The organism is Sphingomonas immobilis, from assembly GCF_030580995.1.
Classification (GTDB): Bacteria; Pseudomonadota; Alphaproteobacteria; order Sphingomonadales; family Sphingomonadaceae; genus Sphingomonas; species Sphingomonas immobilis.
The window spans coordinates 53,345-102,500 of the sequence record NZ_JAUQSZ010000012.1 but is presented as its reverse complement, the minus strand read 5'-3'; the positions used below and the strand labels follow the sequence as shown (position 1 = coordinate 102,500).

The following is a 49,156-nucleotide window of genomic DNA, read 5'->3' as shown; positions in this document are numbered from 1 at the left end:
GATATCCGGGAGACAGACGGCGGGTGCTAAGGTCCGTCGTCAAAAGGGAAACAGCCCTGACCTACAGCTAAGGTCCCCAAGTCATCACTAAGTGGGAAAGCATGTGGAACTTCCAAAACAGCCAGGAGGTTGGCTTAGAAGCAGCCATCCTTTAAAGAAAGCGTAACAGCTCACTGGTCTAAATAAGAGGTTCTGCGGCGAAGATGTAACGGGGCTAAAGTGATGCACCGAAGCTTAGGGTGTGGATTTATCCACGCGGTAGCGGAGCGTTCCGTACGCCTGTGAAGCGGTCTGGTAATGGGCCGTGGAGGTATCGGAAGTGCGAATGCAGACATGAGTAGCGATAAAAAGGGTGAGATGCCCTTTCGCCGAAAGACCAAGGGTTCCTGCGCAAGGCTAATCCGCGCAGGGTGAGCCGGCCCCTAAGACGAGCCCGAAGGGGGTAGTCGATGGGAACCACGTTAATATTCGTGGGCCTGGTGGTGTGTGACGGATCTCGTGTGTTGTTCTCCCTTATTGGATTGGGAGGGCTTCGAAGAGGTTCCAGGAAATAGCCCCACCGTATAGACCGTACCCGAAACCGACACAGGTGGTCAGGTAGAGTATACCAAGGCGCTTGAGAGAAGTGTCCTGAAGGAACTCGGCAAATTGCCTCCGTACCTTCGGAAGAAGGAGGCCCTCACTATGCGCAAGCACTTTGAGGGGGCACAGGCCAGGGGGTAGCGACTGTTTAGCAAAAACACAGGGCTCTGCTAAGTCGGCTTCAAGACGACGTATAGGGCCTGACGCCTGCCCGGTGCCTGAAGGTTAAGTGGAGATGTGCAAGCATCGAAATGAAGCCCAGGTAAACGGCGGCCGTAACTATAACGGTCCTAAGGTAGCGAAATTCCTTGTCGGGTAAGTTCCGACCTGCACGAATGGCGTAACGACTTCCCCACTGTCTCCAGGACATGCTCAGCGAAATTGAATTCCCCGTGAAGATGCGGGGTTCCCGCGGTTAGACGGAAAGACCCCGTGCACCTTTACTGCAGCTTCAGAGTGGCATTAGGAAAGAACTGTGTAGCATAGGTGGGAGGCTTTGAAGCGTTGGCGCCAGCTGACGTGGAGCCATAGGTGAAATACCACCCTGTTGTTTTCTGATGTCTAACCTCGCACCGTGAAACCGGTGCAGGGACCCTCTGTGGCGGGTAGTTTGACTGGGGCGGTCGCCTCCTAAAGAGTAACGGAGGCGCGCGATGGTGGGCTCAGGTCGGTTGGAAACCGACTGTTAGAGTGCAATGGCATAAGCCCGCCTGACTGCGAGACTGACAAGTCGAGCAGAGACGAAAGTCGGTCATAGTGATCCGGTGGTCCCTCGTGGAAGGGCCATCGCTCAACGGATAAAAGGTACGCCGGGGATAACAGGCTGATAACCCCCAAGAGCTCATATCGACGGGGTTGTTTGGCACCTCGATGTCGGCTCATCACATCCTGGGGCTGGAGCAGGTCCCAAGGGTTTGGCTGTTCGCCAATTAAAGTGGTACGTGAGCTGGGTTCAGAACGTCGCGAGACAGTTTGGTCCCTATCTGCCGTGGGCGTCGAAATTTGAGAGGAGTTGACCCTAGTACGAGAGGACCGGGTTGAACGTACCTCTGGTGTACCTGTCGTCGTGCCAACGGCGCAGCAGGGTAGCTATGTACGGACGGGATAACCGCTGAAAGCATCTAAGCGGGAAGCCTCCCTCGAGATAAGATTTCATAGAGCCGTCAGAGACCATGACGTTGATAGATCGGATGTAGAAGTGGAGTAATCCATGGAGCTAACCGATACTAATTGCTCTATTCGCGCTTGAGAGTCCCGCCATCAATGACAGTGCTGGTTTACCAGTGACGTCAGCGATCGTCGGATGATTGAGAGCTACGCCTAATAAACAACACTACCTGCATCAGGTGCATCGATTTTAGAACCGTTTCCCGCCGCTCACCGGCTTCATTGCTTGGTGGCTATAGCGTCTGTGCCCCACCCGATCCCATCCCGAACTCGGCCGTGAAACCAGACTGCGCCGATGGTACTACTGCTTAAGCAGTGGAAGAGTAGGTCGTCGCCAGGCATTGTAGCCGGTGAGCAGCGCGAGACGTTTCTGTACGGAACCCATTTACATGTTTTGCCCGCGAGGGCCGCGCGCCTCCGCAACCGCGGAGGCGTTTGCGTCTCTCAAGAGGGTACATCGTTGGCGCGGGGTGGAGCAGCCCGGTAGCTCGTCAGGCTCATAACCTGAAGGTCACAGGTTCAAATCCTGTCCCCGCAACCAACGTCATATAAGACCTTGCAAATCAGCAATTTGCGGTGGCTTATTTCTGCTTTATTGTTACGAATTGAGCAAAAGTAGTAGCTTAACCTCCGCACGTACAAAACGGGGTATCCCGAACCTGTACCAACCCTTGAAAAGGGGCCATCTTTAAGCCTCACAGGTCTTTCTTTGCGGAACTTCCGCTGTCGGGGTCAATGCGTCGCGGCTTCCGCTGACAACATCGCCCAAAGGCGCCGGGCGGCGGGACTTTGAAGTTTTTTGGATCGAACGAGATCGAAATCGAGAGTCTCGTCGATTCCGCGGACCATACGATGCACGATTCCCGTCGGCGCGTTTTCTGGTGACCGCCACCAACGGGGGCTGAGAACGATACCATCGCCACGCAGCACGCGGTGGGCAATCGCTTCGCTGCAGCCTTCGATCATATCGACCAGCGCTACGCCGAACGGCCGCAGCAAACCTGTAACATCGGCATGCAGCCCCGCAATCGCTTCACGCGGAAAGGTCTCGATCATCAGGCCCTTCAACGTTGCCGGTTCGATCACGGAATGCGCGGCGAGCGGACTGTCTGCCTTCAGAATCAATCCATAGGCTGACTTCCACAATGTCAGGCGCTCGAGGTCGCCAGCGCCTTGGCTTGCGGTAAAACCGAGATCCAGCGCGCCATCGCGCAAAGCCGCGAAGATTTCCGGCGACGGCGCAATCATGATCCGCGGACGAGCTTCGGGGTGAGCGACGGCGAACCGCTCCATGATCTGCCACCGTTCCACCGAAAACAACGGCGATGCGCCGATCTGCAGACGCTGACGAAATTCGGCTCCCGCGTCGTGCAGCGCGGCCTCGGTCTTGTCAGCCTGCGCCACACACCGCGCGATCGGATCAAACAGTTTTGCCCCTTCGGGCGTCAGTTCCACCGTGCGTGCGTCGCGCCGGAAAACCGCGAAACCAAGGCTCGCCTCGAACTCGCGCATTCGCACTGAGAGCCGCGGCTGAGACAGATTGAGCCGAGCGGCCGCCTTGGTGAAGGATTTGCTCCGGGCGATCTCGATAAAACTGCGCAATACCCGCAAATCCAGCTCGATCATTCGAAGAACCAATGCGAAGTTGAAGCGAAGCAGGAAGATTATCGCACCACAAGCCGATCGCGCAAGCGATCCAGCGCCGGAGCCCGCTCAAGTGTCATTCGGAAAGTGAATGCATTGCGGCGAGAAGCTATTGGACTTCCCACACTGGGACAGGGAAATTCACTCCGACAGCCGCCCGTCGAGGCGGCGAAGGAGAGATGGCTTGACCGACAGTGTGACCTTCACACATTGCCACATCTGCGAGCAGCTTTGCGGGCTCGAGGTGACAGTGCGCGAGGGCAGGATCGTATCGATCCGGCCTGACAAGCAGAACCCTCATAGCTGGCGCGATTTCTGCATTAAGGGCCAACGCGCCGGCGAGGTCGTCCACAGTTCTTGGCGGGTGATTCACCCGATGCGTCGCCGCGGCGACAGCTATGTGGCGGCGAGCTATGAAGAAGCGATCGATGACATCGCCGCACGCCTTAGAACAATTGTCGATCGCGACGGCCCGAACGCGGTTGCGGGCTACCTCGGCAATCCGGGCGGTTTCAATTTCGGCCTCGCGGCCTTCCACAACGGCTTCCTGCAAGCGCTCGGCACGCACCAGCTGTTCGGCATGTTCTCGATCGACAGCAACGCCTACCACGTTGCAGTCGGCGCGATGTTCGGACTCGAATGGCTGGCGCTGATCCCCGATATCGACGCGACTGACTGCGCGCTGTTGATCGGTACCAACCCCGCCGTCAGCAAATTCTGCTGGCTTGGTAAAGTGCCCAATGGCTGGCGCCGGTTGCTCGACAGGATACGTGACGGCGCGGACCTGATCGTCGTCGATCCGCGGTTCACGGAGACAGCGGCCAAGGGGACGATGCATCTGGCGCCGGTGCCGGACAGCGACTGGGCTCTCGTGCTGGCGATGCTGCAGGTGATCTTCGCGAACGGCTGGGAAAGCCTGCCGACCCAGGCGCGGCTGACCAGCCTTGCCGATCTGAAGGCGTTGGCGGCGAGCGTCGCGCTCGAAGATCTCGCAGCGATTTGCGAGGTGCCGGTCGAGACGATCCGAGAGGCGGCGCGACGCTTTGCCACGGCGGAGCGTGCGTTCGCTTATGCCGCGACTGGCCCTGGGCTCGGACGCAACGGGGCGGTGGCGCACTGGCTGACGATGGCCCTGAACGTCGTCACGAACCGGGTCGATGTGGCGGGCGGGCGCTACATGCCGAATTGGCCGATGAGCCAAGCGATCTACAAGGCGAGCGTGTCGCCCGATTCGACGGTGAAAAGCCGGGTGCGAGGGCTCGCGCCGGTGGTCGGCTTTCACAGCATCGCCGAGCTGGCCGACGAGATTACGACACCGGGCGAGGGCCAGGTTCGCGCACTGTTCATGAGCGGCGGCAACCCCGTCTCGTCGTCGGCGGACGGCGGGAAGCTCGCCGACGCGCTCGGCTCGCTCGATCTCCTGGTCGCGATCGACCTGTTCCAGCGCGAGAGCCAGCAGCGCGCAGACTGGATCATTCCCGGCCAGCATTTCCTCGAGCGCGGCGAGCTGCACGTCGGTATCCATGCTCTAAACGACCGACCCTACATCCAGTCGGCGCGAGTAGCCATCGAGTCACCACCGGGGGTCCGGCCGGAATGGACCTTCTTCCGCGATCTCGCCGCGGCGTTGGGCTTGTCGCTTTTCGGCGGGCAGATCGCTCCGCACCCCGACGCCGTATCCGAATCGTTGCTCGCGATCGGCGGCCAGATCGGGATGGAAACGATCCGCGCGGCCGAACACGGCATCGAGTTCGGCGAACGCACGATGGGGCATTTGTGGGCATTCATGGATCGATCTGGCCGGACGATCGATATGGCGCCGCCGGCCTTCGTGGCGCGGCTGCGCGCGATGATCGAAGAGGCGGCGATCGCCTGCGCCGATCCGCACGGCGTCCGAATTATTTCGCGGCGGCGCAACGGCATGATGAACGGCTGGCTCGCCGAAACCTCGGGCTATGCGACGCCAGACGAAACGGCGTCGAGCGTCGAGCTGAACCCGGAGGACGCGCGCACCGCGGGCGTGGCCGATGGCGACGATGCGGTGATACGTTCCGATATCGGCGAGATCGTCGCGCGTGTGCGCGTATCTGATGCGGTGCGCCCGGGCGCGATCGTTCTCGCGCAAGGGTGGGGCGCGCCTTTGTTCGATGCCGACGGTGCCGAGGTGTCTCGCATCGGCATCGAGCGCAACAAGCTCGTCTCCGACACCGATCTCGACCCCTTAAGTGCGGTGCCGCGCCTCAACGGCACCCGCGCTACGGTATCGCGGGCCACGCGCCGCGTCGGCAATTCCAAGGTTGATCCCGCCCTCGTGACGACAGGAACCTGATTGCTATGCTCGATCTTCAAATCGCGGTGCCGGACCGAAGTGAAATCCCGGCCTCGAAAGTGTTCGATTTCGATATCGCGTATGATCCGTTGCTCAAGGGCGATCTGCACGACGGACTGCTGACGCTGACCAAGGCCGCGCCGGAAATTTTCTACACGCCGCGCTACGGGGGCCATTGGGTCGTGCAATCGCACGAGGCGATCTTCGATGTGACACACAATCACGATATCTTCTCCAGCAATCACGGCGGCCGTGCGATGTTGCCGATCGGCGTTGATCCGCCCGAACACACTGATTATCGTCGTGTGCTGCTCCAGGCTTTCTCGCCCAAGAACGTCAACGCGATGATGCCGCTGGTGCGCGAGATGACTACCGAGCTGATCGACAAGGTGATCAATCGCGGCTCATGCGAGTTTGTCACCGAGATCGCCGAGCCTTTGCCGGTGATCGTGTTCATGAAGATGCTGGGCCTTCCGCTCGATCAGATGGCGCCGCTTCGCAAGCTCATCATCGATGCGCTGGAGGAGGGCGACCCGAAGGAGCGCGAAGGCATCTTCGACCGCCAACTCGAAATCATCGATCCCGTGATCCATGCACGCCAGGCCGAGCCGCAGAACGACGTCATCAGCCATATCCTTTCCGCCGATCTCGGCGGGCGGACGGCGACGTTCGACGAGGTGCAGCGCTACATGATCCTGCTTACCAATGCCGGGCTGGATACGGTCGTCAACGCGATGAGCTTCGACGCGTTACATTTCGCGCGCGATCAGGAATTGCAGGCGCAGGTCCGCGCCGATCCATCGATGATTCCCGACGTGATCGAGGAATTGTTGCGACGCTACGCCGTCAGCTCGGTCGCGCGCCGGGTGACGCGCGATATCGATTATCGCGGGGTGCCGCTGAAGAAAGGCGATCGGCTCCACCTGCTGATCCCGGCCGCCAATCTCGATGACAGCGTCTATGACGAGCCTGCGCGGATTGTGCTCCGGCGCAAGGCTCCGCCCGTCACCTTCGGCACCGGGGTGCATCGGTGCCTCGGCTCACACCTCGCGCGCCTGGAGTTGCGCGTGCTGCTGGCAGAGTGGTTCGCGCGGATTCCGACTTTCCACGTCGATCCCTCGGACGAGCCCAAGATGCATGCCGGGCTGGTGTACACGGTCGATCGCCTGCCGCTGGTATGGGATGCGACGGACCTTAAACATGCATGACATCCTCATCGCCGGCGGCACGATCATCGACGGCAGCGGCAGCGCGCCGTTCGTCGCCGACGTGGCGATCGAGGACGACCGCATCATCGCGATAGGCCATGATCTCGGTGCGGCTCGCCAGACCATTGATGCGCGCGGCCTGCACGTCACGCCGGGCTTCGTCGACATCCACACCCACTATGACGGCCAGGTAATGTGGGATCAGCGGTTGGTGCCGTCGACCGATCACGGTGTCACGACCGTCATTATGGGCAATTGCGCGGTCGGTATCGCACCATGCAAGGCCGATCAGCGTGATCTCATGGTGCAGGTTATGGCGGGCGTCGAGGATATCCCCGAGGCGGTGATGACGGAAGGGCTGCCTTGGAATTGGGAGTCGTTTCCCGAGTATCTCGATGCGCTGGAAGCGCGCGAATGCGACGCAGATTTCGCCGCGATGCTACCGCACGGCCCCTTGCGCGTGTTCGTCATGGGCCAGCGCGGTGCGGATCGCGAGCCGGCCTCGGCCGACGACCTTGCCAAGATGTCGGTGATCGTGCGCCAGGCGCTCGACGCCGGGGCGATCGGCTTTTCGACCTCGCGCACGCTGATACACCGCGCACTCGACGGCAGACTCGCGCCGGCCGAAACGGCGAGCGAGGAAGAGTTAATGACGATCGCGCGCGCGATCGGCGTCGCCGGGACAGGAATCGTCGAATATATCACCGATTTCCCAGGTTTGCCGGTTGGAGCGACCGCGGACTTTGATCTGATGCGACGTTTCGCCGAAGTGTCTGGAAGGCCGCTTTCGTTTACGCTTGTCGAAGCACCGGCGTACCCCGGCGGCTGGCGGGAGATTCTGAAGCTGGTCGAGCGCGCCAATGCCGATGGGGTGACGATGCGCGGGCAGGTCGCCGCGCGCGCGATCGGGATCAGCTTCGGGCTCGACTTGTCCTACCACCCATTTTCGTTCCGGCAGAGCTACAAGGAGATAGCGCATTTGCCGCTTGCCGAACGCGTGGCGAAGATGCGCGAGCCGGTGGTGCGCGCACGCATCCTGTCCGAGCCGTCCGAGCATCATAATCCTTTCATCACGTGGCTTGCAGCGATGACCGACCAGATGTTCGTCCTGTCCGACCCACCGTGCTACGAACCGCGTGCCGAGGAACGGCTCTCGCGCCGGTCTGAGGCGGCGAGCCTATCGGTCGAGGAACTGGCGTATCACGCGTTGCTCGAAGACAACGGTCACGCGATCCTATATCTGCCGGTCGCCAATTACCGCACTGACTCGCTGGATCAGGTGCTGGAGATGATGCAGCATCCCGACACGGTGGTGGCGCTCGGCGACGGCGGCGCGCATTACGGATTGATTTGCGATGCGAGCTATCCGAGCTTCGCGCTTACGCACTGGGTGCGTGACCGCCGTGGCGAGCGTATCGCCTTGCCCGAGATGGTGCGGTTGCTCACGAGCGCGCCGGCCGAAGCCGCGCTGCTGCGCGATCGCGGCCTGCTCGCGACGGGATACAAGGCCGACATCAATGTGCTCGATCTCGCCAACATGCAGCTTGGCTTTCCCGAGGTCGTCTACGATCTGCCTTCGGGCGGCCGCCGCATGGCGCAGCCGGCGACGGGCTATGTCGCGACTCTGGTATCGGGCGTACCGGTGCGGCTCGCTGGCCGGCGAACAGGCGCATATCCCGGCCGCCTGATCCGCGGGTTGCGCGCGGCACCGGCATCCCCTTCGAAAAAGACGGCGGAGAGGGTTCAGTGAAGGTCGTGATCGATCACGCGAAATGCCAAGGGCACGCCATGTGCTACAATTACGCGCCGGAAATGTTCGAGCTCGACGACGACGGGTACAACCGGATGGAACCGTTCCAAATTTCCAAGGGCCAGCGTGTCATCGCCGAGCGTGCTGTAGAGGCTTGCCCTGAACGCGCCATCTCGCTGGTGGAGGACTAGGAGCGGAAGCGAGCGAAAAAGCGGCGGATATCGGCGGTCAGCTCTGCGGGGCGCTCCAATCCAGGAAAATGACCGCCACCGCTTGCGATCGTGCGATGAACGAGGTTGTAAGAGCGACGCAGCCAGCGCTCCGGCGCGGGAGGTCCGAAATCGCCGGGGAAGGAACAGACGCCGGTCGGCAGTTCGATCCGCCGTCCTTCGGGCAGTGTCAGGGCGGTGCCGTCGATCAGATAGCGGTACATCCACGTCGCCGGGCCGGGGCCCGGCAGCCAGTGCAGCATGATATTGGCGAGCAACACATCCATCGCGACCGGCGGGTCTTCGCCCTCCCGATCAGTCCAGTTGCGAAATTTCTCCGCGATCCAGGCCGCAAGGCCCGCCGGTGAATCGGTCAGGCCGTAACTGAGCGTTACCGGACGCGTGCCCTGAATCGTCTGATATCCCGCTTCTGCCATCATCCGCGCGCGCATCTTTCCGAGGTATGCCTCCTCTGCCGCGTCGAGCGGTGCTTCGGCGAAGCTCCAGGGTGCCGATTGTGTCGCTCCAGAAAGGTGAATCGCGCTCAACCCTTCGGGTTGCTCCATCGCCAGCAGCGAGGTTACGACGCCGCCCCAGTCGCCGCCATGCGCGCCATAGCGCGCAAAGCCCAGCCCATCGGTCATTATCCGGCCCCACGCTGCGGCGACCTTCGCGGGCGTGACGGGCGCGGCCGGCGCGCCGGAAAAGCCGTAGCCGGGCAGGCTCGCGATGACCGCGGTGCAGGCCGGATGCTCGCCATCGGCGACAAGCCGGTCAGCGACGTCGATAAACTCCACGATCGATCCCGGCCAACCGTGCGTCAGAAGCACTGGCAATGCGTCGGGCTCAGCCGCCCGCCGGACGAGAATATGGATGTCGAGTCCATCGACGGCGACGCGGTACTGTTCGAAGCCATTGATCCGGCTCTCCCACACGCGCCAGTCGAACCGCTCTCGCCAATGATCGAGCAGGGCGGAAAGATAGGCCGGGCTGGTGCCATATGCCCAAGGATCGCCCTCGGGCACTACTGGCAGGCGCGTTTGCGACAAGCGCATATTGACATCGTCGAGGGTCGCCTGCGGGACGTCCACCCGGAAAGGCGCACATGTAACGGGTGCCGCCATGATCTCGCTCTCCCGCGTCCACGAATGCTGGAATTCGAGCTTCGCGATATCTTATACAGGTTGGAGGAAGCCTCCCGGCGTGTCAACGCACCTGCTTCCGCGTTAGGCCTCGACATGTTCCTGAGACCGGAAGCACGCATGACGGGTTTTGTTAGAGCCGCTATCGTCGATGGCGTCGCCACCTTGAACTTCAACCGGTCCGAAGTGCGCAACGCCGTTAATCCCGTACTCCTTCGAACTCACCGAAGCGATCGAACGCTGCGAGGCGGACACGTCCGTTCGTATGGTCGTGATGACCGGGGCCGGCACCATTTTCAGCGTGGGCGGAGATCTCAATGGCATGAAGGAAACCGCCGAGGTAGCGCGGCTCGAGGAGCCTGAACTGCTCGCGGCGGCACAGGCACCGGCGCGCAACCTGCTCGCCTGCACAAAACCCCGTGTTGCTGTAATGCGCGGTGCCGCCGCAGGAGATCGCCTCGCGCTCGCGCTCGCTTTTGATCTTCGGATCGCTGCGGCGGGCGGCAAATTCGTTTTCGCCTATGGTAGCGTCCGACTCGCCGGTGATCTCGGCGCAGCCTGACTGCTTAGCGGCCTGCTTGGGGCCAGGGCGCAAATATAGGCCGTCTCAACACTGTGCTGACGTCACGCCGCTATGCATCCTTCAGCCCAGCCCCATCCGGGCGAGTTCACGCTGGCGGTCTAAGACCTGATGCTTGAGCGCGCCTGCCACATGCAGCAGCACCAGCGCGAGCATCGCCCAGCCACCGAGCATATGGAACGTCTCGATCCGCGCTCGCAGCGCGCGCTGGGCCGGGACGCCCTCCGCCTCCCGGCCGATAGTGTTGACGGGCGCCAGAAGCGGCAGTTTCACAACGGCCCAGATCATCGTCGGCCCGCGTGGGCGTGGCGGCTTGGCGGACGGGGCGGGATCGTGCGAGGCGGGTGGATGCGCCGCGCTCCACGCCGCGCCTGGCGATCCGGCCGGCGGCTTGGCCGATACCAGCGCCCATCCCGAAAAGGGCACGATCAGCATCGCCGCATACAGCAGGAAATGGACGGCATGCGCGAGCCCGCGCTCCCATCCCTTCATCGCCAGCATCGGCGGCGGCCGGTGCGTCAGCCGCCAGGCCACCCGCACGACGCTCAGCAGCAGGATGGTGATCCCGGCCGAAACGTGGAACTGAAAGAAACCCGCCGGCAGCAGCGGCCGCAGCAACCCCGAGGCCAGATTGTACAGGATCAGCGCCGCGATCGCCCAGTGCAGGACGATCGCGACGTTGCTGTAGCGGAGGCGGTCGCGCGGTGCCGTGGCCATGATGGAACGTGATCCCCTCGCGATACGGCGTCTACGCTACCAAAGGCCCATGCCCGCTCATAGCCGCAACCGCACCGACACCTGCACCGATCGCGGTGCGCCGGGGGCGTAGAAGGTCGAGGACACCAGCGGCCGCTCGCCGTCGATCACCGGCGCGGCGAAGGGGCGGGCGACGAAGCTGCCGCCGGCGTTGAAGGCGGTCGCGGCGAGCTGGGCGGCGGTGGCATAGTGCTTGTCGAACAGATTGTTGATCTGAACCGCCACCGTCACCGCCTTCAGCGGATGCAGTTCCGCTCCGAAATTGACGACGGCATAGGGCCGCGTGCTGCCTGCACCGAGATAATAGAGGCCGTCGGGCTGGTGCGCGTTGTTCTCGTTGCCGCGCGCATAGGAACTCGACACCGCGATCATGTCGAGGTCGAGCGTCAGCAGGTCGATCGGCCGCCAGCCGACCGCCGCCTTGACGATATGCTGCGGGATCAGCGGGATGCGATCCCCCTTGGCAATGGCGATGGTGCCGTCGAACCCCGGTGCCGGCCCGTCGTTGCTGCTGTTGCCCGATCCGTTGACGACCTCGGGGCTGCGGTAGGTGGCGTCGAGCCAGGTGTAATGGCCCGACAGCGTCCAGCGGCCGAGCGTCGCCCTGGCGTCGACGTCGACGCCCTGCCGCCGCGTGCGGCCGAAGTTGCGGAAATAGCCGAAGCCCGAGGCGTCGTCCGCCACGAACAGGATGTCGTTGCGGCTGTCGGTGCGGAAGGCGCCGACGCGCCAGGCGACGTGCCGGTCCGATCCGCCGTGGATGCCCGCCTCTAAGGTGGTCGCGATCACCTGGTCGAGCGGCGGATCGCCCGCCAGCGCGTTGGGCAGGCGGCAGGGGCTGGCAGGATCGGAGCAGCCGAGTTCGATCGCCGACGGCGCGCGGCTGGTCTGCGCGATGGCGGCGTCGAGGCCGAACAGCCGCGACGGGGTCCAGCGTACCGCCAGCGCGGGGTTGAACGACGCGAATACATGATCGCCGTCGAGCGAGCCGGTGCCGCCGCCCGGCGTGATGCGGTCGCGGTTGCGCACCGTCGTCCGGTCGTAGCGCGCCGAGAGATCGACGCGCAGCGTGCGCGTCAACGCCAGCGAATCGGTGGCATAGACGCCGAAGCTGGTCGTGCGGCCATGCAGATCGACGCGCGCATCGAACGCATTTTCCGAATCCTGCGTCCCGTCGGCGAACGCGCCCGGGCCCGTCACGCCGACCACGCCGCGATCGGGCGTCAGATAGGCGAATTGCGAGGATTGCGCGAAATCGGCGCTGCTGTCGGCATAGCTGAGGCCGACCGTCAGCGTATTGCCGAGGCCCATCACTGGGCTGCGCAGCGTCGCCTCCAGCGTCGCGCCCCATTCGTCCTGATCGGTGGCGGAGCGATTGATCAGGCCGTTGCACTTCTCATTGGGCTCGGAGTTGAGCAAGGCGTTGGCGATGCAGCGATATTTGGGGAAGGGCGTGTTCGCCTGCGTCTCGCCGCTGACGGGGAAGCCGGTGATACCCGCCGCCGCCAGCGCCGCTCGTTCGCCCGCGCTCGGCTGGTAGAGATTCTCGCCCAGCGCATCGTCGTTGACGTCGCCGTTATAGGTGCGGGTTTTGATCCTGCGCCAATAGGCGTTCCCCGACAGCGAAAAGGCGTCGGAGAAACTGTGCCGCGCCGTCAGGTTGATCAGGCCCGCGCGGTTCCGCGTATTGTCGGGCTGGGTGTAGATGCTGGTGCGGTCGGCGGCGAGCAGGCGCTGTTCCTGCAGGCCGTTGCCGTTCAGATCGGTGTCGGCATAGCTTGCGGAGAGTGCGACGCTGGTCGCCGTATCCGACCAGCCGACCTTCCCGAACGTCTGATAGGCGGTGGAGGGCGAGAATTGCCGCCAGCCGCGCTCGTCAAAAATGTCGCCGCTCACGAACCAGTTGAAGCCGCTCCTGGTCGCGCCGCCCGCCTGCGCCTCCATCGTGCGACGGTTGAACGATCCGACGCTGCCCTCGATCTCGAAACCGGGATCGGAAACGCCGTCCTTGGTGCGGATCGACAGCGCGCCGCCGAGCGAATTGCGCCCGAACAGCGGGTTCGATCCCGGCACAAGGCTGATCGACCGGATCGCCGATTTCGGGATCAGATCCCAGCTCACGACATCGCCAAACGGCTGGTTGAGCCGCACGCCGTCCATATAGACCGACAGGCCCTGCGGCGTGCCGAGCAGCGGCGAGGCGGTGAAGCCGCGATAATTGATGTCGGGTTGCAGCGGGTTGTTCTGCGTTTCGTTGACGAACACGCCGCCGGTCATGCGCTTCAGATAGTCGGTAAGGTCGGTCGCGTGCGCGCGCTCCAGCTCCTCGTCGCTGGCGGTCTGCGCCGGATAGGGCAGCGATCCCTCGCCGACGTCGAGCAACGGGGTGGGGGCGGTGACGATGATGTCGGACGGTGGTTGCTGCTGTGCGTGCGCCGGGTTGCCCGCCGCCAGCGCCACGATCGCCGCGCCCGCCAGCCAAGGATGCCGTGCCATCTTCACTCCCCCCAACAAGTTCTTTTTCTGGCGACGGGGGTACGCCAGGCGGCCGCCGCTAACCTGAAGATCCTCTCAGGTTGCGTCGTGCTTTTGGACAAGGCGGAAGCCGCGGCGGCGCAGCGTCTCGATCACCGGCGCGGCGGCATGGTCGGCGAGGCGGCGCCGGACATAGCCGATATAGACGTCGAGCGTGTTGTCGTTGACGGCGTCGGCCTCGCCCCACATCGCCGCTGCGAGCTCCGCGCGCGGCACGACGGCGCCTCCCGCCCCGGCGAGCGCCGCCAGCAGATCGAACTCGCGGCGGCTGAGCTCCAGCGCGGCACCGTCGACCGCCGCCGTCCGCGTGCCCGGCTGCACCGTCAGCGCGCCGCAGCGCACCGGCTCCGGCGCGCGCTCGCCGGCGCGGCGGACCAGCACCGCCAGCCGCGCCAGCAATTCGGCGAAGGCGAAGGGCTTGGGCAGATAGTCGTCCGCCCCGCAATCGAACCCGTCGAGCCGGTCCTGCAAGGCTCCGCGCGCGGTCAGCATCAGGATCGGCGTGCGCGATCCGCCGCTGCGCAGGTCGCGTGCGACGTCGAGACCGTCGCCATCGGGCAGGCCGAGATCGAGCACGATCGTGCTGAAGCCGCGCGCAGCGTCGAGCGCGGCGACATTCGCCGCCTGCCGCTCCCACTGCACGCGGTATCCGCGCTGTTCGAGTCCGCGCACGACGAAGCGGCCGATGCCGGGATCGTCCTCGACCAGCAGGATGGTCATGCCGCCACCGGCAGATGCAGGAGGATCGTGCAGCCCGGATCGTCGTTGCGCGCGACGATGCTGCCGCCGTGCTGATCGACCACCCAGCGCGCCAGCGCGAGGCCGAGCCCGCTGCCCCCGCGCGATACGCCCTCCGCCGTCTGGTAATAGGCGTCGAACACGCGCGGCAGCTCGACGGGCAGCACGCCTGGCCCGGTGTCGGAAATGGCGATGCTGGCGTCGCCTGCCGCATGCGCCACTGCCAGCCTGAGCGTCGAATTGGCGGGCGCGAACTTGATGCCGTTGTCGAGGATCGCGACCAGCGCCTGCACCAGCCATTTCGCGTCGCCGAGCAAGGGGATGCGCGCGCCTTCGCTGTCCACCGCCAGCGCGACGGCGTTCGAACGGGCGTGCGGCGCGGCCTGATCGATCGCCTCCATCACCACCGCAGACAGGTCGATCGGCGCGCGTTGCAGCGCGATCTTGCCCTCGTCCGCGCGCGCGAGCGTCAGCAGATCCTCGACGCGGCGGCCGAGCAGACCGGCCTGCACGCCGATATGCGTGATTGCCTCGGTCAGCGTCGCGATCGTGGGCGCAGGATCGCCGAGCGCGACCTCCGCCTCGCCGCGCAGCGCGGTGATCGGCGTGCGCAATTCGTGGCCGGTCTTGGCGAAGAACAGCCGCCGCGAGCGGTCGATCTCGACCAGTCGCGCATTGGCCTCCGCCAGTTCGCCGGTGCGCGCGGCGACGTCGCGTTCCAGCGTGCGATTGGCGGCGAGCAGCGCCCATCCCCCGGCGAGCGACAGTAGTGCCGCGCCGGCGCTCAGCGTGACGGCGAGGATGATCGTGCGCTCGCGCAGTTGATGCATCTCGGTTGCGACCGCCTCGGCCTCGCCGCGTTCGCGCGCCGCGATCCGGGTGACGAGTGCGCGCAGGGGTTCGCGGTTACCGGGTCCGCGTGCGAGCCGGGCGAGATCGTCGACCTCCGCCATCTCGCGCACCTGCCCGGCCGAGCGCGCGCCCTTGATCAGCGCGGACTCGCGCTCGATCGCGTCGCGATAGGCAACGAGCAGCGCGTCGCGCGTCGCACGGTCGCGCGCGCCTTCCATCTGTGAGATCACCGCGAGTTGCGCCTGCGCGGCGGCGGAACGGTCGAAATGGCGGCCCGCCGCGCTGATCGCGGCGACGAAAGACGCACCGATGGCCAGCAGTCCGATCAGCAGGACCGCCAGGCCGAGAGTGGCGGCGCGCCGGTTCAGCGCGCCTCGCAGCGCACCGCGACGGGTGCGATATTGGTGAAGTTCGGCACGTCGCCGAACACCGTCGCCGCCTCGGGCGCGGCAAGCGCCGCGTCGAGCGCCGCGCCGTCGGCGAACTTCAGTAGCGCGAGGGCAGTATAAGGTGGCGCTGCCCCTTCCGGGATCAGTGCCGTGGCCGATGTAAGCCCGTACGGCCCCCAGCTTTCCTGCACGAGCGGAATATGACGCTCGACATAATAACCTGTGTCGAAGGTCGATCCGCTCCCACGCGGATAGGTAACGACGAAAGTCGTCACCTCACTGCGCCTTGGCGAGATACGCCGACATGCGCTTGTTAGCGAAGGGCGGCAGCTTCACGGCCTTGGCGGCGGCGAGATTGGCCGAGGGCCCGTTGCCGACCTGCACCAGCGCGACCATCCCCATCGAATAATGCGGCAGGCACTTGATACCGTAGACGCCGGGCGTGGTAACGACCAGGTCGAACGCCTTGTTCATGCCGCCCTTGGTCGGCGCGACGCCGGCGGGCAGCATCGTCGCGATCGTCTCGGCATTGTGCGCTGGGCTGGTCGGCACGAAACGCACCGTGTCGCCGGGGTTCGCCTTCACGAAGCCGGGGACGAAGACCATCGCACCTTCCGGGCCCATGTCTTTCATCTCGACGATGATGGTTTTTGGCGCGGTCTTGGCGGCCTTGGGCGGTGCCTTGGCGAAGCCGGGGGCGGTGGCGCTGACGGCCAGCGCGCCTGCGCCCAGCATGGCCATGCCCACAACGGCTGCGGTCATTCGAAACATCGACTTCTCCTAAGACATCCCGGCGCGCAGGCGTGAGCCGTGCATCGCCGACGCGGTTGTTCTTGAAGGAGACAATGCGGAACCGCTCCGCGACTGCCTATTGCCCTTTGGTGCAATGGCGCGCGCGCTCCGGCTGGTGAGAATGACGGTTGAAAGCCCGCCGCGACTCTTTTCGCGCAGGCCAAGTCATCAGGAGAGACGTAATGCTGCATCAGGCGCTCGAAGGGCTGAAGGGCGATATCGCCATCCGCTCGAAGTACGACAATTTCATCGGCGGCAAGTGGGTCGCGCCCGTTCGCGGCCAGTATTTCGACAATCCTTCGCCCGTCACCGGCCAGACCGTGTGCCAGGTCGCACGCGGTACCAAGGAGGATATCGACCTCGCGCTCGATGCCGCGCACAAGGCGAAGGACGCCTGGGGCCGCACGTCCTATGCGGAGCGCGCCGTGATCCTCAACAAGATCGCCGACCGGATGGAATCGAAACTGCCGCTGCTGGCGATGGTCGAGACGATCGACAACGGCAAGCCGATCCGCGAGACGACCGCCGCCGACCTGCCGCTCGCGATCGACCATTTCCGCTATTTCGCCGGTTGCATCCGCGCGCAGGAAGGCGGCATTTCCGAGATCGACCACGACACCGTCGCCTATCATTATCACGAGCCGCTCGGCGTCGTCGGCCAGATCATTCCGTGGAACTTCCCGATCCTGATGGCGGTGTGGAAGCTGGCCCCGGCGCTCGCCGCCGGCAATTGCGTCGTGCTCAAGCCCGCCGAGCAGACCCCGCTGTCGATCATGGTGCTGATGGAAGTGATAGGTGATCTGCTGCCCGACGGCGTGCTCAACGTCGTCAACGGCTTCGGCGTGGAGGCGGGCAAGCCGCTCGCGCAATCCCCGCGCATCGCCAAGATCGCCTTCACCGGCGAGACGACGACCGGTCGCCTCATCATGCAATACGCGACCGAAAACCTCATCCCCGTGACGCTGGAGCTGGGCGGCAAGTCGCCCAACATCTTCTTCGCCGACGTGATGGATCAGGACGACGATTTCCTCGACAAGGCGCTCGAAGGCTTCGCGATGTTCGCGCTCAACCAGGGCGAGGTTTGCACCTGCCCGAGCCGCGCTTTGGTGCATGAGAGCATCTACGATCGCTTCATGGAGAAGGCGATCGCGCGGGTCGAGAAGATCAAGCTCGGCAGCCCGCTCGATCCCGATACGATGATCGGCGCGCAGGCCTCGAACGACCAGCTCGAGAAGATCCTGTCCTACTTCGACATCGCCAAGGGCGAGGGCGCGAAGATCCTCACCGGCGGCGAGCGCGCGCAGCACGGCGACGAGCTCGGCGGCGGCTATTACGTCAAGCCGACCATCATCTCCGGCAACAACAAGATGCGCGTGTTCCAGGAGGAAATCTTCGGTCCCGTTGTCGCCGTGACGACCTTCAAGGACGAGGCAGACGCGCTCGCCATCGCCAACGACACGCTCTACGGCCTCGGTGCCGGCGTGTGGTCGCGCAACGGCACGACCGCGTATCGCATGGGCCGCGGCATCCAGGCCGGGCGCGTGTGGACCAACTGCTACCACCTCTACCCGGCACATGCGGCGTTCGGCGGGTACAAGCAGTCTGGCATCGGCCGCGAGAATCATCGCATGATGCTCGATCACTATCAGCAGACCAAGAATCTGCTGGTCAGCTACAGCCCGAAGCCGCTCGGCTTCTTCTGATCTTCTCTCCGGCCGGCGGCGTCTTACCCTTTCTCCGCCGCCGGCACTGTGGCGGGCCTCTTTTGCGAGGCCCGCCACATTTTCCGTTTGAGGTGCCGCTATGGAACCGCCCCCGCGCATCCTCGCCACCGACGCCGCGGTCGCGCTGATCGCGCGGCTTGCGGAGCTTCACGGCCCGCTGATGTTCCACCAATCGGGCGGATGCTGCGACGGATCGGCGCCGATGTGCTATCCGGCCGGTGATTTCCGCGTCGGTGCGCAGGATATCCTGCTCGGCCGGATCGCGGACGGCGTGCCGGTGTGGATCGGCGCGGCACAGTTCGAATATTGGCGGCACACGCAGGTGACGATCGACGTCGTGCCGGGGCGCGGCGCGGGCTTCTCGCTGGAGGGGCCGGAGGGCTTGCGCTTCATCATCCGCAGCCGGGTCTTCACCGATGCCGAGGCCGATGCGCTCGAAGCCGCCGGCGCGCCGACCCGGGGCGCGTGATGCGCAGCAATCGACGCAGCATCGAAGCCATGCCATGATGCCGCTCATGGTAGAGGATAAGCCCGCGGCGACGCGCATCGCACACGTGCGCACGGCGGCAACGCGCATCGACGATCCCGATCTCGCCGCGCAGGCGCTGTTCGCCGAACTCGATCCGACGACATTGTCGGGCGTCATCGTGTTCAGCTCCAGCCGCTACGATCTCGAGGCGCTCGCCCACGCAATCAACCGTCGTAGCGAGGGGCTTTGCGTCGTCGGCTGCACCTCCTCGGGCGAGATCACGCCGGAGGGTATCGCCGAGGGCACGATCACCGCGATCGGCTTCCCGGCCAGCGATTTCGCGCTCACGGCGGTGCGTTTCGAGGATCTCGACGCCTTCGATCCCAGCCGCGCGCAGGGCGTCGTGCGCGGCCTCGTCGCCAATGCGGCGGAGCAGTCGCGCCGGCTGGGAACCGTCGTGTCGCGCGCCGCGATCTTCCTGGTCGACGGTCTGTCGCACCGGGAGGAAATGCTGACCGTCACCGTCCAGGATGCGCTCGGCGACATACCGCTGATCGGCGGCTCGTCTGGTGACGGGCTCGATTTCCGCGAGACCTTCATCTTCCAGGACGGCGCGTTCCGGCGCGATGCCGCGCTTGTCGCGATCCTGTCCTCGGTGCGGCCGATGAAGGTGTTCCGCTCGCAACATTATGCGCCGGGCGGCGTGAAGATGGTGATCACCGGCGCCGATCCCGCCAACCGCATCGTGACGGAAATCAACGCCGAACCGGCGGCGCAGGAATATGCGCGGCTGGCGGGCATAACGACCGGGGTGCTCGGCCCCTCGGTCTTTTCGTCGCACCCGCCGATGGTGCGCGCGGGCGGCGAATATTACGTCCGCTCGATCCAGTCGGCCAATCCCGACGGCAGCCTGACCTTCTACTGCGCGATCGACGAGGGCGTCGTGCTGACGCTGGGCGAAGCGCAGGACATCGTCGACGGGCTCACCGGCCTGTTCGACGATCTCGATGCATCTGTCGGCGGGATCGACCGCATCCTCGGCTTCGATTGCGTGCTCAACAAGATCGAGGCGGAGCAGCGCCAGCTCACGCGCATCGTCTCGAAGATGTTCGTCAAGCGCCGCGTGACCGGCTTCAACACCTACGGCGAACAGTTCCACGCGCTCCACGTCAACCAGACCTTCAGCGGGCTGGCGATCGGCCGGGGCGACTGATGGCGGCGCGCCCGATCGACGACGATGCCGCGCGCATCGTCGCGCTGGAGGCGGAGGTCGCCAAGCTGCGGCGCATCAACACCGCGCTGATCGACCGCGTCGAACGCTCGACCGACCTTCAGGGCAACGCCTTCTCGCTGTTCGAAACGGCCATCTCGCTGGAAGGCAAGGTCCGCGAGCGCACCGCCGATCTCGAACGCGCGCTCGGCGAGCTGGCGCGCAGCAACACCGCGCTCGGCGTCGCCAAGGAAACCGCGGACGAGGCGGAACGCCGCCTGCGCGATGCGATCGAGAGTATCAACGAAGGCTTCGCGCTGTTCGACGCCGAAGACCGGCTGGTGCTCTACAACCAGACCTATCTCGGCCTGTGGCCCAATATCGCCGATCGTATCGTGCCGGGCATCACCTTCGCCGACATCACCGATATGGTGACGAAGGACGGCACGACGCTGGGCGCGATGATTGCGCCCGATCGCTGGGTGTCCGAGCGCATGGCGCAGCGCATGGTGGCGAGCGGCGGCCATGTCCACGCGCTGGCGGACGGCCGCTGGGTGCAGATCAACGAACTGCGCACCAGCGACGGCGGCATCGTCGGCGTCTACACCGACATCACCGAGGTCAAGGCCGAGGATGCGCGCGAGCGCGCGCGCGAACTCGCCGAGAAGAGCGCGATCCTGCAGGCGACGCTCGATACCATCCCGCAGGGCGTCTGCGTGTACGATGCCGACCGGCGGCTCGTCGCCTGGAACGATCCGCTGCTCGCGGTGATCGGGCTTCCGGCCGACGGCATCGCAATCGTCGCGACGCACGCGGCGCTGGTCGAGGGCTGTGCCGATCTCAACGGCCCGATGGAGCCCGACGATCCGCTCGCCTGGCTCGAGGATGGCGAGCAGGACGCGGTGTCGCGCCGCCATCACCGCAGCGGCAAGGTCGTCGAGGTCCACCGGGCGCGGATGCCTGATGGTGGTATGGTTATGAGTTTTAATGACATCACAGAGAGCCTGCACGCGGCCGATACTTTGCGTGAGGCCAACGAGACGCTGGAGCGGCGGGTCGAGGAGCGCACGGCCGATATCAACGCCGTCAACCGCGAGCTGAGCCGCGAGAATGCCGAGCGCCTCGCGGTCGAGGCCGCCTTGCGCGATGCCAAGACCGCGGCCGAGCAGGCCAATATCTCCAAGACGCGCTTCCTCGCCGCCGCGAGCCACGATCTGCTGCAGCCGCTGAACGCCGCGCGGCTGTTCGTTGCGGCGCTCAGCGACCGCCGCCTCGCGCTGCCGACGCGCGCGCTGGTGCGGCAGGCGGGCTCGGCGCTCGATTCGGTCGAGGATCTGCTGGAGGCGCTGCTGGAGATATCGCGGCTCGACGCCGGTGCCTTCACCGTCGAGCCGGTCGATTTCGCGATCGACGAAATGCTGCGCAGCATGCGCGCCGAATTCGCCCCCGTCGCGCGCGAGCGCGGGCTGGCGCTGCGCGTCGAGGAGTGTGGACTCTGGGTGCGCTCGGACCCGCGCCTGCTGCGCCGCATCCTGCAGAATTTCATCGCCAACGCGCTGCGCTATACCCAGTCCGGCTCGGTCGAGGTGTCGGCGCAGGTCAAGGGCGAGACGGTGCATCTCGAGGTGATCGATACCGGCCCCGGCATCGCGCCGGAACATCATGCCGAAATCTTCGAGGAGTTCCGCCGCATCGGCGATCATGGCCGCGATCGTGGCATGGGCCTCGGCCTTGCCATCGTGGAGCGCGCGGGGCGGATGCTGGAGCATGATCTGACGCTGGCATCGGCGCCGGGCGAGGGCTCGCGCTTCGGCGTGTGCGTCCCGGTCGGCGTTGCCAAGCCGCGCGTGGCGCGGCCGGCGGTGCAGGTGCGCAGCGGCCGGCTCGACGACCAGACCGTGCTCGTCATCGATAACGAGGCGTCGATCCTCGAAGGCATGTCGGCCTTGCTGCAGGGTTGGGGCTGCACCGTCCATAATGCCCGCGACGAGGCGCAGAGCATCGCCGCGACGCGCGGCGGCACGCGCGCCCCCGATATCGTCATCGCCGATTATCACCTCGATGACGGGCAGACCGGCGTCGACGCGATCCGGGCCGTGCGAACGGCGATAGGGGCGAATGTGCCCGCCATCGTCATCACCGCCGATCGCACGCCGGAACTGCGCGAACTCGTCGCGGCGGCCGGTTTCCACATCCTGCAAAAGCCCGTGAAGCCCGCGCAACTGCGCGCGCTCATCACCCGGCTGACGCAATAGCCAAATGCGTCACCCCAGCGAAAGCTGGGGTCTTTTGGTGGTTAGCGCGGGACCAAGCCCGGAAAGACCCCAGCTTTCGCTGGGGTGACGATGTTCGGATAGCGCTCAGCTATCCTGCCCGAACTTCACCTTGTTGACGAGGATCACCGCCTGCGTGCGGCTGAACACCTGCAGCTTGCTGAGGATTGCCGAGACATGCGCCTTCACCGTCGTCATCGACACGTCGAGATCATAGGCGATCTGCTTGTTGAGCTTGCCTGCCACCACCAGCTTCAGCACGACCTTCTGCTGCGGCGTCAGGCTGTCGAGCCGGCGCTGGATATCGGCATCCTCGATCATCTCGGCTGCCTCGATCTCATCCATCTCGGGGGCGTAGAAATTGCCCGCCAGCACAGTCTTGAGCGCATCGACGATCGCGCCGCGGCGCAGCGACTTGGGCACGAAGCCCGCCGCGCCCGCTGCCAGCGCCGCACGCGCAAGGCCGCGCTCCTGCGCCGCCGAGACGATCACTACCGGCACGGAGGGGAAGCGCTCGCGCAGCTCGACAAGCCCCGAGAAGCCGACCACGCCGGGCATGTTGAGATCGAGCAGCACCAGGTCGAAATCGCCCTCGCGCTCGATGATGGCGGCGGCTTCCTCCAGCGAGGATGCCTCGAACAGTTCGCACTGGTCGAACGCCACGGCGATCACCGTGCGCAGCCCGTCGCGGACCATCGGGTGGTCGTCGGCAATCAGCACACGTTCCACGTAATCCCGATCCCCCTGTTGCGCCGTTCCGCCGCCGGATCGTACGCCAAAGCCATGAGAAAGCGAAACGGGGGCGGCAACAGCCACCCCCGCCACGCGGCCCGAAAGATTGCTCCGCTGAGCCGTCAGCGCGATCATTTCGGCAGCTTGAACACCCAGAGCGATCCGCCCTGGTTGATATGCTGCACCGCCTTGGCGACCTCGCCGCCCCACAGCGGCACCGCGCCGCCCCAGCCGGACATCACCGCGACATATTGCTCGCCGTCCGCTTCCCAGGTGATCGGCGATCCGACCACGCCCGATCCGGTGTTGAACTTCCACAGCTCCTTGCCGCTCTTGGCATCGAACGCCTTGAGATAGCCCTCCGGCGTGCCGGTAAAGACGAGGTTGCCGGCGGTGCTCAGCACGCCGCCCCAGAGCGGCGCCTTGTTCTTATATTCCCAGGCGATCTTGCCGGTGGCCGGGTCGATCGCGCGCAGCACGCCGATATGATCCTCGTAGAGCGGCTTGATGGTGAAGCCCGCGCCGAGATAGGCCGCGCCCTTCTTGTAGGCGATCGGCTCGTTCCAGATGTCCATGCCCCATTCGTTGCTGGGGACGTAGAACATGCCGGTCTGCTGGCTGTACGACATCGGCATCCAGTTCTTCGCGCCGAGGAAGGCGGGTGCCGCGAACACGGTCGAACCCTTCTCGGTCGTCGGCGGGCCCGGACGGTTGGCGTCGACGTAGATCGGGCGTCCCGCCTTGTTGAAGCCCGTCGCCCAGGTCGTCTTGGACACGAACGGCGTCGCCTGGAGGAACTTGCCGTTGGTACGGTCGAGGATGAAGAAATAGCCGTTGCGGTCGGCCTTCGCGCCGAGCTTCATCATCTTGCCGTTCCGCATCGCATCGAACGGGATCAGCTCGTTGACGCCGTCGAAGTCCCAGCCGTCGTGCGGGGTGGTCTGGTAGTGCCATTTGATCACGCCGGTATCGGGATCGAGCGCCAGCGTGGAGGCGGTGTAGAGGTTGTCGCCGGGGCGCAGGTGGCTGTTCCACGGTGCCGGATTGCCGGTGCCCATGTAGATCAGGTTGGTGTCGGGATCATAGGTGCCGCCCAGCCAGGTCGCACCGCCGCCGGTCTTGTACTGGTCGCCGGCCCATGTGGCGTTGGTCTTGCCGGTGATTCCGTTCTCCTTGCCGTTGAGCATCCCCATGTTGCCCTCGATCGTCGGACGCGACCACACCAGCTCGCCGGTGTTGACGTCGCGTGCCTGCACCTCGCCGACCACGCCGAACTCGCCACCGGAATTGCCGACGATCACCTTGCCGTGAACGATCATCGGCGCGGCGGTGAAGCTGTAGCCCGCCTTGTAATCGGCGATCGGCTTGTTCCAGATCACCTTGCCGGTGTGGCGGTTGAGCGCGACGAGGCGCGCATCGAGCGTGCCGAAGATGATCTTGTCGCCGTAGATCGCGGCACCGCGATTGACGACGTCGCAGCACGGCACGATCGCGTCGGGCAGGCGGGCGTCGTACTGCCATTTCTCCTCGCCGGTCTTGGCATCGAAGGCGAACAGGCGCGAATAGGAGCCGGTGACGTAGATCGTGCCGTCATAGACGAGCGGCTGCGATTCCTGCCCGCGCTGCTTCTCGCCGCCGAGCGAGGCGGAGAAGGCCGGCACGAGCTTCGCGACGGTATCGGTGTTGATCTGGTTGAGCGTGCTGAACCGCTGCGCGCGCGGGCCCATGCCGTACGTCAGGACATCGTCCGGCGTCTTTTCGTCGTTCATCAGATCGGCGTCGTTCGGGCCGGCGTTGGCGGTCTCGACGGCGGCGGGCGCCGGCGCGGCCGCGTCCGAGGCTGCGAAAAGCGGCGCGACAAGCAGCGCGCTCACGCCTGCCAAAATCGACGTCTGTCGAAGGATACGCTTCATCATCTTCCCCTGAGTTTCTTGTGGCTGTTGGCGGCACGGTATCAGCGCGGCGATGGCCGCCTATTGGACCTTGGGCCTAGTCTGAGAACGGCCTCAGATTTCTGGATCAGGATGCGAGCGGCGGGCGGAAGGTCACGCCGTATTGCTGGAAGATCGCGCCGACCGTCTTGTCGGCCACCAGTTCGGGAATCAGCGTGTCGAGCCGGTCGCCGAGATCGCGGCTGTCGTCCTTCACGGCCAGGCCGATGTCCCAGCCGGGACTGGTGAGCGCGGGCAGGGGGCCTTTGCGTGCGATCAGCGTGTCGCCGCCCTTCGCCAGCGCGTGTTCGACCTGCGCGCGCGTCGCCATCGCGACGTCGCTCTTGCCGTCGCGCACCGCGTCGAGCGCGGCCATGCCGCTCGTCATGTGCGTCACGTCGCTACGCAGCGCGCCGCCGAACGATCCGCTCATGTAGAAATCGGGGATGCTGTCGAGCTCGACGGCGATGCGGCGGCCCTTGAACTGGACGGGCGGTGCCTCGCAATCGCCCGCGTCGCGCCCGCAGCCGAGCGCGAAACCCTCGCGGTAATAAGGCGCGACGATCACGGCGCGATCGTTGCGCAGCGCGAAGGTGCGGTCATACGGCACGTGCATCATGATGTCGGACAGGGTGCCGCCGGTGGCCGGGCCCTTCCACACGATGTTGCGCAGATCCTCGTCGACGTCCTCGCCCGCCAGGAAATCGCGGAATTCAACCCGCACGCCGAGCTTCTTCGCGATGGCCGTGCCGAGATCGACGTCGATGCCGCGCAACGTCGCGCCTTCGTACCAGGCCCAGGGTTCGAAATCGCGGTAGACCGCGACGCGCAGCACGCCCGCCGCATGGATCTTCTCGAGCGACATCGCGCGCGCCGGCAAGGCGGGAAGGGCGGCTGCTGCCCCCAGTCCCGCCAGCACCGCGCGCCGGGTGAATCCCCCCGTCATGCACCTATTCCTGATGCTTGGTGTCGAGCCACGAGCGGATCGCCCAGCCCGCCTTCTGGCCCAGCACGTCGCCAAGCGGGGGCATATAGACCTTGCCGTCGCGCGCGGAGCCGTGATGGTAGCGATCTGCGAACCACTCGTCGCCGGCCTCGCCCGCATCGAGATAGCGCAGATCGGGCGCGATCCCGCCGGAAATCGCCTCCAGCCCGTGGCAGCGCGCGCAATTCTGGCCGTATGCCGATTCGCCGATCTTGATGGCCGCCGCGTTGCCCCGGTACGGGTTCTTGGTCAGCCACGTGTCGTTGTTGGGCGTGATGTCCGGCAGGGCGCTGGTGTCGACCGGCTGCGGCAGCACGTTGCCGTGTGCGAACACGCGCGTTCCGATGGTCGCGGTGAACAGTCCGGTCGCGGCAAACAGGGTCAGGGCCGAAAGGCTGGGCTTTTTCATACGCATACTCTCCACGGTCATTCGCATCCGATTGATCGCAGTGTGTAGGCGGCGGTGCCGGTGCGGCCCTATTGTACTTAGGTGCAGCATGCCTGCAGCAGGGTATGAGATAGAAGCTGCCTATGCGCGCATTTCTATCCTCGATCCTCGTCCTCGCCGCGGTCTTCGCGCCGGGGATTGCCCAGGCCGAAACGGTCTATGTCTCGAACGAGAAGGGCAACAGCATCACCGTCATCGACGCAGCGACGCTGCAGGTGTCGGCGACATGGCCGATCGGCAAGCGTCCGCGCGGCATCATACTCTCGCGCGACGGCAAATATCTCTACGTCTGCGCGAGCGACGACAACGCGGTGCAGGTGATCGACCGGGCGACGGGCAAGGTGATCGCCGATCTCCCGTCGGGCGAAGATCCCGAGCAGTTCGCACTCTCGCCCGACGGCAGGATGCTGTTCGCCGCCAACGAGCGCGACGCCGCCGTCACCGCAATCGACATCGCGAAGCACGTCGTCGCCTGGCAGGTCGATGTCGGGGTGGAGCCCGAAGGCATGGCGGTGAGCCCGGACGGCAGGATCGTCGTCTCCACGTCCGAAACCGACGATTCGGTCCACTGGATCGATACCGCCACGCACAAGGACATCGCCCAGACCGCCGTCGGCGCGCGACCGCGCCACGCGGAGTTCACCGCCGACGGCAAGGCGCTGTGGGTCAGTTCGGAGATCGGCGGCGGCGTGCAGATCATCGACACCGCGACCCGCGCCGTCACCGCGACCATCGCCTTCGAACCGCCCGGCGTGTTCAAGGACAAGGTGATGCCGGTCGGCATTCGCTTCACGCCCGATCGCAAGACCGCGGTGATCGCGCTGGGCCGCGCCGATGCGCTCGCCATCGTCGATGTCGCGAGCGCCAAGGTGCTTTCCTACGTGCCGGTCGGCCGCCGCGTGTGGCAGGTCGGTATCGCCGCGGCGGGCGGGCATGTCTTTTCGGCCAATGGACTTTCGGACAATGTCTCGGTGGTCGATCTCGCCACGCAGAAGGTGATCGCGACCATCCCCGCAGGCAAGGCGCCGTGGGGCGTGGCGATCGCACCCTGAGAAAGCTCTCAGCCAACACCACCAAAGTCCAATTCCCCGAAGCCCCCCGCCGCTCCAGCCTCCCCACCCTAAGGCATCGCGAGAGGCGAGCCGCGAACAGGGAGGATTTCATGCGGGGCATCACGAAACTGCTGACGGCGAGTTGCGCCGTCGCGCTGCTGGCGGCGGCCACGCCGGCCTTTGCACAGGACGACGCGACCAGCGCGCTGCTGCTGCGCCTGAAGGAGAAGGGCATCCTGACCGAGGCCGAATATAACGACCTGATCGCCCGCAAGGCGCCGCCGGCGCCGGTCGCCGTCACGACCAACGCCAGCGCCGATCCGCAGGCGACCGCCGCCGCGCAGCTCGACGAGAAGCGCATGGTGCGGATGACCGAAAGCGGCGTCGGCATGGAATTCGCCGGCGTGACGCTGAAATTCTCGGGCCAGGTCAACGGCTTCTACGTCCATGATTCGCCGGACAAGCGCACCGTCGGCACCACCGTCGTCGGCGGCCTCGCCAACGTCGGTACGCAGAACAGCTCGGCGATCCGCAACGGCCTGCTGCCCGGCAATTTCGGCGTCGACGTGTCGACCAACCAGGGCGGTTGGGACGTGGCGGCGCATTTCGGTTTCTATCCGGGCATCAACAGCAATTCCTATGCGGGCAACGGCGCGAACGCGCCGGGCGCGCCTTATGCGCTGGCGACCTCCGGGATCGACGCGCGCCAGACGTATCTGACGATCGGCAAGCCGCAGCTCGGCACGCTCAAGCTCGGCCGCGACATCGGCCTGTTCGGGTCGGACGCGATCCTCAACGACATCACGCTGCTGGCGGTGGGGTCTTCGGGCAACAATGCGGGGCCGTCGAACACGTCGCTCGGCCGGATCGGCACGGGCTATCTCTACACCGATTTCCAGCCGCAGATCACCTATACCTCGCCCAAGTTCGCGGGCTTCCAGGCCTCGGTCGGCGTGTTCCAGCCGCTTTCGACGCTGACCGGCGGGGCCGAGGTGAACGGCACCCCCGGCTTCCAGGGCAAGATCACCTACGACTTCAAGGCCGACCAGTTCTCGGGCCATCTCTGGGCCTCGGGCATCTCGCAGCGGCATGACGGCTTCGCTGGTACGCCGAGCTACACCGGCAGCGGTTTCGATGTCGGCGCGAAGCTGAGCTACGGCCCGATCAGCGCGGTCGGCTATTATTATCGCGGCTCGGGCCTCGGCACGACGGCGCTGTTCGTGTTCTCGACCGATGCGCTGGGCCGCAAGCGCGACAGCGACGGCTTCTATGCGCAGGCGACGGCCACCTTCGGCAAGTTCACGCTCGGCGGCAGCTACGGCCAGAGCAAGCTCTACCTCGCGCCCGGCGAGATCAACCCGACGCTGCTGAGCAAGAACAGCAGCTGGGTGGCGCAGGCGCGCTACGGCCTGACGAGCTGGGTGACGCTGATCGGCGAATATACCCACACCGATTCCGACGCGCAGGGCACGAATACTGCGCGATCGAATGCGTTGGCCGCCGGTGCCATCCTCTTCTTCTGAGGCCAGCCCCGGAAAAACGTATAAGGGCGGTCCCTTTCCGGGCCGCCCTTCTGCGCTCCTATTTGTGAAGGCCATCATTGCGTGAAGCGTACTTACGTCCTCCTGCCGCTCGCCATTCTTGCGATGCCGCTGCCCGCGCTGGCGCAGCAGCAGCCCGACACGCCCGATATCGTGGTGCTGGGTGATCCCCTGCCGCTGCCGCCCGGCGTGCCCGCCTACGGCGCGGTGACGATCGAGCGCGAGCGGCTGACGGGGGACGCCTCCGGCCGCGTCGAGAACGTGCTGTCCGACGTCGCGGGTTTCCAGCAGTTCCGCCGCTCCGACAGCCGCTCCTCCAATCCAAGCGCGCAGGGCGTGACGTTGCGCGCGCTCGGCGGCAATGCGTCGAGCCGCGCGTTGATGATCCTCGACGGCGTGCCGCTTGCCGATCCGTTCTTCGGCTATATCCCCTTCAACGCACTGGCACCCGACCGGCTGTCGAGCATTCGCGTCACGCGCGGCGGCGGATCCGGTGCGTTCGGGGCAGGGGCGGTCGCGGGCACGATCGAGCTCGCCAGCGCGACCCGGCGCGACCTGCCGCTTGCGAGCGGCGAGGCGTTCTACGGCAGCAACAATGCGGTGCAGGCGGCGGCCAGCGTCTCGCCCGACGTGGGGGGCGGGTTCGTCAGCGTTTCGGGCCGGTTCGAGCGCGGCGACGGCTTCTACACCACGCCTGCCAGCCAGTTCACGGCAGCGACGGTGCGCGCGCGCTACCGCGACTGGTCGGTGGGGATGCGCGCGGTCGTGCCGGTCGATGCGCAGACCGAGATCCAGGCGCGCGGGCTGCTGTACCGCGACAACCGCACACTCCGCTTCGCCGGCGCGAACAGCAGCACCGAGGCGGAGGACGCCAGCATCCGCCTGATCCATCGCGGCGACTGGGCGATCGACGCGCTCGCCTATGTGCAGGCGCGCAACTTCACCAATCGCGTCATCAGCGCGACCAGTTTCAAGCTGACGCTCGACCAGCGCAACACGCCCGCGACCGGCGTCGGCGGCAAGATCGAGCTGCGCCCGCCGGTCGGGCCGGATCACGTCCTGCGGCTCGGCGTGGACGCGCGCTTCGGCGATGGTACGCTGTACGAGGACGCCTATGCAGCGAGCGGTGCCGTCACGACGCGGCGCACGGCGGGCGGCAACACCAGCACCGCCGGGCTGTTCGTGGAGGATGACTGGACGATCGGCCGGCTCGTGCTGACGGCGGGCGTGCGCGGCGACAAGTGGACGATCACCGACGGCTTCTTCAAGGAGGCGACCGCCGCCGGGGCGGTGACGACCAACACGCGCTTCGCCGATCGTGACGGGTTCGAGGCGACGGGCCGCGCCGGGGCCCTGTTCCACGCCAGCGACGCCATTGCGCTGCGGGTCGCCGGCTACACCGGCTTCCGGTTGCCTACGCTCAACGAGCTGTACCGGCCGTTCGTCGTGTTCCCCATCACGACGCAGGCCAATGCCGCGCTCGGGCTGGAGCGGCTGCGCGGGGTCGAGGGCGGGTTCGACCTGACGCCGCTTCCGGGCGTGAAGCTCGGCGTCACCGGCTTCTACAACCGCCTCGAAGGCGCGATCGCCAACGTCACCATCGCCACCAACATCCGCCAGCGCCGCAACGTCGATGCGATCGTCGCCAAGGGCGTCGAGGTGACGCTTCACGCCACGCACGGACAATTCTCGCTCGATGGCTCCTATGCCTTCAGCGACAGCCGGGTCAGTGCGTCGGGCACGTCGGCGCAGCTCGACGGCTTCATCCCTGCGCAGAGCCCGCGTCATACCGGCAGCGCGACCTTCGCCTGGGAAAACCGGCAAGGCTTCGGCGCGTCGGCGACGGTGCGTTACGTCGGCAAGCAATATGAGGACGATCTGCAGACCGACGTGCTGCCCGCCGCGACGACGCTCGACAGCGTGATCAAGGTGCCGGTCGGCCGCCACGTCACGGTGATCGGCCGCGCGGAAAACCTGTTCGACGAAACGGTGATCACGCGCAACGCCGCCGGATCGATCGACCTTGGAACCCCGCGCACATTGTGGATCGGTGTGCGCCTGAAATGATGGAGACCCTACGTGGCTGAAGACCTGTACCCGGTGCCGGAAAGCTGGGCGGCCGATGCGCGCGTGACGGCGGAGGGCTATGCCACCGACTATGCGCGCTCGCTCGACGATGCCACGCGCTTCTGGCTCGAACGGGCCGACAGCCTGGAGTGGGTCTCGAAACCCACGGTCGCCGACGAGAGCAGCTTCGAAGAGGCGACGTTCGGCGTAAAGTGGTTCGCGGACGGCGTGCTCAACGTGTCGGCCAATTGCATCGACCGGCATCTCGCGACGCGCCGCGACCAGATTGCGATCATCTGGGAGCCCGACAGCCCGGCTGCCGATCCGCGTTTCATCACCTTCACTGAACTCCACGCGGAGGTCTGCCGCTTCGCCAACGTGCTGAAGGCCCAGGGCGTCCGCAAAGACGACCGCGTCACGCTGTACCTGCCGATGATCCCGGAAGCCGCCTTCGCGATGCTCGCCTGCGCGCGGATCGGTGCCGTCCATTCGATCGTGTTCGGCGGCTTTTCCCCGGAAGCCTTGGCGGGCCGCATCACCGATTGCGACAGCCGGATCGTCGTGACGGTCGACGAAGGGCGGCGGGGCGGCAAGACCGTCCCGCTCAAGGCCAATGTGGATGCGGCGGCCAAACTCGTGACATGCCTCGATACCGTGATCGTCGTGCGCGCAACCGGCGGGGGCGTGGAGATGCAGCCGGGCCGCGACATCTGGTACGACGAGGCGGCTGCGAGTGTCGCGGCGGAATGCGCGCCCGAGCCGATGAACGCGGAAGACCCGCTGTTCCTGCTCTACACCTCGGGCTCGACCGGCAAGCCCAAGGGCGTGCTCCACACCACCGGCGGATATCTGTTGTGGGCGAGCTACACCCATGCCTGCGTGTTCGATTGCCGCGACGGCGACACCTATTGGTGCGCGGCGGACGTGGGCTGGGTGACGGGGCACAGCTATATCGTCTACGGCCCGCTCGCGAACGGCGTGACGACGCTGATGTACGAAGGCGTGCCCAACTGGCCGAGCCCGGCGCGCATGTGGCAGGTCGTGGACCGTCACAAGGTGACTCAGCTCTACACCGCGCCGACCGCCCTGCGCGCGCTGATGAAGGAGGGCGACGACTTCGTCACCGGGACCAGCCGCGCCTCGCTGCGGCTGCTCGGCTCGGTCGGCGAGCCGATCAACCCCGAGGCGTGGCGCTGGTATCACGACGTGGTCGGCGAAGGTCGCTGCCCGATCGTCGATACCTGGTGGCAGACCGAGACCGGCGGGCACATGATCACGCCGCTACCGGGCGCCACGGCGCTGAAGCCGGGCTCGGCCGCTTCTCCGTTCTTCGGGGTCGAGCCCCTGCTGGTCGATGCCGAGGGCAAGGTGCTGGAGGGGGCGACCGAGGGCAATCTCGTCATCGCGCGGAGTTGGCCCGGGCAGATGCGCACCGTCTGGGGCGATCACGAACGCTTCTTCCAGACCTATTTCTCGACGTATCCCGGCTTCTATTTCACTGGCGACGGCGCACGGCGTGATGCCGACGGCTATTGGTGGATCACGGGCCGGGTGGACGACGTGATCAACGTGTCCGGCCACCGCATGGGCACCGCCGAGGTCGAAAGTGCGCTGGTGCTGCACCGGACCGTCGCCGAGGCTGCGGTCGTCGGCTTCCCGCACGAGATCAAGGGGCAGGGCATCTACGCCTATGTGACGCTCAACGCCGGCGACCCGCCGAGCGATGCGCTGCGCAAGGAGCTGGTGACTTGGGTGCGCGGCGAGATCGGCCCGATCGCGACGCCCGATGCGATCCAGTTCACGCCGGGCCTGCCCAAGACGCGCAGCGGCAAGATCATGCGCCGCATCCTCCGCAAGATCGCGGAGGGCGACGTGTCGAGCCTCGGGGATACCTCGACGCTCGCCGATCCTTCGGTGGTGGACGATCTGGTGGCGAACCGGGTCGGTTAGCGCGTGTCGATGCGGGGGAGCAGTTCGGCCTCCAGCGCCGGATAGAGGTGCGAGACGCTGCGCTGCAGTTCGTAGCGCGCCGCCTGCATCGCCCCGAAGCGCGGCGGGATCGGCGTGTTGCCCGCCGCGACATTGTCCTCCCCCGCCGCGACCGCCGCGCGCAGCGTCGTCTCGACCCAGTCGAGCCAGTCGCGGGTCTGGTCGATCGCGGCGTTCGGCGTGGGATCGATCGGGCCGTGCCCCGGCACCACGCGCGTGTGGCCGAGCGCCTTCAGCGTCGTTAGCGCCGCGCGCCATTTTGCGAGATCGGCATGCGGCGTCGACGGCGCGCGATCGTGAAAGACGAGGTCGCCCGCGATCAGCGTGCCGGTCGCCTCGTCGAGGATGGCGAGGTCGGCGGGGCTGTGCCCGGTCAGCGGCAGCAGGCGCAGCCGCCGCGTGCCGAACGTCTCGCTGTCGGCGCTCAGGATCGTGCCGGGGGCGGTGAACTCCGTGCCGCGCATCCAGTCTCCGAGCAGGCGGTACATGCCGTCCGAGAAGCCCGGACCCTCGCTCTTGAGCAGGGTTGCGAGCTGCGGGGTCGCCGCCAACACGGCGGGCGCGAATGCCGCCGCGCCGTAGACGTGGTCGGGGTGGAGATGCGTCAGGTAGACACGCACCACCGGCTTGCCGGTCAGCGTCTCGGCGGCGGCTTTCAGTGCCTTGCCGTAGCGCAGCGAGGGGCCGCAATCGATCAGCACGGTGCCGGCATCGGTCGCGAGGATCGTGATGTTGGCGATCGCGCCGCCATTGGCCATCGCGATCGGCGCGTCGGCCCCGCGCACGACCCAGAGCCCCGCCGCCACCGGCTCCGGCATGATGCGATAGGCGAGCGGCTGCGCGAACGCGGGGGCGGCGGCCGCACCCGCCAGCCCGGCGAGGACCGCGCGGCGGCCTATCATCTAGCGCGCCGCGACGGCGGCGTCGGCGGGTGCCGCGCGCACGGCGATACTGCCGTCATAGCGTATCCCGTTGGTGTCGCTGCCACGCAGGACGATATCCTCGCCCACCGCCGCATCGGTGATGACCGTGATCGATGGATCCTCGGCGACGGACGCCTCGATCCGCATCGTGCCATAATGTTTGCCGCCCGCGCCGGTCAGCGCGACGTCCTGGAGATTGTAGGTCGGGATGTTGGCGACGAAGCCGGTATCCATCGGGTGCCGGAAGGCGAGGCGGACGTGCGTGCCGTCACCGCCGCGCAACGCGACGCCGCGTACCTCGCCGAGATGTTCGGCCCAGTCGCCCTTCACCCGGCTGGCGGGTGGTGCCGAGCAGCCGCCGCCGGCCGCGTCGATCCAGCCGCCACTCACCAGCCAGCTCCCGTCCTCGAGCTGCACTGCGGCGCGCACCGGCGTGCGCTGGTCGAGCTTGATGCGCGTGGCGAGGAACGGCTGCGCGCCTTCCGGCGTGAAATCGACGGCGAGCGGAATCGGATTGAGATCGGCGAACAGGATGATGCGCCTCACGCCCTTGATGCCGCGCGCATCGACGCTCACCGGGAAGCTGTGCTGATCCTCGGCGATGCCGGGAAAGACGACTTTCACGCGATCGTCGAAGCGGACGGTATCATCGCCGAACAGCGTGCCGCCGAGGCGCTGCCACATCGGCGACGCGAGCGGATCGGCCGGCAGCTTCGCCTGCGCGGCGACGGGGGCGAGCAGCAGCATGCCCGCGAGCAAAAGGCGCCTCATCATCTTCTCCCAAAGCACACCATACCGCGCCTGCGCGGTCTGCTACCATGCGACCTTCGGCCAAGGAGCGACGCCAATGTGGAAGGGCCTGTTGGCCGCGATGCTGATGGCGGGGGCGACCGCTTCCGCCGCGCAGTCGCCAGTCGAGGGGCCGCTGTTCGATCCGGTCGGCGGCTACCGGATCACGCAGTATCGCGGTGTCGTCGGCGATGCGCCGGCGGACGTGATGCGCATCGACACCGCTGAAGCGCGGCGTCTTTGGCGAAGGGGCGCGATCCTGATCGACGTGAACCCGGCTCCCGGCGCGGTGCGCGATCCGCAGACCGGCGTCTGGACGCTGGCGGAGCCGCACCAGACCATTCCCGGCGCGCACTGGTTCGCGGAAAGCGGGCGCGGCGTGCTTCCGGCGGATATCGAGACGTGGTTTTTGAGCGGAGTCCGGCGTCTCGCCGAGGCGCACCCGCACCGTCCCGTCATCATATTCTGTCAGGCGGATTGCTGGATGAGCTGGAACGCGGCGCTGCGGCTGCGCCGGGCACGGGTTCGGAACATCCGCTGGTTCGCCGACGGGCTGGACGGCTGGAGGGATGTGGCCTTGCCGACCGTTTCAGCGCGACCCGAGTGAGCCGGTATCGGCGTTCGCGCCATGTCAGGCGGACGGGGCCACGCCGCGTTCGTTGCGCGCCTGATGGATGACGCTGCCGGGCGGGATGCTTTCGGTGAGCCAGACATTGCCGCCGATCGTCGATCCCCGGCCGATGGTGATGCGCCCGAGCAGCGTTGCGCCGGCATAGATCACGACATCGTCCTCGACGATCGGATGGCGCAATATGCCCTTTTCGAGCGAGCCGTCGATGGCGCTCGGGAAGGTTCGCGCGCCGAGCGTGACCGCCTGATAGATGCGCACGCGCTCACCGATGATCGTCGTCTCGCCGATCACAACGCCGGTGCCGTGATCGATGAAGAAACGCGCGCCGATCTGTGCGCCGGGATGGATATCGATGCTGGTGCGCGAATTGGCGATCTCGGCGATGATCCGCGCCACCAGCGGCGCACCCAGCACGTGCAGCCGGTGCGCGAGCCGGTGATGGATGATCGCGAGCATACCGGGATAGCAGAGCAGGATCTCGTCGACGCTGCGCGCGGCCGGATCGCCCGCATAGGCGGCCTCGACATCGCTATCGAGGAGGATGCGCAGATCGGGCAAGGCGGCGGCGAAGCCTCCGATGATCCGCGCCGCCGCGCCGTCGTCCTGGTCGCCGTACGCCAGTTCGAGGCGGATCTGGCCGTAGAGCTTGCGCAGGGTGATATCGAGCGTCTCGGCGACGAAGGCGTCCTCGTTTTCCAGCCGCACGAAATTCGGGCCGAGCCGCAGCGGAAAGAGCGCGGCGCACAGCGCGGCGGTGATCTTCTCGAGCTCTATACGCGACGGGAAGCCGACCGGACCGAATTCGGCGTGCCGTTGCTGGCCCGATCGCCAGGCGGACCGCGCGCTGCGCAGGCCCGCGGTGATCGCATCGATATCCCAATAATCCCCGTTGGACGGGACCGGCTCGGGTCGTTCTGTCGCCATTCCTGTAACCCCTCGACACCCACCATAGCGGCAAGAACGCGACATGCCGCAAAGTCGCCCTAGGGCGCTCGCAAGCAATTCTATCAATTCCTATTCGTCAGATAGGATATGACCTGCTCATGGGGGCTTTGCATTTCGATCCGCTCTATTCGCTCGCCGGTGTCGCGGTCGGGATTCTGGTCGGGCTGACGGGGGTCGGCGGCGGCTCGCTGATGACGCCGCTGCTGGTGCTCGCCTTCGGTTTCCATCCGGCGACTGCGGTCGGCACCGATCTGCTCTATGCGTCCGCGACCAAGGCGGTGGGGACGGCGGTGCATGGCTTCAGCGGCACGGTCGACTGGAAGGTCGTGCGGCGGATGGCGGCGGGCAGCGTGCCCGCGACATTATTGACACTCGGCGCGCTCGGCTATGCCGGCACCCACCTTGAAGGGACAGGCAGCGTCATCACCGTGACGCTCGGGCTGGCGCTGATCGCGACTGCCATCGCGATGATCTTCCGCACGCGCATCGTCGCCTTCTACGCCGGTGCGATCGATGCGATGACCGACCGGCAGGTGCGCAACCTCACCGTCGCGCTCGGCGCGGTGCTCGGCGTGCTGGTGTCGCTGTCCTCGGTCGGCGCGGGTGCGCTCGGCATGACGGCGCTGCTGATCCTCTATCCGCGGCTGCCGACCAATCGGCTGGTCGGATCGGACATCGCCCATGCCGTGCCGCTGACCCTGCTCGCCGGGATCGGCCATTGGGCGATGGGATCGGTCGATGTCGGGCTGCTGCTGTCGCTGCTGGCGGGATCGATCCCCGGCATCGTCATCGGCAGCCTCGTTTCGGCGCGGGTGCCCGATCGCCTGCTGCGCGGCGTGCTGGCGGGGACGCTCGCCATCGTCGGCGGGAAGCTCGTGTTCTGATACGGATGACGGCGCGTCCCGGAGCGGCTAAGCGGTCGCCTCCCTGTAAGCGTAGATGTGACAATGACCGATCTCGCCATTCTCTACGAACATCCGGCCTGGTTCGTGCCGCTGTTCGCTGCGCTGGACCGGCGCGGCATCGACCATGTCGCGCTGCGCCCGGACGGGCATTTCGATCCGGCCGACGTGTCGGCACCGGCGCGCGTCGTGTTCAACCGCATCGCCATGTCGAGCTTCCTGCGCGCTGACGAACACCCGATCTTCCATGCGCAGGCGCTGCTCGATCACTGGCGCCGCGCGGGCGCGCGCATCGTCAACGGGCCCGAGGTGCTGGCGATCGACGCCTCCAAGGCGCGGCAATTGTCGTTGATCGCGAGCCTCGGTCTGGCGATCCCGGAGACGCGCGTGGTCCATCGTATCGCCGATGTCGAAGCGGCCGCCGCGACGCTCGCCTTCCCGCTGGTGGTGAAGGTCAATATCGGCGGCGCGGGCGCGGGCATCGTCCGCTACGATTCGTTGGAGGAACTCCACGCGGCGGTGGCGGACCGCACCCTGCCGACGAGCGTCGACGGCGTGCTGCTGGTGCAGGATTACGTGCCCGCGCGCGGCGGCACCGTCACGCGGATCGAGACGCTCGACCGGCGCTATCTCTACGCGCTCGACATCGCCGGCGCGGGGACGTTCGATCTGTGTCCCGCCGATGCCTGCCAGGTGCCGGGCGCGCCGATCGCGATGGTGTCGGCCGATCCCGCGCCAGACCTGAGGCAGGCGGCGGAGGCGATCGCGCGCGCGGTCGATTTCGATGTCGGCGGCATCGAGGTGATGATCGACGACCGCGACGGCACGCCCCGCTTCTACGACATCAACGCGCTGTCGAATTTCGTCGCGAAGCCGCTCGATGTACTGGGCTGGGATCCGCACGAAAAGCTGGTCGATTATCTCGTCGGCCTGGCGGAGCGCGGCTGATGCGCTACGGATTCTGGATGCCGGTATTCGGCGGCTGGCTGCGCAACGTGCCCGACGAGGCGATGGACGCGAGCTGGGACTATGCGAAGCGGCTGACGCTGCGCGCCGAGCAACTCGGATATGACCTGACGCTGATCGCCGAATTGAACCTCAACGATATCAAGGGCGTGGAGCAGCCCGCGCTCGACGCCTGGTCGACCGCCGCCGCGCTCGCCGCCGTCACCGAGAAACTCGAACTGATGGTGGCGGTGCGGCCCAATTTCCACCACCCGGCGCTGTTCGCCAAGGCGGCGGCGAACATCGATCGCATCTCCGGCGGGCGGCTGGCGCTCAACGTCGTCTCCTCCTGGTGGGCGGACGAGGCGAAGCAATACGGCCTGCAATTCGACCAGCATGACGACCGCTACGCCCGTACCGCGGAATGGCTGACCGTCGTCGACGGCCTGTGGACCGAGGAGCGCTTCAGCTTCGCCGGGCAATTCTACCAGACCGAGGATGCGATCTGCGCGCCCAAGCCCGCCAAGCGCCCGACGGTCTATGCCGGCGGCGAGAGCGAGAAGGCCAAGGCGATGATCGCGCGCCAGTGCGACGCCTATGTCATGCACGGCGATCCGGTCGATGCCATCGCGCCCAAGATCGCCGACATGGCGGCGCGGCGCGCGGCGGCGGGCGGCACCCCCATGCGATACGGCATGGCCGCCTATGCCATCGTGCGCGACAGCGAGGCCGAGGCGAAGCGCGAGCTGGAACGCATCACGACGGTGAGCGAACTCCCCGCCGGCTACGCCAATTTCGACCAGTGGCTGTCGGGCACGCAATTGGAGCGCGAGCTCAAGATTCAGGAATATTCGGTCTCCAACCGCGGCCTGCGCCCCAATTTCGTCGGCACGCCGGAGCAATTGCGCGAGCGGATCGCCGAATATGAGGCAGCCGGGCTCGACCTGCTGCTGCTCCAGATGAGCCCGCAGGCGGAGGAGATGGAGCGTTTCGCGGTGCAGGTGATGGGCACGGCATGATCGCGCTCACCGACGTCCACAAGCGGTTCGCAGGATCGGCGGGGGCGGCGCTCAATGGCGTGTCGCTGGAGGTGGCGCGTGGCGAGGTGTTCGGCGTGATCGGGCCTTCTGGCGCGGGAAAGTCGACGCTCATCCGGCTGATCAACGCGCTGGAGGTGCCGAGCGCGGGAAGCGTCGTGGTGGATGGTGTCGACGTCGCCTCGCTGCGCCCGCCGGAACTGCGCGCGCTGCGGCGACGGATCGGCATGATCTTTCAGAATTTCGGCCTGCTCTCCTCGCGCACGGTCGCGGCCAACGTCGCTTTTCCGCTCCGGCTGGCGGGCGTGGCGCGGGCGGAGCGCGAGGCGAAGGTTGCGGGGCTGCTGGCGCGCGTCGGCTTGGCCGATCATGCGGCGAAATATCCCGCGCAGCTTTCCGGCGGGCAGAAGCAGCGTGTCGGCATCGCCCGCGCGCTCGCCACCGATCCCGATATCCTGCTCTGCGACGAGGCGACCAGCGCGCTCGATCCCGAGACGACGCGCAGCGTGCTCGATCTGTTGCGCACGCTCAATCGCGACCTAGGCCTCACCGTCGTGCTGATCACGCACGAGATGGAGGTGGTGCGCACGGTGTGCGACCGGGTTGCGGTGCTGGACCAGGGCCAGGTGGTCGAAACGGGCGCGGTCGCCGATATCTTCGCGGGCGCCACCCACGCGGCGACGCGGCGCATGCTGGCGGCGATCGGCGCATGAGCGGCTGGTTCGCCAATGTCGACTGGGGCGATATCGGCCGCGCCTGCGTGGATACGCTGGCGATGCTCGGCGGGTCGCTGGTGCTGACGGTGTTGCTCGGCCTGCCGCTCGGCATCCTGCTATACCTCACCGCCGAACGGCAGATTTCGGAGAACCGGATCGTCAACGTGGGTCTCGGCGTGGTGGTCAACATCCTGCGCTCGGTGCCGTTCGTCATCCTGCTGATCGTGATGATCCCGCTGACGGTGGCGACGGTCGGCACGTCGCTCGGCGTCGTCGGCGCGATCCCGCCGCTCGTCGTCGGCGCGGCACCTTTCTATGCACGGCTGGTCGAGGGCGCGCTACGCGAGGTCGACCGCACCACGATCGAGGCGGCGCAGGCGATGGGCGCGACGACGCGCCAGATCGTGACGGCCGCGCTGATCCCGGAGGCGATGCCGGGGCTGATTTCCGGCGCGACCGTCACCGCCGTCGCGCTCGTGTCGTTCACGGCGATGGCGGGCGTAGTCGGCGCGGGCGGGCTCGGCGACCTCGCGATCCGCTTCGGCTATCAGCGTTTCCAGACCGACGTGATGGTCGTGACGGTCGTGCTGCTGATCCTGCTCGTCCAGGTCATCCAGATCGCGGGCGACCGTCTCGCCCGCCAGTTTTCGCATCGCTAGACTTTCGGAGAGACCCTCATGCGCCGTCTCATTTTCCTCGCCGCCCTCGCGCTCGCCGCCTGTTCGCCCGGCAAAGGCGGAAGCGACGGCAAGACGCTGAGCGTCGCGGCGACGGCGGTGCCGCATGCCGAGATCCTCGAGGCGATCAAGCCGCAGCTCGCCAAGGAAGGCGTCGATCTCCAGATCCGCGTCTTCAACGATTACGTGCAGCCCAATCTGCAGGTCGACCAGAAGCAGATCGACGTGAATTATTTCGAGACCAAGCCCTATCTCGACGAATTCAACGCCTCGCGCGGCACGCATCTCGTCCCCTATGCCGGTATCCACGTCGAGCCGCTGGGCGGCTATTCGAAGCGGTGGAAGGCGCTCGCGGCGCTGCCGCAGGGCGCGACGGTGGCGATCCCCAACGAGGCGAGCAACGGCGGCCGCGCGTTGCTGCTGTTGCAGAAGGCCGGCCTCATCACGCTGCGCAAGCCCGAGGATTCGCTCGCGACGCTGCGCGATATCGTCGCCAACCCCAAGGGGTTGCAGTTCAAGGAGCTTGAATCCGCCACGCTGCCGCGCGTGCTCGATCAGGTCGATCTCGCGCTCATCAACACCAATTACGCGCTCGACGCGAAGCTCAATCCGGTGCGCGACGCGCTGGTGATCGAGGACAAGAATTCGCCTTACGTCAATTTCGTCGTCGGCCGACCCGGCGGCGAGACCGACCCGCGCGTCGTCAAGCTGATCGCCGCGCTGCGCAGCCCGGCGACGCGCGCCTTCATCGTCGCGCACTACAAGGGCGCGGTGCTGCCCGCTTTCTAGCGAATCGTGATCGGCAGGTCGCGATTGGCGACCGCCTGATTGCCGGCGAAATCAGCGGCGAAGATGCGGATGATGTAGTCGCCGGGCGCGAGCCCCGCCGGGTTCCAGCTGCCGGCCTCCGCCTTGCCGCCGCGCACGCGGTTGGTGACGACATAGTGGAAGCGCGTCGGCTGGTCGCTGTGGACTGCGTCGCCGCTGGCGGGCGCATAGGCGATCTTCGCGACATCCGCCCCGCGCGGCAGGCGATCGAATTCGAGCGTGATGCGCGGCCGCTCGAACCCCGGCAGCGGCGTGCCGTCGGCGCGGAGAATCCGAAAGCCGGCGCGGTAGAGGCCGAGGCGGCGGCGCGGCGCGTTACCGTCGACCTGATCCCAGGCATCGACGACGATGCTCGTCACCCCGCCGTTCGCGGGCACGATCAGTCGCCCCTTCTGCCGGTCCTTGAGCGGCTGGCCCGCCGCATCGACCACCTGCACCGCATTGATGCGCGGTGCGAAGCGATCGGTGAAGCCGGTGAAGCGCAGTGCGATCGCATTGACCTGGCTGCCCGGCTGGCCGAGTTCGAGATGGACGTGCGCCATGCGGTTGACCGTGCCGAGCACGTCCCCGACGCGGAAGCGCGTGCCGCGTTTGACGCGCACGCCCGTCAGCCTGCCGGTGGCATCGTGCGTCAACCGGAAGCGCGCCGGATCGATCGGATCACCCTTGGGCGTGCGGCCGACGCGCATGTGGATGTAGGTCATCGCATCGACGCGCATCCCCTCCGACAGGCCCTCGACGGTCCAGTTCGGGAGCGGATCGGCGACCTTTTCGTCTGCCACCGCCAGCACGGGCTGGCCGACATCGGCGCGGATATCGAGCCCGGCGTGAAGGTGGTCGCGGCTCTCGCCCTGATAATTGCCGCGCACCTCGCCGAGCGTGCCGACGACCTCATGCCAGGCATGTTGCGGCGCGACCGGCCACGGGAAATCCTTCAGCCGCGTGAGCGCGGGCGGATCGGTGCGCAGGGCGGGGCCTGGGGGCGGCGTGGACTGGCGCGGGCCGATCTTGCGCACCGCATGGTTGGACGAATCCGCGACGTACAAAGCGCCCGCGCGGTCGAGCGCCAGCCCCGCAGGCCGTGCGAGCAGCACGTCGTTCCCGGCGATCGCCGTTCCGCGTCCGGCGAGAATGCGGAGCTCGCCAGCAGGCGACATCTGCACGATGCGGTCGCGGCGGAAGGAGGAGATGTAGAGGAACCCGTCCCACGTCCGCGCCAGCGCGACCGGCGCGCGGAGCGGCCCGGCGTCGTCCTCGGGCGGTGAATAGGCCAGCGTCGAGACGCGGCCGTCCTTGTCGAGCCTGCGGATCGCATCGTTGCCGGTGTCGGCGATCAGCAGCGTGCCTTGCTTGTCGAGGGCGATGCCAGAGGGCGTGTTGAATGCTGCGACCGCGCCGTCGCCGTCGGCGAAGCCCTGAGCCCCGCCCGCGAGCGTGCGCACCTGCCCGTCGGCACCGATCACGCGGATACGGTCGTTATAGGTATCGGCGACATAGACATTGCCCTGCGCATCGACCGCGAGGCCGATCGGGCCATCGAACTGCGCCTGTGCCGCCGGGCCGTCGCGGAATCCCGCGACGCCGTTACCGGCGAAGGTCGTCAGCGCGCCGGTGGCGTCGATCCTGCGGATGCGGTTCGCGCCCGTCTCCGCCACGAAGATATTGCCCGCCGCGTCGATCGCGATCCCGGACGGCGTGTCGAAGCTGCCCGGCAGCGTGGTGACATGGCCCTCGGCGTCGACCTTGCGGATACGGTCGCTATCGCCCGCGTCCGCGACGTAGAGCATGCCGTTGGCATCGAAGGCGAGCGCGAAGGGATCGTTGAAGCGCGCCTTCATGCCAAGGCCGTCGTCGCGGCCCGCCACACCGTCGCCCGCCACCGTCTCCACCGCGACCGGCCCGCCAAAGACGGTCGGCACCGGCCTGGCCAGGCGCGACAGCCACCAGATGCCGCCCGCCGTCAGGGCGAGGGCGAGCAGGAGGGAGATCGCGATCGCCTTGCGCGACAGCCGTTTGCGGCGCGATCTGGCTGGGGGTGGGGCGGTCGCCATCGCTGCTAGTGGAGCGTCACCACCAGGGCGCGGCTGCTCTCCGCCTCCAGTTTACGGACATCGGCCTCCAGCACGCCGAACAAGGTGATCTCGCCGAACGCCGGGTCGTGCGTCTCGACGCGCACGCCCTCGATGCTGGTGACGGTGTCGAGCGGGAGCAGCAGGCGGCGCGCGGTCAGCTTGCCGCGCGTGCGCTTGAGCACCGCGACCGATCCCCCGCCCGCGACCAATGCCGCGCTGCCGTCACCGCTGACCAGCGCCGCCACCGGCTCGAACGCCGCGAGCCGGTGGCGGGCGAGTTCGCGCGCTTTCTCGGGGCTCGACAGCCGGCTCTCCTCCAGCCGCAAGCTCCGCGCGAACCACGCCAGCGCGACGATCGCGGCGCATGTCAGCGCGATCTGCGTCCAGGTGAAGCCGAGGATCATGCCCCGGATCAGGCCTTGCCGGAGAGCGTTTCCAGCAGCGGGCGGAGGCCGTTCAGGTCGTAGCCGGCGGCAGCGCCCTTTTCGACGAGCGTGTCGGGGTCGTCACCCATCTTCGCGCGCGCCAGCGCCCAGAGGTTGCACGAGCGCGTGCCCGATCGGCAATAGGCCAGCACCGGCCCGTTCGCGGCCTCCAGGGTGGCGACCATCGCGTCGATCTGCGGGTGCGAGAAACCGGCATGGGTGATCGGGATCGCGGTGTAGGTCAGGCCCGCCGACGCCACGGCGGCGGCGATCTCGTCGCCCTGCGGCGCGCTCGGTTCCTCGCCATCGGGCCGGTTGTTGACGAATGCGACAAAGCCAAGCGCCTTGGCCTCCGCCACGTCGCCCGCGGAAATCTGCGGTGCGACCGAGATGGTGTCGTCGATCTTGCGGATATCGGCCATGTCAGTCCTCATTCCTTGCCGGGCTCGCCGGATTGGTAGGCGCATCGTGCGCCCATGTCTTGATCTCGTCGATCGCCGCGCGGACGAGTTCGATCTCGTGGTCGGCGGGGCCGCTCATGCAATTGAGCGGCACATGCACCGATGTCCTGTCGGCCTCCCAGCGGATGAGCGCAGGCGTCCTGCCCTGCGCGCGCACGTCGCACGGCATGTCCGTTCCGTTCCATTTGTGCGCGGGCTCAACAAGCGCGGCGATGCGGCGATAGCCAGTCGGTCCGGTCTCGATCCGCCGGTTTTCCGCCTGAGGGCCGGTACGGCGAACGGTCAGGATTCCATCGGGCGCGATCCTGATCGTCGTGATGGCACCCCACAGGCCGTAGCTGATGGTGATCGCGCCCGGCGCGGGCGCCGCAGCCAGCAAGGCGAGGCCCGCGAGGATCACGCCGCCTCGCGGATCACGTCGAGGAAGGCGTCGCCATAGGCCTCGAGCTTGCGAGCACCGACGCCGGTGATGTGCGCCAGCGCGGCGCGACTGGTGGGTTTCAAATTCGCCATGTCGCGCAGCACCGAATCGTGGAAGATCACGTAGGGCGGCACCTGCGCCTCCTGCGCGAGTTCGCGGCGCCTGGTGCGCAGCGCCTCGAACAGCGGATCGCCCGTCGGGTTCGCCACCTGCGCGCCGCGCCGCCGCCGCTCGCGCTTCGGCGCGACGATCAGCGAGACTTCGGCCTCGCCCTTCAGGATCGCGCGTGCCTCGGGGCCGAATTCGAGCCCGCCGAAATCGTTGGCGCGCAAGGCATCGCGCAACAATAGCGCGCGGCTGACCGGTTTGATGAGCGCGGCCTCCTCGGGGCTGGAAGCGATGCCGAACACGCTCAGCGCCTCGTGCCCGTTCATCAGGCTGCGCTCGGTCGACTGGCCGGTCAGGATGCTTTCGATATAGCCGACGCCAAAGCTTTGCCCCGTGCGAAAGACGGCGGAGAGGAATTTCCTCGCCACCTCCGTCGCGTCGATGGCGGCGGGGGGATTGAGGCAATTGTCGCAATTCCCGCAATTCGCGGGCGCATCGTCGCCGAAATGCTTGAGCAGGATGCGGCGGCGGCATCCGCTCGTTTCCACGAGCGCGCCGAGCGCGGTGAGGCGCGTGCGCTCGCCTGCCTGGCGGTGCAGTTCGACCTCGCCGATGCGCTGGCGCGCCTTGGCGAAATCGTCGGCGCCCCAGAACAGATGCGCGATCGAGGGGTCGCCGTCGCGGCCCGCGCGGCCGGTTTCCTGATAATAGCCCTCGATCGACTTGGGCAGGCCGGCGTGGGCCACGAAGCGCACGTCGGGCTTGTCGATGCCCATGCCGAAAGCGACCGTCGCGCAGATGATCATGTCCTCGGAGGCGACGAAATCGGCCTGGTTCCTCGCGCGCACGGCGGGGTCGAGACCGGCATGATAGGCGCGCACCTTGCGGCCGGTCTTCGCCAGCGCCTCGGCCAGCTTCTCGGTGCCGGCGCGGCTCTGGACGTAGACGATGCCCGGCCCCGGTTGTTCGGCGACGAGATCGGCGATCTGGCGGGTGACATTGTCCTTGGGGCTGATCCGGTACTGGATGTTGGGCCGGTCGAACCCCGCGACGATCATCCCATCGTGCGGGATGCCGAGCTGTTCGAGGATGTCGGCGCGGGTGTGCGCGTCGGCGGTCGCGGTCAGCGCGAGGCGCGGCACGTGCGGGAAGGCGTCGAGCAAAGGGCGCAGCAGGCGGTAGTCGGGGCGGAAATCATGCCCCCATTCGCTGACGCAATGCGCCTCGTCGATCGCGAACAGCGCGAGCTTCGCCTGGCTGAGCAGATCGCGGAACGCCCCGCCCGAGGCGCGTTCGGGCGCGACATAGAGCAGATCGAGCTCGCCGCGCCGGAAGCGCGCGATCGTCTCCATCTGATCGGTATCGACCGAGGTTAGCGTTGCCGCGCGGATGCCGATCGCGGTCGCCGCGCGAAGCTGGTCGTGCATCAGCGCGATCAGCGGCGAGACGACGACGCACGTTCCTTCCAGCACGACGGCCGGAAGCTGGTAACAGAGCGACTTGCCGGCACCTGTCGGCATCACCGCCAGCGTGTTTTCGCCCGCCAGCACGCGCGAGACGACCGATTCCTGCACGCCGCGGAAGCCGGGAAAGCCGAAGGTCGACTGGAGGATGGGAAGGGGATCGATCACGCGGCCCGCGTTACGCTCGCGAAGGCGCAGCTGTCGAGCCGCCTGCTACGAGCCCGTCGACCAGCAGCGTCAGCGCCGCGTCGACCGCCGCGCCTTCCAGCGGCGCGACGCGGCCGTCGAGCGCGAGCGTGGCGAGGCCGTGGACGAGCCCCCAGCACGCGAGCGTCGCCGGGGCGCTGGCGTGCGGCGCGATCGCGATCACGCGGCGCGACAGCACGTCGTAGGCGGTCTCTCCGGTGGGGATGCTGCCGCGCTTCTCGCCGGAGAACATCAGCCTGAACAGCGCCGGGTTGGCGAGCGCGAAATCGACATAGGCGCGGCCCTGCGCGATCACTGCCGCGCCGCCTTCGCCGCTCGCGTCGGCGGCCGCGAGGTGCTGATGCAGCAGCGTGAAGCCGTGATCGGCGACCGCCGAGAGCAGCGCCGCGCGGTCGGCGAAGTGGCGGTAGGGCGCCATCGCCGACACGCCTGCCGCGCGCGCGACTTCGCGCAGGCTCGGCGGTTCCTCGCCGGCGGCCAATTTCTCCAAGGTCGCGCATATCAGGGCCTGGCGCAGGCCGCCATGATGATAGGTCTCGGCCATGTTTACAACGTAAACTCCTCTTGTTATGTATGCATCGTACACATTGGAGATGGACGATGCAAAAGCCCGTGCGCGAATCGGTCGACCTGTCGGCATACCCGGACCTCGTCGTCATCCTGCTCGGCTTTCGCGTGCGACGGTGGCGCGGTATCCTGTCGCTGTTCAAGCTCGGGCCGGGCTTCGCCGCGATCAAACGTGACGTGCCCGACGGCCTGCTGCTCGACGAGAATTTCCTATTCGGGCTCAATCATCTCGGCATCCGGCAATATTGGCGGGATTACGAAAGCCTGGAGGCGTTCACGCGCAGCGCGCCGCATTCGATCTGGTGGCGCGATTTCCTGAAGGACAGCGGCGGCGCGGGCTTCTGGCACGAGACGTACCGCATGAAGGGCGGGATGGAGGCGGTCTATATCGACATGCCCAAGCCGATGGGCTTCGGCCGCTTCGCCCCGGCGCGCGACCCCAAGGGGCCGTTCATGACGGCGCGAGCCCGGCTCGGCCACGGCTGACGCTTGCGCGTACCGCCGCGCGCGGTGCAAGGGCGGCGGATGGCCGGCATCAAGATCACCGACAATCGCTTCGAACAGGAATTCGTCGCCGAGACGGAGGGCCGCCGCGCGGTCGCCGCCTATCAGCTCGACGACGGCGTGATGACCTTCACGCACACGCTCGTCCCCAAGGCGCTGGAGGGGCAGGGCATCGGCACGCGCCTCGTCCGCTTCGCGCTCGACGCGGCGCGCGACGAGGGGCTGAAGGTGCGCCCGATGTGCGCCTTCGTGCGCGCCTATATCGAGCGCCATCCCGAATATCGCGATCTGGTGGTGCGCTAGCGCAAATAGCCGCGTTTGACGAGGAATGCCTTCAGGCCCGCCGCATAATCGGTGTGGCAGGCGGCGAATGGTGAACGTGGCCGGTCACATCCGGTCGGGTGGGCAATCCGCATATCGACCGCCTTCAGAACCTGGGGCCAGACCTGCGCGAATCGGCCCAGCCGCGCGGCGTCGGCGGCATAGGCGGCACAGGCTCCGGCGGTGTCGGCCGTGCTTGCGACGCAAGCCTTGCGGACGCTCGCCAGATCGGCCGCGAAAAGTCTGTGAAACGCTGGATGAGCGGAAATGTCGATGGCAGTGCGCCCGCGGATCGTCATAATCCGCGGCGGCGGATAGCTGCCGGCATAGCTGCTGAACTGATAGAGAAAGGCGTCGTCCCGAAACACGAAGTCCGCGATGCCATCGCCGGTTTGGTCCTTGGGCCAGTCGGCCGGAACTCCGTCGAAGCTGCCAAAGGCGACCTTGCGAAAGCGCCCTTTATCCCGGAGCAGCCCGAACACGTCGTGGCAGCAATGGTTGCCGCCGGTAAAGCGCTGGACGACCACGCCATACTTTCCGTGGACCAGCGGGCCGATGCCGACCAGGGTCGACATTGTGATCGCGCAATCGGCGGGAAAGGTGACGGGTGTGGTTGCACGCGCAGAGATCGTGACCGTGCCGCCCTCGACATCCCGAGGTCTGGGGCCGCATCCGGAAAACCGCACGGTGATGCCGCCTGCCTGCCAGTCATGCGCGCGGCGGTCCTGCGTCACCTCGACGAATTTTCCGGGGGCACGCCCCGGCAATCCCGGCGCGTTCGCGACGACCAGCGACGAGAGCACCAGCAAACCCCATCGTGTCATCGCGCCTCATTCCGCCGCCAGCGTTTCCTCGGCGCGCTCCTGCGCCTGGCGGTTCCACATCTCCGCATAGAGCCCGTTCCGCCTGAGCAACTGGGCGTGGGTGCCGCGCTCCTTCACCTCACCCGCCTCCAGCACGACGATCTCGTCGGCGTGGACCACGGTCGAGAGGCGGTGGGCGATGACGATGGTGGTGCGGCCCTGTTCGATCGCCTGCAGCGTATCGAGGATCTCGCCCTCGGTACGGCTGTCGAGCGCCGACGTCGCCTCGTCGAGGATCAGCACCGGCGGGTTCTTGA

Annotated in this window: 45 protein-coding genes, 1 tRNA gene and 2 rRNA genes (2 of these 48 cut by a window edge); 25 read left to right on the top strand and 23 right to left on the bottom strand. The window is 66.6% G+C overall.

Annotation, left to right across the window (positions count from 1 at the left end; genetic code table 11):
• The 3 genes from Q5H94_RS16450 to Q5H94_RS16440 form a co-directional block, all read left to right on the top strand.
• Window positions 1–1,832 (top strand): 23S ribosomal RNA (locus Q5H94_RS16450); it begins 959 nt to the left of the window's first position.
• 142 nt (window positions 1,833–1,974) lie between these two features.
• Window positions 1,975–2,089: ribosomal RNA gene (rrf, locus tag Q5H94_RS16445) — 5S ribosomal RNA — on the top strand.
• A gap of 124 nt (window positions 2,090–2,213) precedes the next feature.
• Window positions 2,214–2,290: transfer RNA gene (locus tag Q5H94_RS16440), tRNA-Met, on the top strand.
• Window positions 2,291–2,481: 191 nt separating this feature from the next.
• Here Q5H94_RS16440 and Q5H94_RS16435 read toward each other — a convergent pair.
• Window positions 2,482–3,375 carry a LysR family transcriptional regulator gene (locus tag Q5H94_RS16435; RefSeq protein WP_304562382.1) on the bottom strand — a complete coding sequence of 298 codons (894 nt, stop codon included), beginning with the start codon at window positions 3,373–3,375 and terminating at the stop codon, window positions 2,482–2,484.
• Between the two features lie 202 nt (window positions 3,376–3,577).
• Here Q5H94_RS16435 and Q5H94_RS16430 point away from each other — a divergent pair, with 202 nt between their 5' ends.
• From Q5H94_RS16430 to Q5H94_RS16415, 4 genes are read left to right on the top strand one after another with little or no spacing between them, the layout of a single operon-like run.
• Window positions 3,578–5,722: a molybdopterin-containing oxidoreductase family protein gene (locus Q5H94_RS16430; protein ID WP_304562381.1), complete on the top strand. Its 2,145-nt coding sequence runs from the start codon at window positions 3,578–3,580 to the stop codon at window positions 5,720–5,722.
• 5 nt (window positions 5,723–5,727) lie between these two features.
• Window positions 5,728–6,930 (top strand): cytochrome P450, encoded by a 1,203-nt coding sequence (locus tag Q5H94_RS16425; RefSeq protein ID WP_304562380.1) that lies wholly within the window; start codon window positions 5,728–5,730, stop codon window positions 6,928–6,930.
• The gene (locus tag Q5H94_RS16420; RefSeq protein ID WP_304562379.1) at window positions 6,923–8,680 is read left to right on the top strand and encodes an N-acyl-D-amino-acid deacylase family protein; all 1,758 of its coding nucleotides are present in this window, start codon (window positions 6,923–6,925) and stop codon (window positions 8,678–8,680) included. Before Q5H94_RS16425 ends, Q5H94_RS16420 begins: the two co-directional genes overlap by 8 nt.
• Complete coding sequence (locus Q5H94_RS16415) at window positions 8,677–8,871, top strand: ferredoxin (RefSeq protein ID WP_304562378.1); 195 nt, start codon at window positions 8,677–8,679, stop codon at window positions 8,869–8,871. Before Q5H94_RS16420 ends, Q5H94_RS16415 begins: the two co-directional genes overlap by 4 nt.
• Here Q5H94_RS16415 and Q5H94_RS16410 read toward each other — a convergent pair.
• Window positions 8,868–10,013, bottom strand: a complete 1,146-nt coding sequence (locus Q5H94_RS16410) for an epoxide hydrolase family protein (RefSeq protein WP_304562377.1) — start codon at window positions 10,011–10,013, stop codon at window positions 8,868–8,870. The two genes, Q5H94_RS16415 and Q5H94_RS16410, sit on opposite strands and share 4 nt — an antisense overlap.
• 220 nt (window positions 10,014–10,233) lie before the next feature.
• Between Q5H94_RS16410 and Q5H94_RS16405 the strand changes: the two genes are divergently transcribed.
• On the top strand, window positions 10,234–10,593 hold the full coding sequence (locus Q5H94_RS16405; RefSeq protein ID WP_304562462.1) for an enoyl-CoA hydratase/isomerase family protein: 360 nt from the start codon (window positions 10,234–10,236) through the stop codon (window positions 10,591–10,593).
• Window positions 10,594–10,674: 81 nt separating this feature from the next.
• Here Q5H94_RS16405 and Q5H94_RS16400 read toward each other — a convergent pair whose 3' ends face one another.
• The 6 genes from Q5H94_RS16400 to Q5H94_RS16375 all read right to left on the bottom strand — a co-directional run bounded on the left by Q5H94_RS16400 (window position 10,675) and on the right by Q5H94_RS16375 (window position 16,643).
• Complete coding sequence (locus tag Q5H94_RS16400) at window positions 10,675–11,328, bottom strand: cytochrome b (RefSeq protein WP_304562376.1); 654 nt, start codon at window positions 11,326–11,328, stop codon at window positions 10,675–10,677.
• Window positions 11,329–11,385: 57 nt separating this feature from the next.
• Window positions 11,386–13,863: a TonB-dependent receptor gene (locus Q5H94_RS16395; protein ID WP_304562375.1), complete on the bottom strand. Its 2,478-nt coding sequence runs from the start codon at window positions 13,861–13,863 to the stop codon at window positions 11,386–11,388.
• A 75-nt stretch (window positions 13,864–13,938) separates the two neighbouring features.
• The gene (locus tag Q5H94_RS16390; protein WP_304562374.1) at window positions 13,939–14,622 is read right to left on the bottom strand and encodes a response regulator transcription factor; all 684 of its coding nucleotides are present in this window, start codon (window positions 14,620–14,622) and stop codon (window positions 13,939–13,941) included.
• Complete coding sequence (locus tag Q5H94_RS16385; protein WP_304562373.1) at window positions 14,619–15,722, bottom strand: sensor histidine kinase; 1,104 nt, start codon at window positions 15,720–15,722, stop codon at window positions 14,619–14,621. Before Q5H94_RS16385 ends, Q5H94_RS16390 begins: the two co-directional genes overlap by 4 nt.
• Before the next feature lie 134 nt (window positions 15,723–15,856).
• On the bottom strand, window positions 15,857–16,156 hold the full coding sequence (locus Q5H94_RS16380; RefSeq protein ID WP_304562372.1) for an EthD family reductase: 300 nt from the start codon (window positions 16,154–16,156) through the stop codon (window positions 15,857–15,859).
• Window position 16,157: 1 nt separating this feature from the next.
• Window positions 16,158–16,643 (bottom strand): pseudoazurin, encoded by a 486-nt coding sequence (locus tag Q5H94_RS16375; protein ID WP_304562371.1) that lies wholly within the window; start codon window positions 16,641–16,643, stop codon window positions 16,158–16,160.
• 212 nt (window positions 16,644–16,855) lie between these two features.
• Between Q5H94_RS16375 and adh the strand changes: the two genes are divergently transcribed.
• The 4 genes from adh to Q5H94_RS16355 all read left to right on the top strand — a co-directional run bounded on the left by adh (window position 16,856) and on the right by Q5H94_RS16355 (window position 22,331).
• The gene (adh, locus tag Q5H94_RS16370) at window positions 16,856–18,376 is read left to right on the top strand and encodes an aldehyde dehydrogenase (protein WP_304562370.1); all 1,521 of its coding nucleotides are present in this window, start codon (window positions 16,856–16,858) and stop codon (window positions 18,374–18,376) included.
• 100 nt (window positions 18,377–18,476) lie between these two features.
• The gene (locus Q5H94_RS16365; RefSeq protein ID WP_304562369.1) at window positions 18,477–18,866 is read left to right on the top strand and encodes a DUF779 domain-containing protein; all 390 of its coding nucleotides are present in this window, start codon (window positions 18,477–18,479) and stop codon (window positions 18,864–18,866) included.
• Window positions 18,867–18,900: 34 nt separating this feature from the next.
• Window positions 18,901–20,079 carry an FIST N-terminal domain-containing protein gene (locus Q5H94_RS16360; RefSeq protein ID WP_304562368.1) on the top strand — a complete coding sequence of 393 codons (1,179 nt, stop codon included), beginning with the start codon at window positions 18,901–18,903 and terminating at the stop codon, window positions 20,077–20,079.
• Window positions 20,079–22,331 carry a hybrid sensor histidine kinase/response regulator gene (locus Q5H94_RS16355; protein ID WP_304562367.1) on the top strand — a complete coding sequence of 751 codons (2,253 nt, stop codon included), beginning with the start codon at window positions 20,079–20,081 and terminating at the stop codon, window positions 22,329–22,331. Before Q5H94_RS16360 ends, Q5H94_RS16355 begins: the two co-directional genes overlap by 1 nt.
• A 105-nt stretch (window positions 22,332–22,436) precedes the next feature.
• Here the strand turns inward: Q5H94_RS16355 and Q5H94_RS16350 are convergent, their stop codons facing one another.
• From Q5H94_RS16350 to pedF, 4 genes are all read right to left on the bottom strand, one after another.
• A complete protein-coding gene (locus Q5H94_RS16350) occupies window positions 22,437–23,216 on the bottom strand; it encodes a response regulator (RefSeq protein ID WP_431312180.1) in 780 nt (259 codons plus the stop codon).
• Window positions 23,213–24,997: a methanol/ethanol family PQQ-dependent dehydrogenase gene (locus Q5H94_RS16345; protein ID WP_304562365.1), complete on the bottom strand. Its 1,785-nt coding sequence runs from the start codon at window positions 24,995–24,997 to the stop codon at window positions 23,213–23,215. Before Q5H94_RS16345 ends, Q5H94_RS16350 begins: the two co-directional genes overlap by 4 nt.
• A 103-nt stretch (window positions 24,998–25,100) precedes the next feature.
• A complete protein-coding gene (locus Q5H94_RS16340; RefSeq protein ID WP_304562364.1) occupies window positions 25,101–25,958 on the bottom strand; it encodes a substrate-binding periplasmic protein in 858 nt (285 codons plus the stop codon).
• 4 nt (window positions 25,959–25,962) lie between these two features.
• Complete coding sequence (gene pedF / locus Q5H94_RS16335; RefSeq protein ID WP_304562363.1) at window positions 25,963–26,406, bottom strand: cytochrome c-550 PedF; 444 nt, start codon at window positions 26,404–26,406, stop codon at window positions 25,963–25,965.
• A 122-nt stretch (window positions 26,407–26,528) separates the two neighbouring features.
• Between pedF and Q5H94_RS16330 the strand changes: the two genes are divergently transcribed.
• From Q5H94_RS16330 to acs, 4 genes are all read left to right on the top strand, one after another.
• The gene (locus Q5H94_RS16330) at window positions 26,529–27,497 is read left to right on the top strand and encodes a PQQ-dependent catabolism-associated beta-propeller protein (protein WP_304562362.1); all 969 of its coding nucleotides are present in this window, start codon (window positions 26,529–26,531) and stop codon (window positions 27,495–27,497) included.
• A gap of 110 nt (window positions 27,498–27,607) precedes the next feature.
• The gene (locus Q5H94_RS16325) at window positions 27,608–29,020 is read left to right on the top strand and encodes a porin (RefSeq protein ID WP_304562361.1); all 1,413 of its coding nucleotides are present in this window, start codon (window positions 27,608–27,610) and stop codon (window positions 29,018–29,020) included.
• A 123-nt stretch (window positions 29,021–29,143) separates the two neighbouring features.
• Window positions 29,144–31,105, top strand: coding sequence for a TonB-dependent receptor plug domain-containing protein (locus tag Q5H94_RS16320; protein ID WP_304562461.1), 1,962 nt, complete (start codon window positions 29,144–29,146; stop codon window positions 31,103–31,105).
• A gap of 12 nt (window positions 31,106–31,117) precedes the next feature.
• Window positions 31,118–33,055 carry an acetate--CoA ligase gene (gene acs / locus Q5H94_RS16315; protein WP_304562360.1) on the top strand — a complete coding sequence of 646 codons (1,938 nt, stop codon included), beginning with the start codon at window positions 31,118–31,120 and terminating at the stop codon, window positions 33,053–33,055.
• Here the strand turns inward: acs and Q5H94_RS16310 are convergent.
• Both Q5H94_RS16310 and Q5H94_RS16305 read right to left on the bottom strand, forming a co-directional pair.
• Complete coding sequence (locus Q5H94_RS16310) at window positions 33,052–33,996, bottom strand: quinoprotein relay system zinc metallohydrolase 1 (protein ID WP_304562359.1); 945 nt, start codon at window positions 33,994–33,996, stop codon at window positions 33,052–33,054. The two genes, acs and Q5H94_RS16310, sit on opposite strands and share 4 nt — an antisense overlap.
• Entirely contained in the window at window positions 33,997–34,791 is a 795-nt protein-coding gene (locus Q5H94_RS16305) for a quinoprotein dehydrogenase-associated SoxYZ-like carrier (RefSeq protein ID WP_431312179.1), read from the bottom strand.
• Window positions 34,792–34,864: 73 nt separating this feature from the next.
• On the opposite strand from Q5H94_RS16305, the gene Q5H94_RS16300 reads away from it, so the two are divergent.
• Window positions 34,865–35,413, top strand: a complete 549-nt coding sequence (locus Q5H94_RS16300) for a rhodanese-like domain-containing protein (protein WP_304562357.1) — start codon at window positions 34,865–34,867, stop codon at window positions 35,411–35,413.
• Between the two features lie 24 nt (window positions 35,414–35,437).
• Here the strand turns inward: Q5H94_RS16300 and epsC are convergent, their stop codons facing one another.
• Entirely contained in the window at window positions 35,438–36,361 is a 924-nt protein-coding gene (gene epsC, locus Q5H94_RS16295; RefSeq protein ID WP_304562356.1) for a serine O-acetyltransferase EpsC, read from the bottom strand.
• Window positions 36,362–36,480: 119 nt separating this feature from the next.
• Here epsC and Q5H94_RS16290 point away from each other — a divergent pair, with 119 nt between their 5' ends.
• From Q5H94_RS16290 to Q5H94_RS16265, 6 genes are all read left to right on the top strand, one after another.
• On the top strand, window positions 36,481–37,266 hold the full coding sequence (locus Q5H94_RS16290) for a sulfite exporter TauE/SafE family protein (protein WP_304562355.1): 786 nt from the start codon (window positions 36,481–36,483) through the stop codon (window positions 37,264–37,266).
• 63 nt (window positions 37,267–37,329) lie between these two features.
• Window positions 37,330–38,232 (top strand): ATP-grasp domain-containing protein, encoded by a 903-nt coding sequence (locus Q5H94_RS16285; RefSeq protein WP_304562354.1) that lies wholly within the window; start codon window positions 37,330–37,332, stop codon window positions 38,230–38,232.
• Complete coding sequence (locus tag Q5H94_RS16280) at window positions 38,232–39,248, top strand: LLM class flavin-dependent oxidoreductase (RefSeq protein WP_304562353.1); 1,017 nt, start codon at window positions 38,232–38,234, stop codon at window positions 39,246–39,248. The genes Q5H94_RS16285 and Q5H94_RS16280 overlap by 1 nt, the downstream gene beginning before the upstream one ends.
• The gene (locus tag Q5H94_RS16275) at window positions 39,245–39,979 is read left to right on the top strand and encodes a methionine ABC transporter ATP-binding protein (RefSeq protein ID WP_304562352.1); all 735 of its coding nucleotides are present in this window, start codon (window positions 39,245–39,247) and stop codon (window positions 39,977–39,979) included. The genes Q5H94_RS16280 and Q5H94_RS16275 overlap by 4 nt, the downstream gene beginning before the upstream one ends.
• Entirely contained in the window at window positions 39,976–40,641 is a 666-nt protein-coding gene (locus Q5H94_RS16270; protein WP_304562351.1) for a methionine ABC transporter permease, read from the top strand. Before Q5H94_RS16275 ends, Q5H94_RS16270 begins: the two co-directional genes overlap by 4 nt.
• A gap of 18 nt (window positions 40,642–40,659) precedes the next feature.
• The gene (locus Q5H94_RS16265) at window positions 40,660–41,448 is read left to right on the top strand and encodes a MetQ/NlpA family ABC transporter substrate-binding protein (RefSeq protein ID WP_304562350.1); all 789 of its coding nucleotides are present in this window, start codon (window positions 40,660–40,662) and stop codon (window positions 41,446–41,448) included.
• Here the strand turns inward: Q5H94_RS16265 and Q5H94_RS16260 are convergent.
• From Q5H94_RS16260 to Q5H94_RS16235, 6 genes are read right to left on the bottom strand one after another with little or no spacing between them, the layout of a single operon-like run.
• A complete protein-coding gene (locus Q5H94_RS16260) occupies window positions 41,445–43,538 on the bottom strand; it encodes a hypothetical protein (protein ID WP_304562349.1) in 2,094 nt (697 codons plus the stop codon). The two genes, Q5H94_RS16265 and Q5H94_RS16260, sit on opposite strands and share 4 nt — an antisense overlap.
• Before the next feature lie 5 nt (window positions 43,539–43,543).
• Window positions 43,544–43,963, bottom strand: coding sequence for a hypothetical protein (locus Q5H94_RS16255; RefSeq protein WP_304562348.1), 420 nt, complete (start codon window positions 43,961–43,963; stop codon window positions 43,544–43,546).
• A gap of 8 nt (window positions 43,964–43,971) precedes the next feature.
• On the bottom strand, window positions 43,972–44,406 hold the full coding sequence (locus tag Q5H94_RS16250; RefSeq protein WP_304562347.1) for a protein tyrosine phosphatase family protein: 435 nt from the start codon (window positions 44,404–44,406) through the stop codon (window positions 43,972–43,974).
• A gap of 1 nt (window position 44,407) precedes the next feature.
• Complete coding sequence (locus Q5H94_RS16245; RefSeq protein ID WP_304562346.1) at window positions 44,408–44,845, bottom strand: hypothetical protein; 438 nt, start codon at window positions 44,843–44,845, stop codon at window positions 44,408–44,410.
• Window positions 44,842–46,605, bottom strand: coding sequence for a DNA helicase RecQ (recQ, locus tag Q5H94_RS16240; protein WP_304562345.1), 1,764 nt, complete (start codon window positions 46,603–46,605; stop codon window positions 44,842–44,844). The genes Q5H94_RS16245 and recQ overlap by 4 nt, the downstream gene beginning before the upstream one ends.
• 10 nt (window positions 46,606–46,615) lie before the next feature.
• Complete coding sequence (locus Q5H94_RS16235; RefSeq protein ID WP_304562344.1) at window positions 46,616–47,188, bottom strand: TetR/AcrR family transcriptional regulator; 573 nt, start codon at window positions 47,186–47,188, stop codon at window positions 46,616–46,618.
• A gap of 56 nt (window positions 47,189–47,244) precedes the next feature.
• On the opposite strand from Q5H94_RS16235, the gene Q5H94_RS16230 reads away from it, so the two are divergent.
• Complete coding sequence (locus tag Q5H94_RS16230) at window positions 47,245–47,697, top strand: DUF4188 domain-containing protein (RefSeq protein ID WP_304562343.1); 453 nt, start codon at window positions 47,245–47,247, stop codon at window positions 47,695–47,697.
• 39 nt (window positions 47,698–47,736) lie between these two features.
• Window positions 47,737–48,018, top strand: coding sequence for a GNAT family N-acetyltransferase (locus Q5H94_RS16225; RefSeq protein WP_304562342.1), 282 nt, complete (start codon window positions 47,737–47,739; stop codon window positions 48,016–48,018).
• Here Q5H94_RS16225 and Q5H94_RS16220 read toward each other — a convergent pair.
• Together Q5H94_RS16220 and Q5H94_RS16215 are read right to left on the bottom strand one after the other, a co-directional pair.
• Window positions 48,015–48,839: a hypothetical protein gene (locus tag Q5H94_RS16220; RefSeq protein ID WP_304562341.1), complete on the bottom strand. Its 825-nt coding sequence runs from the start codon at window positions 48,837–48,839 to the stop codon at window positions 48,015–48,017. The two genes, Q5H94_RS16225 and Q5H94_RS16220, sit on opposite strands and share 4 nt — an antisense overlap.
• 27 nt (window positions 48,840–48,866) lie before the next feature.
• Window positions 48,867–49,156, bottom strand: partial view of an ABCB family ABC transporter ATP-binding protein/permease gene (locus Q5H94_RS16215; RefSeq protein WP_304562340.1) — the 3' end only. The gene runs 1,531 nt beyond the window's last position; 290 of the gene's 1,821 nt are visible here — the last part of the coding sequence; the start codon falls outside the window, past its right edge; it ends in the stop codon at window positions 48,867–48,869.

Coding starts and splice junctions, on each gene's coding strand:
- Q5H94_RS16435 (WP_304562382.1), bottom strand. CDS start 3,375: ATGATCGAGCTGGATTTGCGGGTATTGCGCAGTTTTATCGAGATCGCC.
- Q5H94_RS16425 (WP_304562380.1), top strand. CDS start 5,728: ATGCTCGATCTTCAAATCGCGGTGCCGGACCGAAGTGAAATCCCGGCC.
- Q5H94_RS16420 (WP_304562379.1), top strand. CDS start 6,923: ATGCATGACATCCTCATCGCCGGCGGCACGATCATCGACGGCAGCGGC.
- Q5H94_RS16410 (WP_304562377.1), bottom strand. CDS start 10,013: ATGGCGGCACCCGTTACATGTGCGCCTTTCCGGGTGGACGTCCCGCAG.
- Q5H94_RS16400 (WP_304562376.1), bottom strand. CDS start 11,328: ATGGCCACGGCACCGCGCGACCGCCTCCGCTACAGCAACGTCGCGATC.
- Q5H94_RS16395 (WP_304562375.1), bottom strand. CDS start 13,863: ATGGCACGGCATCCTTGGCTGGCGGGCGCGGCGATCGTGGCGCTGGCG.
- Q5H94_RS16390 (WP_304562374.1), bottom strand. CDS start 14,622: ATGACCATCCTGCTGGTCGAGGACGATCCCGGCATCGGCCGCTTCGTC.
- Q5H94_RS16375 (WP_304562371.1), bottom strand. CDS start 16,643: ATGACCGCAGCCGTTGTGGGCATGGCCATGCTGGGCGCAGGCGCGCTG.
- adh (WP_304562370.1), top strand. CDS start 16,856: ATGCTGCATCAGGCGCTCGAAGGGCTGAAGGGCGATATCGCCATCCGC.
- Q5H94_RS16365 (WP_304562369.1), top strand. CDS start 18,477: ATGGAACCGCCCCCGCGCATCCTCGCCACCGACGCCGCGGTCGCGCTG.
- Q5H94_RS16360 (WP_304562368.1), top strand. CDS start 18,901: ATGATGCCGCTCATGGTAGAGGATAAGCCCGCGGCGACGCGCATCGCA.
- Q5H94_RS16355 (WP_304562367.1), top strand. CDS start 20,079: ATGGCGGCGCGCCCGATCGACGACGATGCCGCGCGCATCGTCGCGCTG.
- Q5H94_RS16350 (WP_431312180.1), bottom strand. CDS start 23,216: ATGATCGCGCTGACGGCTCAGCGGAGCAATCTTTCGGGCCGCGTGGCG.
- Q5H94_RS16345 (WP_304562365.1), bottom strand. CDS start 24,997: ATGATGAAGCGTATCCTTCGACAGACGTCGATTTTGGCAGGCGTGAGC.
- Q5H94_RS16340 (WP_304562364.1), bottom strand. CDS start 25,958: ATGACGGGGGGATTCACCCGGCGCGCGGTGCTGGCGGGACTGGGGGCA.
- pedF (WP_304562363.1), bottom strand. CDS start 26,406: ATGAAAAAGCCCAGCCTTTCGGCCCTGACCCTGTTTGCCGCGACCGGA.
- Q5H94_RS16330 (WP_304562362.1), top strand. CDS start 26,529: ATGCGCGCATTTCTATCCTCGATCCTCGTCCTCGCCGCGGTCTTCGCG.
- Q5H94_RS16325 (WP_304562361.1), top strand. CDS start 27,608: ATGCGGGGCATCACGAAACTGCTGACGGCGAGTTGCGCCGTCGCGCTG.
- Q5H94_RS16320 (WP_304562461.1), top strand. CDS start 29,144: ATGCCGCTGCCCGCGCTGGCGCAGCAGCAGCCCGACACGCCCGATATC.
- Q5H94_RS16310 (WP_304562359.1), bottom strand. CDS start 33,996: ATGATAGGCCGCCGCGCGGTCCTCGCCGGGCTGGCGGGTGCGGCCGCC.
- Q5H94_RS16305 (WP_431312179.1), bottom strand. CDS start 34,791: ATGATGAGGCGCCTTTTGCTCGCGGGCATGCTGCTGCTCGCCCCCGTC.
- Q5H94_RS16300 (WP_304562357.1), top strand. CDS start 34,865: ATGTGGAAGGGCCTGTTGGCCGCGATGCTGATGGCGGGGGCGACCGCT.
- epsC (WP_304562356.1), bottom strand. CDS start 36,361: ATGGCGACAGAACGACCCGAGCCGGTCCCGTCCAACGGGGATTATTGG.
- Q5H94_RS16290 (WP_304562355.1), top strand. CDS start 36,481: ATGGGGGCTTTGCATTTCGATCCGCTCTATTCGCTCGCCGGTGTCGCG.
- Q5H94_RS16285 (WP_304562354.1), top strand. CDS start 37,330: ATGACCGATCTCGCCATTCTCTACGAACATCCGGCCTGGTTCGTGCCG.
- Q5H94_RS16280 (WP_304562353.1), top strand. CDS start 38,232: ATGCGCTACGGATTCTGGATGCCGGTATTCGGCGGCTGGCTGCGCAAC.
- Q5H94_RS16275 (WP_304562352.1), top strand. CDS start 39,245: ATGATCGCGCTCACCGACGTCCACAAGCGGTTCGCAGGATCGGCGGGG.
- Q5H94_RS16270 (WP_304562351.1), top strand. CDS start 39,976: ATGAGCGGCTGGTTCGCCAATGTCGACTGGGGCGATATCGGCCGCGCC.
- Q5H94_RS16265 (WP_304562350.1), top strand. CDS start 40,660: ATGCGCCGTCTCATTTTCCTCGCCGCCCTCGCGCTCGCCGCCTGTTCG.
- Q5H94_RS16260 (WP_304562349.1), bottom strand. CDS start 43,538: ATGGCGACCGCCCCACCCCCAGCCAGATCGCGCCGCAAACGGCTGTCG.
- Q5H94_RS16255 (WP_304562348.1), bottom strand. CDS start 43,963: ATGATCCTCGGCTTCACCTGGACGCAGATCGCGCTGACATGCGCCGCG.
- Q5H94_RS16250 (WP_304562347.1), bottom strand. CDS start 44,406: ATGGCCGATATCCGCAAGATCGACGACACCATCTCGGTCGCACCGCAG.
- Q5H94_RS16235 (WP_304562344.1), bottom strand. CDS start 47,188: ATGGCCGAGACCTATCATCATGGCGGCCTGCGCCAGGCCCTGATATGC.
- Q5H94_RS16230 (WP_304562343.1), top strand. CDS start 47,245: ATGCAAAAGCCCGTGCGCGAATCGGTCGACCTGTCGGCATACCCGGAC.
- Q5H94_RS16225 (WP_304562342.1), top strand. CDS start 47,737: ATGGCCGGCATCAAGATCACCGACAATCGCTTCGAACAGGAATTCGTC.